This is a genomic window from Paenibacillus sp. FSL H8-0317, assembly GCF_045040685.1.
GTDB lineage: Bacteria > Bacillota > Bacilli > Paenibacillales > Paenibacillaceae > Paenibacillus.
In genome coordinates this window covers 6804013-6861683 of the sequence record NZ_CP150294.1, presented here as the reverse complement: position 1 = coordinate 6861683, position 57671 = coordinate 6804013, and the positions used below count along the sequence as shown (strand labels likewise).

The following is a 57671-nucleotide window of genomic DNA, read 5'->3' as shown; positions in this document are numbered from 1 at the left end:
AGGAAGTGATGTAAGTACTAGTGGCGCAAACGTTGTTGCATTAATTGAAACTAAACAGCCGTCGCTTAAAAAATCAGAAGCTATAGAAAAAAAAGCCTTAGCTACAGCATTTGGAGAAAACGATCTACGTTATCATCTGAAGTACGCATCGGGTAATTTTGTTCCGACCACGCTCGATTTCTCAACCAATATTCTATATAACTATTCTTATATGATTAATACACCTTCAAAACTAGTACATAATTTAAAGTTAGACTTCACTCTAGATGACGTATTTATGAGTGGAAGTAAGCTAGACCAATTGCATGGGAAGTTTGTGGTACTGACTTATGTCATTTGGGACATTCTACATACAGTTGTTGGGTTGGGATTGGCATTTATTATGCTATTCATTGGCTGCATATTTGGTCTTCTTTTTCATCCAATTCATAGTATATTCAACTTTTTCCCAGCACTGTGGCAGATAGTTGTTACAAGCTGGCATGGGTTATCCAATTTATTCAACTTGTTTAAATAATACAACGAACCTATGTATTATTCGTCAATTATTGCTTGTCTGCAAGAATACATATTAGCATCAAGAAAGTAGGAAATATAGATGAAAAAGCTTTTATTTCATGGAACATCGTCACTGTTAATATTGGGGCTGATATTGACAGGTTGTGGATCCAGTCACCAAGAGAATTTAACAATAGATAGCTCAAAAACAGTATCAATAGAATCATCACCAGAGACAATTAATGATACTGAAATAACTGAGAAAAATACTTACAACAGAAACCTAGAAACTGTCGTTTCGAATGAGGAGGTCGATGCGACAGGTGAAAGTGCGAAAGTAGCAACTAAGGCTAAGTATGATTTCGATTATGGTTTTTTTGAGGGCTTAGCAGCAGTTAGTTATAATAATAAACTAGGTGTCATAGATGAAGATGGATACTGGGTAGTTGAGCCTAAATACATTTCTGCTGTTGAGAAAAGTTTTCGTTTTTCTGAAGGACTGCTAGGTGTGGCGGTGAATGATGGTAGTGAGAATTACAAATGGGGATTTATTGATAGAGAAGGAAAGATGATAATTAAACCTCAGTATGAATGGATACATGACTTTTCTGAAGGGAAAGCAGCAGTAACTACGGATAATGGATTGGGTTTTATTGATAAGAACGGTAACATGGTGATTAGACCTCAATCGCAATTCAATGATGCAGGAGGGGCATTATTAGTGCTCTTTCAAGAAGGTTTGGCAGCTGTAAATTTTGAAAGTGGTGTTGGATTTATTGACGAAAAAGGAAAGATGGTAATCAAACCTATAGAAGGTGTTGTAATTGAAGGTACAACAGAAATTCGATTCTCTAAAGGAATAGCAGAGCTGAATATTCAAAATGACACAGGTTACAGAAAAGTCTACATTAACAACAAAGGAATGATAGTACAGACAAAAGAAGACTATTTGGAGGGACTACAATATATACAAGAGCTAGAAGAGCATATGTATGACTCTCCTGAAGCTGATCATCTTTATAAACCATATGAAGCATGGGATATAGAGTTGAATAAAATTTATAAACTGTTAATGAAAAAACTACCTGCTAGTAAACAGAAGGCTTTAAAAAAGGAAGAGAGAGAATGGATAAAAACTCGTGATTCACACCAAAATGAATTGAAAGAAGAAGGTTTGGATGGAGTTTTGACGATTCAAGAAGTTTTGATAAGAGATACTAAGGAAAGAACATTACAACTTATAGATCAATATTTTGCTAAGTAGATGTAGATAGGTTTATCAAAGAAGGAACCGTTTAAAATCAATATTGATAGTATAATATCTGTAGAATTAAAAGGCTCCGACTTGTTGCTAAATCAGCATTTAGTTGGAATTAATACGATTTCTTCATCTGACAGATCTGAGTTTAGAACATACATGGGGGATTTTATTAATCGATTAATGTGCGTTGGCAGTTATGTCGCTTTCTTTAGTCAGTGCATTAAGCGCTTCTGCCTTTCTGTCAATCATTCGAGTTGGCCTACAATAAAACTATGGTCTTCCGGTTATCAAAGTACAGTGGGTACTGTAGATCGCAACTTTGGATCTGGAACAACATCAGCCGTTAAATCTTTCCAAACCAAAGAAGGTCTGACTTCTGATGGTGTTGTAGGTAACGGTACATGGCTTTCAAAGGCTTTTATTGATTTGATACATTTAAAATTAACCAGTCAGTCTCGCCCGCTGTATTTGAAATTTCAATTACGATATGATCATAAATTATTTTTTTGAAAATGGCCATTCTAATTCCCATCCATCCGTACCATTATCATCCATACTCAGTAAGGTTCTATACTTCCAAGTAGAAGTGCCCATTGGCAATATCCAAAAACAAACCTTTTCTATTTCTTTACTTGTAGTTAATTCGATGTTCAATGATCCGTTTTTAGGAAGCTTGATCCAGTTATTCTCTACCTTATAATTTGCTTTTATCTCATAATCCCTCGTCTGTAACGTACCAATGATACTAAGAGTGATTAGACCTATTAATAACATCTTTATCTCAAACACCTCGCATAAAATATGCCCTGAAACTATAGATACTATTCAAAAATTTTACAGTCCTTAGACGATAATAATGCCCTAGGACTTTCAATTGGGTAACCTCATTGATCGAGAATTATCGACTACCGTAAGAATTAAGTATAGTTGATTCTTACGGTAGTCTCCGAGCCCATTAAAATACAAACGTAAACGTGTACGTATACATATACGTAAAGGTGAGACCCAATTGCTTCATCCAGTTTCGTAGTACGAATGCGCCCACGTCCAAGAACGCCTGAGAAGGTCATCTTCTGACTCGGGCGACCAGCACACAGATTTAGTCGTTACTTGTACCTCGGTGCTTCGCTTTTCCGCCGCTCTTACGCGGCTTGCGATCAGTTATTGTTCCGTCTGCCCGTTTGCGAGTACAGGAAGTAGGTCTCGTCCATTTCAAACAATACCGCGTAATGCACGAGAATTTTCTAATGCGGTGCATTTTAGCAGACAAAAACCTTCAGTTAACAGTTCTATAAAACGAACCCCCATATGAGGTCATTCGCGTTCGCTGGAGTGGCGTATTTGTCAGGTCAGAGACCGAAGTCACTTGGCCATACTCCGGGCACTGGAACAGAAAAAAGAATCCCTTTGTTAAAGAGTGAACTGCTCCCTGTCAAGTAGACAGTTAAAAAAACAAAAAATGACTTCATTGAGATGCCTTAGCCCGGGATGAAGTGCTAAGGCATCTTGTTATGCAGCTCTCGGTATTCGTTCGAAGACATACCGCCCAATGATTTCTTCAGTTTTTGAAGAGCCTGTTCGATCTCATCACGGATATTTTGATTATTGGCCAAATATGATTCCAATAAACGGGCAATTGAGTCAATATCATAGATCTTAATGGTATTATCTCCATAGAATTCAATGTGCTGGACGGATAATGCCTCATAGCTAACGGGATACGATAGCTCGAAAAACCAAAGAGGTAACCGGTCAACGTGATTGGCTGCCTTTGTTCAACTAACGGGCAGGTTAGTTTAATGTGTTGTACATAGTATATATAGAAGAGCTGGATCTATCATGATATAATTCGACCATAATTAATCAAGAGGAGGATATACATAGTTATGCCGAAACCAATTCAGGATCAGTTACAGGATACACTGGGCAAGAGCTATTCCGAGTTGCAAGAAAAAACTATTTGAATCGTTTAGCAAAAAAATCAAATCACTTAAGGATGCCGAAGCAAGTCAAGAAAAAATAGAGAAAGCTGTAGCAGATAACGAAAGAATGAGAGAAATGTTAGAAGATGTAGGGCAATAGATGATGTGCAAAGTGCATTAGGCAGATTCAACGGGCTAGATCAAAATGCACAAGCCCAGTTTCAAGATTTTCTCGAGAACGTATGATATAACATTTCCAACTTACCACACGTATGATTCATCCAAGACCCCGGGAATAATATTAGTTAAATGCTACATGTAGCATTTGGACATAAGGAACTGTTGCTATTTTCTTTTAGCTAACGAAAAACGATAGCTCAATAATACGAAGTAAGTAGCTGATCAACGTGATCAGCTTGACTTTGTTCAAGCGTGTACGTTCAAGTCTTTTTTGGCCTGGCATCCATTATGGTGTGGCTTGCTTGAGTTTGAAGACACGCCCTAGTCGCTTAGCAGGGATACAAAAGCTTCTTAAAAACAATTCGCGGCGAATTGTACGAATAACTATGAACGTATCCTGTTAAGATTAATGTTTTGATAATTAGAGGAATATTGTAAAATGTAGTGATAGAAGTAAGACATATTTCTGCTTACTAGTTTGCTATAACGAATGCGAAAGGTAGAGAAGACAAATGTTCTGTTCCAATTGTGGTACAAAGTTAACTGATAATGCTAAATTTTGTTCGTCTTGTGGTACTGCTGTACAAGAGGCTCCGCAGCATTTAGTGCAACAAAAAGAAGAGCCAGTGTCTATCCAAAAGATCCAACAAGATACAGAGGTTTTTAATCTACTGGGTTATGATGTAATAATTCCAAAGGAAACAAAGGACTACGTTACGATTCGGTACGAGTTCCAGCAGTTGGCAAGAGAAGCCAGAGATCGGATGGCTCGGAACTTTGATACTCAGTACCATAGCCTAGATGACTTAATCCGTAATGGAGATAATGATGCAGATGATATTTTCTATTCGGCTCTGGAGTATGCTGTGAACATGCTGAATTCCAAAGGTGTTTACAGCATTGATATGATTCGTTTTGGAGACATAGCATTAAAGTATACCGGCTATTGGGAGGATCATTTTTGTGAGATTCGAGAGAAGTTCAAGGAGTTGGTAGAATACAAGGAATCTCAGAAAGATTATCGTTCAATTCGTAAAGCAGGTAGAGGAAGAATGGTAGGTGGTGGTTTTGGCGTAGGTGGCGCTCTAAAAGGAATGGCAATGGCCGGAACAGCTAATATGGCTACAGGAATGTTGCATTCATTCACAAATGCATTAGGTAATGCATCCACAAACGCAGAAGTAAGCAGTATGAAGAAGAAAATCTTCAAGGATCCAGAAACCAAAAGAACACTGTGCTTATCAGTATATTATGATGTTTTCAACCTTCATATGGCCGTTGTAGAGTGTATTAATGACCGTAAATTGTCATCTGTAGCTGATACATACACAAGTAGTGAACGAGAAGAAGCTATGATTATATATAATAATATTGTGAACGGTAGTGTAAAGAATGAAGATCTTGAATATATGATTGTGGAAATCCTTGAGAATGATCCGTTTGATCTTGCCTATTATGAGCTTGCTTTGAATTACAAGTCAGCTGAAGAGGAAGATGATCTAATCAATTATGCACGCTACTTTAAGATTCCTATAGATGCATTGGTTCAAGATCTCCAAACAGATATCCAAAATAGAGAGCGTCTAACTCAGTTATTCGGCGAATTTGGATTGGAGCTGGAGCAAAAGCTGCGAAATAATAGATTATTTCATTCAATTAAAACGGAGCTCTCAGAGAACCCGATTCGTGCTATTCAGAAAGCTTTCATATCCATTCAAAATGAGGCAATCAAATCTAAGGTATTCTTAGTGTTAGGGGATTCAACTGATAAGCTGACGAAGAAAATGGAAAATGTAAAGTCTTCCTACGCCCCTATTCAAGCGGAAAATCCTCTTCTCTTGTTTGATAGTACTGTTTTTGGAAGTGCAAAAGACGGATTTTTAATAACAGATCATAGGATTTACGTCCACAATATGATGGAAAAAGGATGGAATATCAGCTTTCAAGAGATAGAGCAAATGAGTCTGCTCGACAGCTCAATTCTTATTGATGGAAAACGAGTGGACATCAATCTAATTAGCGGCAAGGATCGAGATCAATTCTATGATTTTGTGGAACTTTTGGTATTCGTTCAGAAGTATGGGAGCACGATTGGTTTAAGTAAGGGAAGCATTGAGATCAACAACGCTTCTTCTGAGTTACATTCAAGTAACGGTGAGGTCTCGGCAACAGTTTCTGTTACCAATAATGAAATGAAGAATACTGATCAAGTTGTTGAGGAAATCAAGAACACAGTACTAAATATCAAGAACGAGGGAATTCGAAGATATTTATTTCTTGAAAATGAAAACGAGAAAGTCAACAAGAAGTTTAAGAATGCCCTTGAAGCATATGCTAAACTAGAATTTGATGAGAAACCAGTTGTACTTTTTGATAATACTGCTTTCGGTAGCGCCAAGGATGGTTTCATTATTACTAATCGTCAAATATACATCCACAATATGTTCCAAAAGCCGTTTAGAATCAATATTAATAGTATAATATCTGTAGAATTAAAAGGCTCCGACTTGTTGCTAAATCAGCATGTAGTTGGCATTAATATGATTTCTTCATCTGACAGATCTGAGTTTAGAACATACATGGAGGATTTTATCAATCGGTTAATGTAGACTGTGCAATATAGGACAATCGATAACTCATGAAATTGAGCCTGGATTTTCCTAAACGCTCCTGCTGTGGTGTAATAAAAGTATAACAGGTGTAAATTAAACAAAAGCCACGATGCTGTAACATCGTGACTTGTCTAACAAAGGCCGGTGGGCGACCACGGCGAATTTCGATCAAACGAATGAAAAACCACCGGATTGCAAGGCTACCTGGTCATACCCCTGTCAAGTAGACAGATGAAAAAAAGCTATGCTGCCAGTGCGCATCGATATTCAATCGGTGCGCGCTGTTTGAGTTTGGCTTGAAAACGTCGGTAGTTGTAATGGTACATATAATCTTCCACGGCTTGTCGAATCTCTGCTTCTGAATTACACTGGTTAAGGTACAGCTTCTCTGTCTTGAGATGCGAAAAGAAGGATTCGATGCATGCGTTATCCAGGCAGGTTGCTTTGCGAGAGTGGCTGCCCTTCACGCCGAATGCTTCTAATCGTGTGTTGTACGCCTGAGACGTGTATTGGAAGCCTTGATCCGAATGGAGCACGGCTTCCGAAACGTCTCTTTTTTGTGTCCATTGTTCCACCGTATCCAATACGAGCTGAACATCGTTCCGTTTAGATAATTGCCAAGCTACAATTTCGTTGTTGAACAAGTCTTGAATGACAGACAGATAAACGAATGTGTTTCCATCCGAAATATAAGTAATATCCGTCACCATTTTTTGCTGGGGTGCTGCGATCACGGTCTTGTCTTGCGTCTCGCTGCGGCTGTGTTGCTCGCCATTTGTAATAACTGGAACGGGGTATTCCTGTAATCGATAATAGGCGTGTAATGCTATGCGAGCAGCGCAATTCGTCTATGATATCGTAGTTCTCCCGTTGGCTCAGCGCTTCTCCTTTACTAGATTTGGATACCGCTTTTTTAAATAATCCACCTGTGCTTGAAGGTAGTCACGTTCTTCTTCTACACTGCTAAAGGCAGTACGGGGACGTCCTTTCATTGGATTCGGAACATTGTTTTTTCGCTCATCGAACGCTTCCCCGTTTTTCCATTTTTCTACCCACACCTTCAGTTGTGAACAGTTTCGAATTCCTTCGCGATCAGCGACCACCTTGTAACTTGAAGAACTTTCGACATAGGATCTAACCGCATTCAATTTAAATTCTTCGGTATACGTGTGAAATGTTTGTCCTTTTTTGGCCATAAAAATATCCCCTCCAAGTGTCTACTTAAAGGGGATAATACAACCAACCTAATCATGGTGGTTTTTCTTGTTCCGCGCTGCTTTCCACGCACTACGAGTATTGGAACATATGCAGATAACTTTGCTGTCTTACGTGATACGACTAAGGCAAACCAAAAAATACTAGTCGAAATTGGAAACATTGACGATGAAAACCTTGATTATGAATCTAGACTGAATACAATTGCTATTGGTATTGTGAACGGCCTACGTAATCATTTGTAAATGAATAAAGAAAGGTGGACTGGTAATCAGTCCACCTTTCTCCTTTTTAGAAGTTTTGTCTAAACCTAGCCAATTCTTGATAGTCAGTAATATTAAGATTAACTCCTCTCCTTCAGGGTGATTTGATTCAGGCGTATTTGTGTTGAGTGGAATGTCATGGATCAGCAATTCAACTACTCGGATTTCTGCTGTTTCAACCAGTCGGATGACCAACTGTAGATCTGATCAATGACAGGTTCAATGGCTCTGCCTTTCGGTGTCAATTCATACTCTACACGGGGAGGTATCTCGGGAAACATGTGTCGGGTTACGATACCTTCCGTCTCCATTTCCTTCAATCGCTCCGATAAAAGTCGTCCACTGATCGCCATCTCTGCTTCAAGCTCCGTAAACCGCTTGGGTCCGGACAACAGTTGGTACATGATTAACAGTACCCACTTCTTGCCTATGATGTCTATGGCTTGAGTGATCATACAGGGACTTGGTGATTTTACTTTTTTCAGCTTCAACGTGTTCACCTCGATTCATAATGATTTTCTTCAAAGTTGTATATGAAAGGACATGATTTCTGCCGCTTTAAGAATATAGGACATCCAAGTAAATGAGGGTTACTACAAAATATACTGTAACATACCTTTTGTATGTATTATACATCATACAGTGAAAAATTACTTGAAGAAATTATATTATTATTATATACTAACTTCACAAAAGTAAGTTGGTGATAAATAATGCGTATAATATGAACGCGTACTATTCTGAAAATTGAACTGGGCTGAACGGTTGAAAACAGAGTGACCTTTGGGAACTTTTACATAGATTCTTTTTTTACAATGTGCAGCAAAAATAATCATTACATAGTAGGAACATATAATTTGTTACAGGAGGATCTACATATGAACAAGATTTTGGGTTACGTTTTTCTGGTTGTGTTAGCAGGTGTCTTCGTCATGACGGGGTTTAACAAGATTAGTGGAGCAGACATGATGATTCAGACATTCGAAAGTTTCTCTTATCCGACATGGACGATGTATCTGCTGGGCGCTGCGGAGTTGCTTAGTGCTGTAGGACTGCTGATTCCACGGACTCGCATCCTGGCTTCTGGCATACTGACCTTCATTCTGATTGGGGCCGTGGGAAGTCATCTGATCTATGCACAATACGCTGCTGTTCCGTTCCCGGCTGTGTTGTTGGTAGCTAACATTATTGTTTTGGTTGTGGGCATGCGCAGATTGGAAGCGGAAGAAGAAGGCCAGATGGACGCGATTCAGGCGTAAGTTAAAGATAAGAGGGAACGTAATTGGGCTGTTCAACGTGGAAAAGGTATTCCTGTCAAAAGGAATGTAAACGCGGATGCCTATGCAGAAGATGACCACTGCCAGTAAGCGGTGGTCATCTTTTTTTATGTCAGACTTCGCGTGGCACGTGTAACGATTCGCCGCGTATGTTTGGTATCCGACTGCTGAGTCCAAGTGGCACAGACCTGCCGCACCCACTCTGGATTGGTTTTGCTGGCGTCGTTCAGCCAGTTACTTACCGAATCCTGTACATACTTATGGGCATCGGATTTTACTGCGTCAAGCAAGGGAAGGGCCATGGCCGGATTTTCTTTTAACTCCTGAATATGCTTGGCCCAGACGCCACGAGGTCTGATTGATTCTATGGCAAATCGACGGATCAGTGGATCAGGGTCAACGCTCCATGGGATTAACTGCTGCAAGGCTAAGGATAATTCGGCAGAGATGGACTCCCGTACAGCCATCCAGGCGATTTCTCTTACACCAAAGTGATGATCTGCTGCAAAGGGCCGAATATGCTCCAACTTTTCAGTCAGGTTCAGACCGGAATCCAGCCCAATGATATAAGCCGCCCAGCAGCGAACACTGTCTGAACGATGCTCTGCAATGGAACAAAAGAGATTCGTTTGTTCATTGACTGATGGACGTTTCAACAGATCAAGCCATTGCATGGCTATGGCCGGGATGATTTTCATGATCCGCTGCTCATCCATCTGTGTTAACTGCTCTGTAATTGCTCTGGTTTCGGCATCCATTCCCCATTCATGGGTAACCTTCTGAAAAAGAGAAACATGATCTACAGCCAGCCATTCGGTCAGATTGACCGATTCGATATGTCCTGCTTGTAGCCAATTGCGGATATGCTCAGGAATTTCCGTTGCTTTACGGGCACCTTTGCGAAGAAAAATGTCTTCAGGGATAAATAGATCTGGCTTAGCATCCAACGGTATACTCCTCCTTGGTTGTATAACATCATGAGTTATACAGTACAACTTGCAGGAGAACAGGGATGTAAGGCATCTTACAAGTGGTCAGTGATTTTCCGGAGGTTAGCGATTTCGTCACGATGAAGGGAGACTGATTTGAATCCGGTACGAATACGGCCAGATTTTACCAAGTCTTGCATGACAATCGTAACCGATTCCCGTGTGGCTCCTGCCATCCAGGCAATCTCCTGATGGGTAAGCCCGAGTTGAATCCGGCAGTACTCATCTTCTTCGATCCATCCCATCTGTTCAGCCAGCCGGAAGAGATTATGTAACACCTTTTCATGCAGGTTTCCGAGTGCGAGCGTCTGTGTCAACTCGCTCATTCGTTTGATCCGCTCGCTTAGTACATTCATCAGTCTCATCATAAATTCTGGATGTTCAATCAGAAACTGTTCAAAACGTTGTTTGTTCATCAGGCAAATATCACATTCCTCCATCGTTTCGATATAAACGGCGCGTGTTCCGAGTGAGATTCCATTCATTTCTCCAAACACGTTACCTTTCGTCAAAATATCGAGAGTGAACTGCTTGCCCTCCGGATTTAATGTATATAAACGAACCTTTCCCCGTTTTACAAAATAGAAACCTTCTGTAAACGTATCGGGTGTCTGGATCTGTCTGTTTTTAGGTATGGTCGTAATAGAAGTCATCCCATCCATTTCAATCAGGTCTGCCTCGGATAAGGAGGACATGAGGTCGAATTGTGATAAATACAGAATTTTATCCATAGAACTCCTTTCCATTACAATATGAATATAAAAAAAAGAAGAACCCACGAAAAAAAACGGGTTCTCTTGCAGCGGGACTTCCTGATGGGAAGGTCTTCTGACTATAAATGATCAAATGCCATTTTAATTATAGTAACTTTTTTAATTGAGAGACGCGTCCTTGGCTAATGCCAAGCTTTTCCGCAATTTGCTGTTGAGCCAAACCGGGATTCTGTTCAACAATTTCTTTCATCTGTTGCAGCATACGTGCCGTCTTTGGCCGCAGGTCCGGGTATTCTTGGTTGTCAGCAGTGGTCCCTTCTTCCCTGGCGGGAGATGAGAATGAGGCGGATTTGGAAGCAGGACGCTCCACGGGTGCAGGAGCCTGTTTGTTCTGAGGTACGAACCAGTTGGGAGAGTCATCCGGGTGTTTTAATTGAATTGCACAAGTCCGGCAGATGAATTGTTCTTTGAAATACATTTGTGTATCCATGTCACCGCAAAAAATACATAATGTTGATTTGTACTTTCTTAAAATCAACTCTTTCCCTTCAATGAAAAACTCAAGCGGATCGCCGATATGGATTTCCATCGTATCCCGCATTTCTTTGGGAAGGACAATTCGTCCAAGACGGTCCAGAGATCTCTTCATTCCGGTTCTTTTCATCGCATCTCCCCCGCAATATTCACAATTAAAAACCTGTCCTTATTGTAAGGAAGAAAGGGCTTTAATACAACAATAATATTTCAAAAAAGTGGATAATTCCATCCATTATGGGAAAATAAGTTTAGAAAGCACGGGTGCAACCGCTAAAGTGAACAATGCAGCGAGCACCATGGAGATGCTGGAGATGGTACCGGTCAGGGAACTCAGTTCAAACGCCTTGGATGTCCCTGTGCCATGGGCACCGGTTCCAAACAGTGTGCCTCGTGCAATCTCCCCATCGATGCGCAGCATTTTGACGATGGAAGGGCCCATAATTACTCCGAGCAGACCAGTCATAATAACAAAAACAGCTGTCACTGCGGGTATGCCACCGATTGTGGCGGATACGTTCATGGCAATGGGTGTTGTAATGGAGCGCGGGATCAAGCTGTGGATTAGACCTGAATCCAGACGTAACCATTTGGCGAGCAGGGCAGAAGAAAGTACGGCAACAACCGAGCCGGTCATGACACTGAAGACAATCTCGGAAATATGTTTTTTGAGTACATGGAAAAAGGTATAGAGCGGTACGGCAAAAGCCACGGTGGCCGGTTGAAGAAGCAGACTCAGCCATTTGCCGCCACTGCTATACGTGGCATAATCCGTTCCGGTTGCAAGCAATATGCCAACAACAAGAAGCGGTGTAATGAGCAACGGAGACAGATATACTTTAGGCAGATTGCGATACATTCGTTTGGTAACCCAATAGATACCGACGGTTAACAACAGGCAGAGGAATCCAATCATCCGGTGTGACGCTCCTTTCGTTTGGCGATTCGTGTAGCAACCAGGCCTGTGCAGGACATGACCAGGAAAGTACTAAGCAGTACGATGAATAAAATCTGCAATCCGTCATGCTCCAACATGGGCATATAGTTCATAATGCCAACGGCTGACGGGATAAAAAATAACAATAGTTCACCGAGCAGCCAGGCAGCTCCAACTTCAATCCAGCGCAACTTCACGACACGAGTCTGAAGCAGAATGAATAACACAACCATACCGAGTATTGAACCGGGTACAGGAAGATGGAGAGTACGGGCCAGCAGGTCCATGAGCAGTGAAAAAACCATTAAGAGCGCAACTTGTGCAATACCAAGGCCCCATTTTTTCACTTCAATCCCTCCTTGTATAATCAACGTAATCGTTTAAGTTATTATGAAAATGAAAATGATTCATTTGATATCACAAATTTTACATGGCATTCTTTCATGAGTAAAATGCATATTAAGAATGTTTACTATTCCATTTATCTATGAGAGGTGGGAATCAACCGATGGATATCCGCCATTTGCAATATTTTCTAGAAGTTGCCCGGCAGCAGAGCTTCACTAAAGCCGCCGAAGTTCTGTATATCACCCAGCCCACGATCAGCAAGACGGTCAAGAGTCTTGAAGAGGAATTGGGTATCACTTTACTGGACCGTTATGGGAAGAAAGTTGAACTAACCGATGCAGGCCATGTGTTTTTTCGTCAGGCACTTGAGATTGAAAAATCATTCCGCAGTCTGTCGTCCGAATTGGACGATCTGATGAACTTGAAGAAAGGCCATCTGCGGATTGGCTTGCCGCCGATGGTAGGATCAAGCTTTTTCCCCATGATCATTGGCGAATTTCACAAAGCCTACCCGCAGGTGACCATTCAGCTGTTTGAGGATGGTGCCAAAAAAGTGGAGGCCGATGTGATCAGTGGTGCACTGGATATTGGCGTTGCCGTACTGCCAACCGTGGATGAGCTGTTGGATCATTTTGTGTTTGTGAAAGAGAAGCTGAACCTGCTCGTACACCCTTCACATCCACTTGCTGGAAAAGAATCGGTCGCGCTGCATGAACTGGAAAACGACGCCTTTGTGCTGTTTAGGGAGGATTTTGCATTGCATGACCGGATTATTGTGGCCTGTCAGCATGCTGGGTTCCAGCCCCGTGTGGTATATGAGAGCTCCCAGTGGGATCTGCTCAGCGCGATGGTTGCTGCCAATTTGGGGGTAGCCTTACTGCCGGAGACGATCTGTCGTGAGGTAGACCATATGCGCGTGCGCATTATACCCGTGGTGGAACCGGTGATTCCATGGCAGCTCGGCATGATCTGGCGGAAGGACCGCTATCTTTCATTTGCCACGAGAGAGTGGATCGGATTCACGCAGTCGATGCTGGGTGAGTAAGGAAGCGATTGGAAGATTGTTCTGACATTGTAGTGCCCAGTGTAAATATTCTTTTGTTGACCCCGGATCGTTGTTACAATGGAAGCATAATCATGATGGAGGTGTACGAACATGAAACTGCGGGTATCCGCTGTACAATACCAATTGCACACAATCAGCTCGTTTGAGCAGTTCGCCGCTCAGGCTGAGCATTACATACGGACAGCGAGCGAATACGGAACCGAATTTGTGCTGTTCCCGGAATTTTTCACAACGCAGTTAATGTCCATTGGGGACAAACAAGGCAATGCACTGACGATTGAGGATCTGCCAAACTTTACAAAACAATATGAACAACTGTTCACGTCACTTGCTGCCAAGTACGGCATGCACGTCATCGGGGGAACCCACGTCATTCGCCGTGAAGGGAAGTTGTATAATACAGCCCACATGTTCTACCCGGATGGTCGTATCGCACGTCAGGACAAGATCCACATTACACCAACCGAAGTTCAGGAATGGAATATGGCTCCCGGAGATGGACTTGAGGTGTTCGACACCGATAAAGGCCGCATTGCCATGCTGACCTGTTACGATATTGAATTCCCGGAAATTGTACGGATGGCCAAAGCCAAAGGCGCTGACGTAATTTTCTGTCCTTCCTGCACGGACGATCATCATGGATTCTACCGTGTGCGTTATACGAGTCATGCCCGCGCGGTAGAGAATCAGGTGTATGTTGTGTTAACTGGAACAGTGGGTAACCTGCCGACCGTTGATTTCATGCGTGCCAACTATGGACAGGCTGCAATTATTACGCCGAATGATATTCCGTTCCCGCCACGTGGCATTCTGGCCGAGGGTGAGATTAACAACGATATGATCGTGACCGCCGATCTGGATCTGGACTTGTTGTATGAGGTACGTGAACGTGGATCGGTAACGACCTGGCGTGACCGCCGTACTGATCTATATACCGATTGGGAGTAGGCAACCTTATAGAGGTTGTTCAAAAAGCCCGCTTTTGATTACGAAGGATGCCTAGTGGCATCATCAGCATCGAATATGGAATTCAGCCGAAATGTCCGTTGCTCACGTAGTCTTCCCTACGCTCCGCTACTCCATTTCTAGCTTCATCCCATCTTCTCGGTACTGCAAACCGACCTCTTTGAACACATAATTAAAACCTAAGCGAAACAGAGTAGGGAATTCATTTTGTCAGTGGAAAGGGGTGAACAGGCAACATGTATACCAAAGAAATGCTGATCACCGATCCGGAGCGAAGTGGTAAAAGGGTAAAAGCAGTCGTTCGCAATTATGTTGCATCCGACTTTGAGGAACTCATTCGCATTCAGGCGGAGAGTTTCCCTCCTCCTTATCCGGAAGAGCTGCTCTGGAGTCAGGAGCAGCTCACCAGTCATGTGCAGCATTACCCGGAGGGTGCCATCTGTATTGAAGTGGATGGAGAGTTGGCTGGATCAATGACCTCGCTACGGATGCAGTGGGACCCTGCATATCCAGCAAGTCATACCTGGGCCCAAGTAACGGATGACGGTTATATTCGTAACCACCAGCCGGATGGCAACACGCTGTATATTGTTGATCTCTGTGTTCGTCCAAAGTACCGCAAATGGGGACTGGCTCAGTTTATGATACAGGCGATGTACCACCTTGTCATCGCTCAGGGGATGGATCGGTTACTGGGTGCTGGTAGAATGCCCGGTTATCATTTGGTTGCAGACCAACTGTCTGCGCAGGAATATCTGGATCAGGTAGCAGCGGGAGAGAGGCGTGACCCGGTGATATCGTTCCTGCTTCGCTGTGGCCGCATGCCTGTTGGTGTGACCGCAGACTATCTGGACGATGAGGAATCCTGCAACTATGCAGCCCTGATGGAGTGGCGGAATCCGTTCAGATAAAGAAATATTAAATGAAATACATCATCAATCGAGGGGGTATTTATTCATGGAATTCACGCGTATTACATCCATTAAAGATCCATTGTTTGCCCAAATGCACAAGTTGATGCAGGAGATTTTCCCGCGGGAAGAAGTGCTGGACTTCCCCCTGTGGGAAGAACCGCTGGAAGATCCGGGTATTCGGGTGTTCGTGGCTGTACATGAGGGACAGGTTGTTGGAGCGACGGAGTACCGTTATTACGAGGACTGGAACGTAGCCATGACGGACTTCACGATTATTGGGCGCGAAGGTCTGGGAATTGGCAGTTTCCTGGCGAATCACCGCAAGCGTGATCTGCAAAAGCTGGCTGCAGCAAACGGGAAAGAATTGTTCGGCATGTTTGCCGAAATCTATAATCCTTATCTGAGTCAGGATCACGAGTTTGGCGGTATCAAGCCAATGGACCCGTATGTGCGTCGCGAAGTGCTGTCCCATCTGGGATATCAGCGTCTGGACTTCCCGTATGTTCATCCATCTTGGCAAGGTGACGGTGAAGCAGTTGGCGGACTGGATCTGTGCTTTATGCCAGGTGATGAGTCGCTTGGTGAACTGCCAGCCAGTCTGGTGGCTGATTTCCTGAATCGATATTATGCGGTGCTTCCTAACAAACCACAAGAATGGCTTGCCATGGTAGAGCAATTGACTGCTCGCAAGTCGGTTGCGCTACTGCCGTTGTAAACGGAAGCAGGGCTGTCACAGAGAATGGCGTTGTAATGTCCTAAGCCACAATAAAACCAAGAAAAGACCCGTTAATCAGACCGTGATCGGTTCTGTTTAACGGGCTTTTTCGGTTTTATTAAGGATATTGGAAGTAGATATAAAATGATCGCTAAGCTGTGGTTGGAGCAAGGCACGAAGCGAGTCCTAACGAATCTGAGGCGCCTTATTCAGGGATTTGAAGCATCCGCAGAAATCTAAGGAACCTGAGACACGCTATATCCGAATAAACAGCCGTTTGCAGCGTTTTTTCGGAGAATTTTGGGAAATAACATGTCTGATGTTCTTCACAATGTATAAAGAGGATCTAAAGGTCAAATAAGACGTCCTGATTTCCTTAGAAATCGTCTATCCATTCGCCAGGATCCGGCCGGCAAGCTGGGACCTCAAGATGGGACTTCGAAACTTTACTTTCTGTATGCTGATATCTATCATCATATAGCTTGCCTAATTTTGAAGACATACTTTAGATTATTATCTATTGTTAATGAAGCCTATTTAACAGTACATTTAACGATTAGTTTTTATTTCGCTTCCTTTCGGTCCGGTAACTGGCTTAAATAACTGTTGGACAAGTGTGCAAGATCCAATGCCCGATCATATTGTTCCTTCGTTATAAACCGTGAAGAAGACTGCCCACTGTTATTGGGTGTGGTGATAGTTGGAGATTCCTCTTCTCCTGAATTCTTCGGCATCTCTTCTGAAGGAACATTCATCTGCTGTTGCTGGGCATCTTGTCTGCCCGCATCAGCTAGGGAATAATGCGTCCCATCCCCGTATCCTTTCGCCGGAATGAAGAGAGAAGCGTCGTTTAGCACCGACCCGGAGGGAAGGTAATAGCGTTCGGGTAAGAGATTTCCACCTTCGTGTAACAAATCCTGTCCGAAGTGTAATTGGTCCATCAGCGATACTCCGGTGAGTCCCGCAATCGTTGGCAGAATGTCCACCTGGCCTCCGATCTGCTCCAGCTGTACACCGGGAGTAGCACCCGGGGCCGAGATAATGAGTGGAATATTAATCATATCTGCTGATGTGTATTCCCGACCATACAACTCTTTCATAAGGACTTTGTCATCCCGATCCAGTGAGTAGATGGGAAGCCCCAGGTGATCCCCGTACAAGACGAACAAGCTATTTTCCCATAATCCCCGTTCTTTCAATCCAGCAATCAACTGTCCAACTGCCTCATCCGCATAATGCTGTGATATCAGATAATCACCGGGCAACGTATCCTTGTAACGCTCTGGCAGCGTCAGCTTCACCTTGTTTTTAGGCAAAGTGTACGGGTGGTGGGCTGACATGGAGATGATATGGGCATAGAAGGGATCACCCGAAGACTGCATGGATTCCAGCTTATCCAGTGTTTTGGAATATAAGACTTCATCCGAGGCCGAAAACGCGATAGAGTCCTGCATGCCGAAATAATTAATATCATAATACTGGTCGAATCCAAGTGCCTTGTATAACTGATCCCGATTCCAGAAACGAACATCATTTGTATGGAATGTAGCTGTCTGATATCCGTTTGCTGACATTAGCTTGGGTAGACTCGGCAGAGCTTTATCCGCATATACAGTTGTTGCTGCCCCGTTTGGCGGGGTGTAGAACGATGTGTTCACAACAAATTCTGCATCTGATGTATTTCCCTGTCCCACTTGCTGATAGAAGTTCGGAAAATACAGGCTCTGTCTAGCCAATTGATTCAGATTAGGCGTGATCTCCTGTCCATCTACCTCTAATCCAATCAGAAAGTTCTGGAACGATTCCAACTGGAGCATAATCACATTGCGTCCGCTCGCGGCACCCTGCTCCACAATCGAAGGAAGTTCGGTCGTTTGTTTCAGTTGGTCAATGTCAGTCTGATCGATGTGAGCAATGGGTACAGGTTTATCAGGTCGATCCAGGATGGTATATGCCTCGTAACCGAGGATACCCATCTGTTCTGCTTGTGTAAGCTCACTCATGCTGGCCCGATTGGGATAGATGTTGAGCATGCACAGGATCATGGACAAGGTCAGAATGACCGAGGCAACCCGTCTTCTGGCACGTCGTTCAAGCGGAATGCGGTTCGGGCGTTCTGTACTCCCGAGCTTGATCCGGCGACGAATGAGTATCCCCCCAATGATCAGAACGTCTGCAAAAATAAACAAATAATAGGGATCAAGCAAAGAGAACATGCTGCTCTTGACCGAGGTCACCTGATTCACCTGTGCCAACGCGTGATAGTTAACGATTACGCCATAGTATTTGTAGTACATGATGGCTGCAAAGAAAATCCCTGAGAGCAGCAAATTCATGGCAAGGTATATCCACATCCGCCGCTTGGCAGCAAACCACTCAATTAGACAGAAGCCGATCCAGATGAGCGGCAATTCGGTCAGCAGTGGTTTCCAGACAGGGATGTCATCGAAGATAACGATCCAGGCCAGTGAACTTTTGATCATCATGATAATGGTAAAGAATATAAACGGTCCGCTTAGAAATCGGGTGAGTGAACTGCGTGACAAGGTACCGCCTTCCCTTCCGAAGTTTCATTTAACAAGTATTATCCTATCTCAGCATGGCTGTGTCAAAAATGAGAGCCTTCAACAATTGACGGCAAAAAACCTCTTCCATGCAGGAAGAGGTTTGAAAAAACATGGGCTACTGCGATAAAAGACAGATGCGACCCAATTTCGTTATTCTATAGTGTACGTTGTAACGTAAGAAGGTCTGGGGAACATGGTGGGCTTCTGTGCGGTCAGCCCTTCGCTTGTACTGCGGTTACGGTGAGCGTGACTATAAGCTTGGGATTCCTGCCAGCCTTTGAAATGTTCTTCCGACTGCCAGAGTGTAAGTACAACATATGTGTCATCCTTCAGAGGACGAAGCACACGAATACCGACAAAGCCAGGCTCGTCTTCTACCTTGCGGGCACGGTTCTTAAACCGTTCTTCGAAATCGTTACGACCATCCTCTGTGACAGGGATATTGTTAAGAACAGCATAACCACCGCCAGTCCAGGAGCCTGCGGCATCAAAAGCTTCATATGCGGCTACTTTATCATCAGACTCGATATTCATCAGGCGTTCTGCGGATTCAATCGCCAGACGCACGTGCTCTTCGCTTCGCAGAGTCAGATGCGGGTATGCAGCAAGTGCATCCGGAATCGGTGAAGGAACCAAATAGATATACATAGAAGCTGCCTCCTCATTAAGTACATTCTATCTCAAGATAGCATATGGGTTTGTGCGAGTCCAATCGGTTCACATGTATCGGACAGGTGGGCTAATTCCGAGCTGAGTAGTATAGGTTTGCCGCAATAGAAGATAAACAATGAATGACAAACACTGCAGTAATAATGAAAAAGGAAAGCGATATCCCGTCTAGCATAACTACGAGGATCCAAGCCAGAGCAAGGCTGATAGTGGTTGCATTCCAGGAGAAGGCTTTTGCTCTCGTGATACAATAGAGGTACCGCTCATCCAGTCCGTTGTGCTTTCTTGCAATCAACCTTGTGAAAAAAATAATGAGTATTGCAAATAACAAACCAGCTACAATTCCACCGATCCCGATCATCCGATTCAGTAATTCAGAACTCAATATTCTCATCTCCTTCAAAAATAAATAATTCCTCGATCTGACAGCCAAATAATTGGGCAAGCTTGTGAGCAAGCACAAGAGAAGGTTTGTACTTCCCGGATTCCAACGATATGATGGTCTGCCTGGAGACCTTTAGGCGTTGAGACAGTTCTTCCTGTGTGATGTGCATATGTATTCGTTTGTCTCTGATTAGATTTTGCAAGTATATCCTCCCATAAGTAAAGTTTACTTTACGTAAAGTTAACTTTACTTATGCGACGATGGAATGTCAATCTCTCTTTATAATATTTTCCACTTCTTCGAGGTGGTGCTGTGTCCAAAAGCATATTTCATGATAAAGTATAATCACTACAAACAGAACGGGTGATCGTATGACAACAACAATTCGGATATCGGTTAGACCTTTGGTGGAGTATGTGTACCGCAGTGGCAGCATACGTCCAGGGTTCCGGACCAATGCCTCGATGCAGGAGGGAACTCGAATTCATCAGCGGGTACAGAAGGAGTACACGGAAGAGGATCTGAAAGAGATTGTGCTCGAAGCTGAGATTCAACATGGGGATCTGACCTATGTGGTGGAGGGACGATGTGATGGCCTGATCCGGTTGGAGGGTCAGTTGACGGTGGATGAGATCAAATCGACTGCGGGCAATCTGGATGATCTGGGAGAAGGTCTTCCCGTGCACTGGGCGCAGGCCATGATGTATGCCTACATGTACGCCGTTCAACAAGATGAACCACGCATGCAAGTGCAGTTGACGTATGTGCATTCGGTAGCCCATGAAGAAAGACGGTTTCGCCGAATGGCAGAGCGACAGGAACTGGAGCAGTTTGCGGCAGAAGTGATTGCCGGTTATGCGCCATATGCAGAGATGATCGCTGCATATGAAGAAAAGCGTGATATCAGTGTGCGAGAGCTGCCGTTTCCTTTTCGCAAATACAGGGAGGGGCAGCGAAAGCTGGCAGGAGCCGTATACAAGACGATCCGTGAGGGGCAGGGATTAATGGCCAAAGCACCAACAGGCATTGGTAAAACAATGTCCGTGCTGTTCCCCACGGTCAAAGCAATTGGGGAGGGCGAAGCAAGCCGATTGTTCTATCTGACCGCGAGGACGACGACACGGGTGGCGGCTGAAGAAGCTTTTGCCCGGATGCAATCGGAAGGATTGGAGATGCATGTGATCAGTCTGACCGCGAAGGACAAGATTTGTTTTAAGGAAGAGGAAGCTTGTGATACGGGGCAATGCGGCATGTGTGAAGGATATTATGACCGTATTAACGGGGCCGTGCTGGACATGCTGGAACATGAGACGTTGATGACACGTCCGGTCATCGAGCAGTATGCGCGCAAACATCGGGTGTGTCCGTTTGAGTTTTCACTGGATGCTGCGTATGCAGCCGATGCGGTGATCTGCGATTATAACTATATTTTCGATCCGAGGATCTCTCTGAAAAGAATGTTGGAGGAGCAGAAACGCAAGACGGTATTACTGGTGGACGAGGCTCATAATCTGGTCGATCGTGGCCGAATGATGTTTTCCGCGGAGCTGGAGAAGGCAGTATTTCTGGATGTGAAAAGAGAGTTCCAGTCGCTGGACAGCAGTGTGCCTGCTGCCAAAGCCATTGTTGATTACACCGGGGCCATTGATAAGTATCTGATTACCCTTCGGAAAAACGGTGGAGAAGAAGGGAAGATCATCCAGCAGGAAGCACCGGAGGAACTGATTGAACGGCTGGAGCCTTTTGTCATGGTCGCGGAGCAATGTCTTGTTGAAGGTGGCTCGGGGAATGCCGAGACGGATCAACTGCTGTTGGATGCCTACTTCACGGCACAGAATTTCCTGCGTATTGCCAAGCTGTATGATGAACGTTTTATTACGTATGCAGAGTGTGTTCGAAGTGAAGTGAGAGTGAAGTTATTCTGTCTTGATCCTTCGGTACTGCTTCGTCAGACGGCCAAAGGATTCCGCTCCCTCATTCATTTCTCGGCCACATTGTCACCCCTTCGCTATTATCGGGATATGCTGGGTGCAGAGGAAGAGGATTATACATTGCAGATTCCATCTCCATTTCAGCGGGAACAATTGGATGTGAGGCTCCTGCCCTTATCCGTGCGTTATAAGGATCGGGAGCAATCCCGGCGACCCATTGCGGAGATGCTGCAACAGCTGGTGACCGAATGGCCGCGCAGCAATCTGATGGTGTTCTTCCCTTCTTACCCTTATATGCGCGAGATATACGAAACTTATGCACAGCTTCCAAGTGAAGCGGATACGGTCATACAAAAACAAGGCATGAACGAACTGGAACGGGAGCAGTTTTTGGATGGATTCCAGCCAAACCCTGAACGGACACGATTGGTATTTGCCGTCATGGGTGGTGTATTCTCGGAAGGTGTCGATCTGCCGGGAGACCGCTTGAATGGCGTCGTTGTGGTAGGTGCGGGGCTGCCGCAGATTGGTCTGGAGAACAATGTGCTTCGTGATTATTATGACCGTACAGGCCGCAACGGGTTCAATTATGCTTATATTTTCCCCGGTATGAACAAGGTGCTGCAGGCAGGAGGAAGGCTGATTCGAACGGAAGAAGACAGGGGCGTGCTGGTGCTGGTCGACGATCGTTTTATCCAGGAACCGTATCGTTCCCTGCTGCCCGAGGAGTGGCGGGACTATAAACGAATTTGATGAACGAACTACGAATGAAATGATGCATGTATATAAGTTGAACTAATCTTTTACACGATAACGGAGAGGACAGAAAAAACCTGAAAAAGCGAAGCGTTCGCCTTTATCCTCGGATTTTCCCCTTCGCAAAAGGGAATCAAAAAATCTGGGGATAACAGCGATTGGAAGGTTATTCTGTCATCGTAGTGTCAATGTAAATAATCTTTGTTCAGCTTATATAGCATATATTTTTCGATTTTCTTTCCTTTATATGATTGAAGGGTAGGGTGAAAGGGTTATAACTTGGTTAGCAACGAACGAACAACGGCGAATTACCCTATCCGTTCCGCGGTCCGCTTCGAAAGCAATCAAGGAGGTCGGTTATAATGAAGAGAAATCATACCATGATGCAGTTTTTTGAATGGCACCTGGCTGCAGACGGAGATCATTGGAAGCGACTGGCTGAAATGGCCCCGGAACTGAAAGCCAAAGGCATTGACTCGGTATGGGTACCACCCGTAACCAAGGCAGTGTCAGCAGAAGATACAGGTTATGGTGTATATGATCTGTATGATCTGGGCGAATTTGATCAAAAGGGTACCGTACGAACTAAATATGGCACCAAGCAGGAATTGGTGGAGGCCATTGCTGAGTGTCATAAGAACGGCATAGCCGTCTATGTGGATCTGGTTATGAATCACAAGGCCGGAGCAGATGAGACGGAAGTGTTCAAAGTGATTGAGGTTGATCCGAATGATCGGACGAAGGAAATTTCCAAACCGTTCGAGATTGAGGGCTGGACCAAATTCACATTCCCGGGTCGCGGAGATCAATACTCCTCCTTTAAGTGGAGCTCTGAACATTTCAACGGTACAGACTTTGACGCCAAGGGAGAACGAACAGGTGTATTCCGCATCGCAGGAGAGAATAAAAAATGGAATGAGAATGTCGATGATGAGTTTGGCAACTATGACTATCTGATGTTCGCCAATATAGATTATAACCACCCGGATGTAAGGCGCGAGATGATTGATTGGGGGAAATGGCTGATCGATACCCTCCAGTGCGGTGGGTTCCGGCTGGATGCGATTAAGCATATCAACCACGAATTCATTAAGGAGTTCGCAGCAGAGATGATCCGCAAACGCGGTCAGGATTTCTACATTGTAGGTGAGTTCTGGAATTCGAACCTGGATGCATGTCGTGAATTCCTTGATACGGTAGACTATCAGATCGACCTGTTTGATGTGTCTCTTCACTACAAGCTGCATGAGGCTTCGCTTGCAGGTAGAGACTTTGATCTCTCCAAAATTTTTGACGATACCTTGGTGCAGACCCATCCTACCCATGCGGTAACTTTTGTAGATAACCACGACTCCCAACCTCATGAAGCGTTGGAATCATGGATTGGTGATTGGTTTAAGCCGAGCGCGTATGCCCTGACGCTATTACGTCGCGATGGTTATCCGGTTGTATTTTACGGGGATTATTATGGCATTGGTGGACCTGAACCTGTGGATGGCAAAAAAGAAATTCTGGACATTCTGCTGTCTGCCCGCTGCAACAAGGCATATGGAGAGCAGGAAGATTACTTTGATCACGCGAATACGATTGGCTGGGTACGTCGTGGCGTAGAGGAAATCGAAGGTTCCGGTTGTGCGGTAGTTATCTCTAACGGGGATGACGGTGAGAAGAGAATGTTCATCGGTGAGCACCGTGCTGGTGAAGTCTGGGTGGATCTGACGAACAGCTGTGAGGATCAGATTACCATTGAGGAAGACGGTTGGGCCACCTTCCATGTGTGCGGTGGAGGCTTGTCGGTATGGGCTCTTCCCGAACAAAATGATGACTGTGCTGACGCTGAGTAACGGCATGTGTCAGGCAGGATAAGAAAAGGTACAACGACCGCATAAAAACAGTATATAGATAGATCTATTAAACCATCTGAACAGGAGAGCGAATATACCTGTGTTCAGGTGGTTTTTTTCATTTTCTAGGTACAACTAAAACTCCATCCCAACGAAGCCAATTGGAGCAACATCACCAGAATTATAAATTCCGATTTCAGCCGAATAAGTCCTCTCAGATTCGTTAGCTTAACGTGGGTTTAAGGCTCACCGCCATAGGCAAACGAATCACTGCTGCAAGTAAAAACATGAAATGAAAAAGAAACAGTTCGGTCTCACATCTTAATACATGGTACAATAATCCAAATATGGAGTGTTAGGAAATAAAATGAGAGAACGTAATAAGCAATATTCTATACAGAGGATTGGAGAAGAGGAGGGATAGCATGAGTCCCAAAAGAGAGATGAACCGTTTCTTCCCGTTAGTCATGTATCTATTTGTAATAGCCGCGTGTTTGGGGGCTTGCAGTTTGGGACCAAACCAGGGGCCAGCGGGTGAACCAAAGCGGACCGATGAGTATACGTTGAATTCGGAGCGAAGAGACTTAAAAGAGCGGGTTACGAAGAACCTTGAGTCTTTTCAGACGAACTCGCCAGATGATTATAATTTGACAGCAACGGTGGATGTGAGTCATGAATCTGGAGTTGACCGGATTTCTTATGAGATTTTTGTGAATGAGACTCGGGTGCCCATGGTTAATGTCATTCAGTCCTTCACCCTCGATCCCAACATGATAAATCGAATAGATGCCGGAGAGTTATTTCATTCCAATGTGAGCAATACACACGAGATTAGTTTAGAGTCTGACAAGGAACCGCTTGGATTGAGTTTGAGCAGAAGTTATGTCTTGAAGCCAAAGGCGGAGATCGACAGCAATATCATCCAGCGTTATGCAGATATGTATATCAAAATTTCCTATGGCCCAAATGACCAGCGAACGGAAGATTATTTTCATATCCATGCCGAGCCCTCTCCGAGGACAATTGAGTATATGAAGTCATGGGAGAGAGATTAGATTAATAGAAAGGCAGCACCCACCAGTTCCGTATGAGGAATCTGAGTAGACGCTGCCTGTTTATTAGACCTTCGTGCACCTACTCCAGTTCAAATGATTCCAGCGTGCCAACCATCCGTAGATCATGCTCGCGGTTGAACTGTTCCCGTTTGTCCGCATCCGCGTACTCATCATGATAATGCATCAGTACGGTTTTCTGTCTCACTTCAGCGGGTAACTGCTCCATATCCTTCAATGAGGTATGGGATTTGATCACCAGATCATGCATATGACATTCATGGAAAATCAGCTGCACATCAGCGGCAACCTGCTCCACCCGTTCCTGGTCGAGTGTACTGTCTGCACTGTAATAGAAGTAAGGCTTGGCGAGAAGCCCATTGCTGACCATACCGGGAACATGTTGGGTCCGAAACGTCTCAAACGTCACGCCGTCCAGTTCAAATGTGCCTCCATCTGGCAGGGGGACGACATCGTAGTAATCACTCATGGTACGTTCACCATCCGTGGTGTAGCGCATGCCGGGGGATAGAATGTTCCAGAGCGGATCTACCAATTGTTCGTGGATGAACAGGCGGGGTTTGCGGTCGCCTACGATCTGTGAGTAGTATCCGAGCATCTGTACACCGTTAATATGATCCTCATGCAGGTGGGTAATGAACACATTGTGGATATCGGTCATGGCGAATCCATATTCCTTAAGTGCTTTGGCATTCGATTCCGGAAAATCAATGACCAGATGCGTTCCTCCAAATTCAGCCAACATACTATTGTGGTGCTGCTCCACGCTGAACATATCTCCTGTGCCGAGAAAAGTGATTTTCAATTCATTTCATCTCCTTGTGTGATCTTCAGATCAGCATCCTTGCGTTAAATCCAGTATACCTTGTTCCCGAATATATGCCTAAATCAACCTTTTTTGATAACGCTATCATTTTATATTGAACTTTGATGATAAACAGTGTAGCGTAAAGATGGGAAGTGAACCCATATGAACGTAAACTCACCTAAAGGGAGCGTGCGAGGCGAATGAAATCTTTTCTGGATGAACAATTTTTGCTGCACAATGAAACGGCGATCAAGTTATATGAGGATTATGCCAAAGACATGCCGATTATTGATTATCATTGCCACCTCAGTCCTCAGGAGATCTACGAGAACAAAACCTTTGGCAATCTTACAGAGGCTTGGTTATACGGTGATCACTATAAGTGGCGGCTCATGCGCGCAAACGGAATTGAAGAGCAATATGTGACCGGCGGCGAGGGAGTAACCGATTACGATCGTTTCCTGGCTTATGCCAAAACGGTCCCTATGATGATTGGTAATCCGCTGTACGCCTGGTCTCATCTGGAATTACAGCGATATTTCGGCGTCTACGAAGTTTTGAATGAGACAAGCGCACCGGCCATCTGGGACAAAGTAAATGCCAAACTGAACAGTGACGGATTCGGTGCACGTGATCTGATTACCAAATCCAATGTCACTGTTGTGTGCACAACCGATGATCCAACGGATTCTCTGGAGTATCATCTGAAGATTCAGGAAATCGAAGGCTTTGACACGGCGGTATTACCTTCTTTCCGCCCGGATAAAGGCTTAGAATTGAACCGGGATACCTTCACGGAATGGGTAGGTAAGCTATCACAGGCGTCCGGCACTGCGATTTCAGATTATGAATCCTTCCTTGCTGCGCTGAAGTCCCGGGTGGAATTCTTCCATTCTGTCGGCGGCAGAGTCTCTGACCATGCACTTGATTATGTTCCTTACGGCGTGGCTACACGCGAAGAGGCGGGTGCCATCTTTGCCAAGGCACTTGCAGGTCAGAAGGTAACTCGTGAGGAAGAGGACAAGTACAAGACAGTGACGCTGACGTTCCTGGGCAAACTGTATGCAGATCGGGGCTGGGTGATGCAGTTCCATATCAATGCAGCCCGTAACAACAACACACGGATGTTTGCCAAGCTTGGGCCGGATACGGGTTACGATGCCGTGAATGATACGCCGCTTTCCGCAGCGATGATTGGATTGCTCGACGCGTTGGAGCAGCAACAAGCACTGCCCAAAACGATTCTGTATTCTCTGAATCCAAGGGACAACGAAGTGCTCGCGGCGATCATCGGCAGCTTCCAGGGCGGGGGTATTCCGGGTAAAATCCAGCTTGGTGCAGCCTGGTGGTTCAATGATACCAAGGATGGCATGTTAGCCCAGATGAAAGCCCTGGCGAATGTTGGTCTGCTCAGCCGATTTGTCGGCATGCTGACCGATTCACGCAGCTTCCTGTCCTACACGCGGCATGAGTATTTCCGTCGTCTGGTCTGCAATCTCATTGGTGAATGGGCTGAACAGGGCGAAGCACCGCAGGATCTGGAGCTGCTTGGTCAGATCGTACAAGGCATTGCCTACAACAATGCAAAAGAATATTTCCCGTTTGCCTCAGTGCTCAAAACAGTCTCTGCTTCACAGTCTTAATGAGTAACAAACGCACCTAATCATGCAATTTATGCATTAAGAAGATTCTTTTGTGTCTACTTTTCAATCGTAATAAAATGCTCCCATTTCTTACCCCCGGGTCATCATCCACCGGAGTATAGAATGGGAGCTTCTTTGTGAATTGGATTCAAGGCATTACATCCATTGACCTTAACACTATTGGGTTTTCGATAATAATTGTGCATATAGAGCAGCAAGCTCTGGAGAAGGAGCAGCACCTATTTCCTGAAGTAAATGTGCTGTATATTGTTCATAATGTTTGATCAGGGCTTCCTTGTTATTCTGCATGGAAAGTGCTCGGATGAGCAGGATCAGCGATTCTTCGTGCAATTCATTGCGATGCAGGAGTTTTTTGAGTAGGCGGATAGCATTACTGGTATCTTTGGCTTCCAGTAGTGCATTACACAATCGCTGGTTTAGTGCGTTATACATAAGTGACAGTCGTTCAACCTCGCTCAAGGACCACGTGTATCCATATTCTCCAAATAAATCACCCACATACATTTGCTCAATCAATAGGGCTTGTTCTATGTCGGCCCCGGATTGAATGACAGATAGCCGCCTACATCCTTCTTCGAAGCGGATAAAATCAACCGTAATATCGGATAAATTCAGAGCGTAATAATTATTGTACGTATGAAGTACTTTTTTCAGTCCATACCCATTAAGCAACTTGCGTAGCTGATAGACCGTTGTGTTGAGGTAGACCTCGGCATTCTTCTGTGGCATGTTTCCGAAAATATCTTCAATGAGACGGGTACGGGATACAAGCCGTCCTTGCTGGACAAGCAGATATGCAAACAATTCAATACTTTTGCTGGATTTCCATTTGGTCTTGGTTCCGTGGTCGCTGTGAATCTCGATTCTGCCCAGAGCATTGAACTCTACCGCTTGCGCTTCAATCGTTGCCACGATTTCTTCCTCAGGTAACTTGCTGCGCGACTCTGCCAGCGCTCTGTGTACCGTTTGGAGGAGCCGATCCTGTTTCACTGGTTTCACCATATAGTCAAAGGCAAAGACGTCAAAAGCAAGTAAGGAATACTCTACGTGAGATGTGATAAATACAATTCGCGTAAGTTTCCCTTGTTTTCGCAGTCCTTCTGCGAATTCCAATCCGCTTTCCCGGGGCATGTTAATATCGACAAAGATTAAATCCACCTCATGATCATTCAGATACGATGTAGCGGTCTTTGTATCTAGAAATGCGCCCATCACTTTTATATCACTGATCTTTGCCAGCATCTTTTTCATAATCAGGTGCATAGCCTTCTCATCATCTATCAGAATGACCTTCATGTATCTCCATCCACCTTTACGGAATATGGAGAAGATTCACTTTTAGGAGGTATAGGTACGGAGAAGTAGAAGTTGCTTCCCTGTGAGGGCATGCTGTCAAACCAGATCTCGCCCCCATTCAGGCGTACAAACTCCCGGCACAGATTCAAGCCAAACCCGATACCGCGTTCCCCTGCGGTTCCCGTTGCCGATACCGGATACTCATCCTGAAGCAGGGAACGGGCCTGCTCATCTGTAATCCCTTCTCCTGTATCGCTTACTGATACCACAATATGCTGATCCTTTCGTTCGGCGTTCAACGTGATCTGTCCCCCCGGATTAGTGAATTTAATGCTGTTGGATAAAAGGTTTCGAAGAATCAGGTCAAGCATTTCTTTATCCGCATAGACGCACACTCCTGGTGAAATATTCGATACCATTTGAATATGCTTATTCTCGCTGCGAACACGTAACAAGCATATACTGGCCTCCACAGAATAGTGCAGATCCCGTTCTACCGGATGGAAGACCTGCCCTCCGCTTTGGCTGCGGAACCATTCGAGCAGTCCTTCTACCAGAGAAAACGTATTATGAATCTGGTGTTTCATTTCATGGATAATCTCTTCATGATCAGCATTGGATTCTTGTATTTCTTCCTCAAGCAAGTCCATCAGATTAACCAGTACGGCTACTGGATCACGTATATCGTGAGCCACGACATTGAACATTCGGTCTTTGAACGTGTTGAGCTCACTTAACTGTTGGGCGTTGTCGCGAAGTTTCTTCTCGGCCTGTACGGCTTCAGTCACATCATTAAGCAGTAGCATCTTGCCAATAGGTTTACCACTTTGATGCTGAACAAGAGAAAGATGAACGTTATAGATTCTGCTACTCGGGTCGTTGGAGAGTTGAATTTTACGGACATCGCTAAGCGGTTCCTGTTCAAGCAGCTTTGCTAGAAGCTGTGGGTATTGTACAAGTACCTGACTGGCATGCTGGCCCAAGCCTTTGGGATGAAGAGACTCAATGATACGCCGGGCAGAACGGTTGTAGCTGGTCAACACATGGTCCAGATCGAACACAATAACAGCATCCTGTATGGATTCGAATACCTTTTGGTATGCCAGCGGAGCCAGACGAAGTAGATTGAATTGGAAGACTCCCCATGTGTAGAAGATGCCCGATATAACAAATCCAAATGGAGAAAAATCAAGGGGTGAATGAAAGATATTACTTAGGTAAATTAGTGAGAAAATGAATGGTCCACAGGAGCCAATAATCATAAATATGATTTGTTTTTTCATAGGGGGTGTGGCACGAAGCAACATCTGTACCAAGAAAAAAACAGAAATAAAGAACAGTGTATAGGAATACACAACATGAACTGAAAATAAAGGTCCTCTCTCAAGAGACACAAGCGGGAATCCCCAGGATGTATCGATCATCATATTTTTATAAAAGAGGTGATGCCACTCGTTGGTATTATGTATGATAAACGTAAAAGAAGGCACTAGTAACAACAGAAGCACATTGCGTGTACGCACCCATGATTCACGCCCTGTATAATGCAGCACCATAAGGAAATAGAACACTGGACCGAGCAGAATTCCAACATACTCGATTCGAAGCCAGAATCGAATATGGTCTAGTTGCTGACTAATGATCTCGAAGCCATAGCCGAATGTATAAAAAGAACTAACAAGCATCCCCAGCCCGTAACTGACGGCAATGGGCGAGCTTCTTCTTTTATAGGAAAGGTAAGCAAGCATTAATGTGCAGCAGGTCGCAGCCATAAGCAATGCAGATAAGTACATATTAGGGTTCATGGATGGGCCGCCTCGATCTAAGATATATTCATGCAAGATATGCCTCCTATGTTATCAGAATCAGGATTAAAAACATACGTGTTTGAGAGCGGGTAATGACTTTTATTTTTGAAATCAAAAAGGAAGTCCCCATAGAAGGTTGAATCTGTTAAAAAAGCCCACCAAGCCTGGAAACAGGCTTGGAAGGCTTCAATTATTGCATCTTAATTATAGGGATTGTAGAAGTGCTTCAAATTCAGAATTGGTCTGGAGTACTCGCAAAATAATAGTCAATGCTTCTGCACGGGAAGCGGAGTTCGCAGGATGGAATTCTCCATTCCGATCTCCTTGAATAATTCCGGCTGCTGCCGCTTGCTGGAGTTGATCTTTATTCCAGATTTGCTCCAGATCGGAGAAAGCAGGTGCTTCTGCGGTTGGTACTTTGCTCAGATCCATAATGCGCGAGATGATGGCGATGATCTCAGAACGTTTGATCTCTTGATTCGGTCTGAATGTACCGTCCGGGTAACCGGATAACACACCCTTGCTTTGCAGAGAGCGAATGGAAGATTCTGCCCAGTGACCTGATACGTCGCTTATTGTATTGCCTTGGTTGCTCGACAGATCAAATACTTTGGTGATCAGGGTTGCGAACTCGGCACGGGTGATACTGGCATTTGGATGGAACGAGCCATCGGTATAACCAGTTACGACACCCAGCTTTACGAATGTAGTTACAGTTGCCCCAGCCCAGTGCGTGGTAGTATCCGTTAATTGAACAGTCGCAGGATTGGACTGTGCTGCTTTAACCTTCTGGGTGAAGCTGGTCATAAAGCTATCCATATTAAGAACCTGACTGTTGAACGTAGGTCCAGGTACTACATCTGTTCCGGGTGTTGGCTGAGGACTCGGATCGGATGGTGTCACGGGCGTTGGTGCAGGTGTAGGAACTGGTGTGGGAGCTGCTGGTGAGCCTGAACCACCACTTGAATTACCTCCAGAGTTACCACCTGTATTGCCTCCATTACTTCCGTTGTTAATCGTGGTAATCACAACAGTTTTGGTTCCGAATACGCCTGATAGATCTGCTGCCTCGGCTTTAACCAGAACGGTTCCTGCTGTAGATCCAGTTAGTTTTCCGTTTCCATCAATGGTCGCTTTACCTGTTCCGTCCTGCACGGACCAGACTACAGAAGGATCCTTGGCATCGGCTGGAAGGACACTTGCTGTAAGCGGAATGGACTGACCTGCTTGCACAGAATTGCTTCCGCTGATGGTAATGGAATTCACGAGAACAGAAGTTGGCTTAATGGTGATCTGCACACTGCCGACAACTCCACTACCATCTGTAGCAGCCGCCTGAGCCAGAACGGTTCCCGGGTCTCCGGCGGTAAGTACGCCTGTAGTCGGATCGATCCTGGCAGTTCCGGTTTGATCCGAGACAGACCAAGTCACGGCAGAATTGATCGCGTTAGAAGGTGAGATTGCAGCATTTAGAGCCAACGTTTCACCGGTAAGTACAGAATAGACATCGTCCGGGGTGGTTATTTTCACATCGGTAACAATGGATAGCAAGTTATCATTAAGTAATTTTGAGCCAGAGTATACGCTGATAGGTTTTGTGATTGGTCCCGATTTGATCGGAAAGGTTACAAGCCCAAGTCCACCCGCTGTAAAGTATGAATATCCATTTGCTACGGTTGGGTCACCATTTCCATTAAGACTGTGAAAATCTAAATTTGGATCGTCTCCATGCAGGAAGATTTCAGTTCGGTTGTTAACAGGTTGCCCCTGCTCATCGTAAACAGCCAACGTATAATTTAGATAACCCGAATAAGAAGAAGGCTGGGATGCCGCAATTAACTGGACATGATGTGCGGCAGATGCTGGTTTATTACTTTGAATATTGAGAATATTAATTAGATTGCCAGAGATATCAGGGATATAGTTATCTGGAACCCATGCTATTCCATCCGTTTCAGCGTATCCCCCAACGATCTTTTTATTAATATCCATGATAGCTTCTACACTGCTGTTAACTCCGATATCTGGAACCTGTACAACTTCTCCACTGGAATACCTGAAGAATACTTGAGTACCTTCGCTCGGTTTATCATTGGGATATTGTATTATAATGGAACTTTTGTTGGTTACACATCCGCTTAATAAAACTGCAAACAAAGCCAATAACATACCTGTTTTTCCTATTTTGAATCTGTTCATATTCAATCTTCATCTCCTTAAATTCTGGTTACTACATTTTGAAATAAGTATAGCGGGCTCCGATGACGGCAAAATGACAAAACCCAAAATCAAGCGCGTATAGGCTCTTGGTTATGGGTTTATATTGGTTATTTTAGATGTTTGACATTGGCTTCTTACGATAATATACTTAGTATACCTAATTAATTGTGCATCTATTTAATTGTACTACTATTTAATAGATGTCCTATGATGTTGGATGTCTATGGAATGATAAAGAAAGAGGGAGGGACCCATTATGACTGGTATAGATCCGGTCGCTCAGAAGCTTTTGTACTCCATTATGCAGTTTAATAAAGGCAAATGGAGGCAACATAAGCCTCATGGGCGCAATCACAATGAAATTATGGTGCTGGGTTGTTTACTCCACGGGATGCATCCGGGAGAACAATTGAACTGGCAGGACAATCCGCCTGATTTCAATGACACGATCGAATCCAATCATCCCGGGATGAAAGTCTCGGAAATCAGCGCATTGCTACGCGTGAAGTCACCGACCATTACACCTGTTATTCGTGGCCTTGAAGATGAGGGGCTGGTCAAACGGACGATGGACCCGGAGGATAGACGTGCTGTCCGCATCACGATTACTGAAGCAGGTCGTGAAATTATTCGGGCTGCTCACCAAGAACGTATGGAAATATTCAATAAGTTAGTTGAGCATTTGGGTGAGCAAGACAGTACTCAGCTGGCCGAGTTGTTGACCAAGGTATACACCTTTTTTGATACATTAACTTCCTTGCAAAAGGATGATTCGACAAGAGGAGATGATACGCCATGATGAAACTGTTTCGCATGCTGAAGCCATACCGAATTCCGATTATTTTCATTCTGGTTTTGGTACTGTTTCAGTCGCTTGCTGAATTGTACCTGCCTACGTTAATGGCAGATATTGTGAATGACGGCATCATAAAAGGGGATATCCCGTATATCTGGCAGATTGGTGGATGGATGTTGGTCATCGCGATTGGCGGAACGGCGTGTTCGGTGATCGCCAGTTACCTCTCATCTCGAACAGCGGGCGGATTTGCCAAACAACTGCGTAGCAGAGTTTTCCGCCATGTGGAGAATTTCTCGCTCCAGGAGTTCGATAAGATGGGTACTGCTTCACTGATTACGCGTACGACGAATGACATCACACAGGTACAGAATGTACTTACGATGATGCTGCGAATGATGATTATGGCTCCGCTCATGTGTATCGGGGGTATCTTCATGGCGGTATCTCAGGACGCCAAATTATCTACAATTTTCCTGGTCGTGCTTCCGGTACTGGGCGGAGCCATTGCGCTGATTGGTGCCAAGGGTTTACCTTTGTTCAAAACCATTCAGAAAAAGCTGGACCGACTCAACCTGGTGCTGCGTGAGCAGTTAACAGGGATTCGGGTTGTTCGTTCCTTTAACCGTGGGGAGCATGAGAAAGTGCGCTTTAACGGGGCCAATACAGAACTGAGAGATTCTTCGATCAAAGTTAATGTACTCATGGCGACCATCATGCCTGTGATGATGCTGGTTATGAACTTTTCGATGATTGCCATCCTTTATTTTGGTGGAATGCGGATCGACAGCGGCAATATGAACATCGGTGCATTGATTGCCTTCATCCAATATGCAATGCAAATCATGTTCTCACTGATTATGGTTTCGATGATCTTTGTCATGATTCCAAGAGCTTCAGCATCGGCGGAACGGATCAACGAAGTGCTTGATATGCAGCCGGATCTTAGCAATCCCGAGCAGCCTCGTGGCATGAAATCCATGCAGGGTATGATTGAGTTTGAGAATGTAACTTTCCGTTATCCGGGCGCAGAGAATCCAGCTTTGTCCGATATCTCCTTCACAGCTCGCTCAGGAGAGACAACAGCCATCATTGGCGGTACGGGTTCTGGGAAATCGACATTGCTCAGTCTTATTCCACGATTTTATGATGTGACCGAAGGTAGTGTTCGGGTCAATGGTACGGATGTGCGTGAAATTCGGCAGGAAGATCTGCGTGCCAAAATTGGCTTTGTACCACAAAAGGCAGTCCTCTTTACGGGTACGATCACGGAGAATATTCGTCACGGGAAAGATGATGCCACAATGGATGAAGTTGTTCATGCGGCCCGTACAGCTCAGGCGGAGAACTTCATTACCGAGATGAAAGAGGGATATGACAGCCTTATCGCTCAAGGTGGTAACAACGTATCTGGTGGACAAAAGCAACGTCTGTCCATCGCTCGCGCACTTGTTCGCCGTCCGGAAGTCTATATCTTTGATGACAGTTTCTCTGCTCTCGATTTCAAAACGGATGCTAAACTTCGTGCTGCGCTGAAGTCCGAAACGACAGAAGCAGCTGTGCTGATTGTTGCGCAACGCGTAAGTACAGTAATGGATGCCGATCGCATCCTGGTTATGGATGAGGGCCGAATTGTCGGTTCAGGAACACATAAAGAGCTGCTGGAGCACAATGAAGTGTATCGTGAGATTGTATCCTCCCAGCTGACAGAGGAGGAGATCGCATGAGTGAACGTACAGAACGCAAGTCGGCTCGTTCCCCTGGTGGGCCGGGTCACCCTGGAGGCGGAATGGGTATGCGGCCTCCAGTGGAGAAAGCGAAGGATTTCAAAGGCACACTGCGGCGCTTGATTCGTTATCTCCAGCCCCATAGTTCTCGTCTGTTAGGTGTGCTGGTTGCAGCTATTTTGAGTACCGTATTCAGCATCATCAGTCCAAAAATTATGGCCGAAGGAACGGATATTCTCAGTAAAGGCGCCATTGCCATCCTTCAGGGTGTACAGGGAGCCGGAATTGATTTTCCTGCATTAATGAAAGTATTGTACCTGCTTGGCGGACTCTATCTGTTCAGTGCTGCATTTATGTATGTTCAGCAATACCTGATGGCCGGTGTGGCCCAACGTGTTGTGTATGACATGCGTGAGCAGATCAGTGCGAAGGTTGGACGTCTTCCTTTGAAATATTTTGACTCCCGCACAACTGGGGAGACACTTAGCCGTGCTACGAATGACGTGGACAATATCAGTAATACACTTCAGCAAAGTTTGGCACAGTTCATTACGTCTATCGTCACGATTGTCGGCGTAATTATCATGATGCTGACGATTAGTCCATGGATGACGCTAATCACGATTTTGACGCTGCCACTCAGTGTGGTTGTTGTTATGCTTGTTGCTTCCCGTTCGCAAAAACACTTTGCCGGTCAACAGAAATCCCTTGGGGAACTTAATGGTCATGTCGAAGAGATGTACACGGGACACAAGGTTGTCAAAGCATTTGGACGTGAAGAACAATCCGTACAGCAATTTGAGAAGGTCAATGAAGAACTGTATGAATCTGGCTGGAAAGCCCAGTTTATCTCGGGTATTATTATGCCGCTCATGAGTTTCGTAGGTAACTTGGGTTATGTGCTGATCTGTGTGGTTGGTGGGATTTTTGTTACACGCGGATCGATCTCTATCGGGGATATTCTGGCCTTCACACAGTACTCCCGTCAATTCACACAACCGATTAACCAGATTGCAAATATCTCTAATATCATTCAATCAACGATTGCTTCGGCAGAACGAGTATTCGAGTTGCTGGATGAGGAAGAAGAAGTTGCTGAGTCTAAACAACCTGTGCAATTACAGCAGCCTAAAGGTGCGGTTGCATTCCAAGGTGTTAACTTTGGATATAAAGAAAATGAACTGCTCATTCATAACATGAATATAGATGTAAAACCGGGACAGACGGTCGCCATTGTTGGACCAACGGGAGCCGGTAAAACAACCCTGATCAACCTGTTAATGCGTTTCTACGAAATTCAGGATGGTCGGATTACGATTGACGGTGCCGACATTAAGGACATGGAGCGTGGCAAGCTGCGCAGTCTGTTCGGCATGGTGCTTCAGGATACCTGGTTGTTCAACGGAACGATTCGGGACAACATCGCCTATGGTCGAGAAGGTTCTACGGAAGAGGATGTAATCAAGGCAGCCGTTGCGGCACATGCGGATCACTTTATCCGTACACTGCCTGATGGTTATGATACGGTGCTGAATGAAGAGGCGTCGAATATCTCTCAAGGGCAGAAACAGTTGCTGACCATTGCAAGAGCGATTCTGGCGAACCCGGCCATCCTCATTCTGGATGAAGCGACGAGTAGCGTGGATACACGGACCGAAGTATTTATCCAGAAAGCAATGAATGATATGATGAAGGATCGCACAAGCTTTGTCATTGCACACCGTTTGTCCACCATTCGCGGCGCCGATCTGATCCTGGTTATGGATCATGGTAACGTGATTGAACAGGGCAATCATGATGAATTGATGGCAAGTCAGGGCTTCTACGCGGATCTCTACAATAGTCAGTTTGCGGAGCAACAACCGCAGGCGATCTGATCACAATGTAACTAACAAGAATAGCCGGGAGCACCCCTAGGGATGTTCCCGGCTATTTGTCGTGTATCCAGAGGAGTGGATTCTAATGTGGAGCTGATTGGATTCGTTTCGATATGATGGATCTATAGGATATGAAAGAACGTTGCATGGTATCTGGGTTGAGGTGCTTATGGAGGATTACCAAGCACTCCCATTTCTAACGAACTTGAGACATGTTATTTCTCGGATAAGCAGCACAAAGTGGTAAAAGAAACCGCAGAATGAGGAAATAAAGTGTCTACGATTCGTTAGAATGCCGGAATTGTGAAATTGTGCCTATTAGAGTGTGCTGAGTTCGTTAAAATATTCTAGTAAACCATAGTCATAATTGTCTTATATATGCCATGCTGCAAAAATAAAAACGGGACGAAGCGGTGTAACTATACTGCTTTGTCCCGTTTGTTTATATTTTGAATTCATCGTACACCGATCTAGATACAAGCACCCGAGTATAAGCTCACCGATTGAGGGACATTCAGATTGGTCATGAGATACTTTTTAAGCTTCTGTTTGGGCAGGATATGGTCCGCATTTTATTGATCCTTAGAATCATTCGCAGGAAGATCAGCATCGTTGCTAGAGACCGACTTTACTTCTACCTTCAGGTCGTCGCTGTTAGCTTCCTCCAGCGCAGACGGAGCGGGTTCACCCGGAATCAATTCGCGCTGCTCAATCATGCGTTTGACGACTTCATAACAGTCATCGACATGTTTGTTACCTACATAGCGCATGGCTGTGAAGCTGAGTGCGGCAGCCAGTCCCTGTCCTGCAAACGGAACAAATTTGGCGACCGATTTGGTGGCTACGCGTACGCCGACTCTTTTCAGAACCTGTACCACCAATTCCTTGGTGATCATACGACCGATGACTTTGCTTCCGATGGACATCACGAATCCATAGATCATGGATTTGGTCTCGGGGTCCATACCGTCCAGCTGTTTTTGTGATAATCCGAATTTATTGTTAATGGCAGGCAACAGCTGCATCAGCATCCCCACATCAGCCAGTACGTCTGTACCGGGCAGCGGAACGAGTGTTGTACCGGCAGAAGCGGTAGCTCTTTTGCGAACCATGGTACGGCATTCCTTGCGAACTTGCTCCAATTGTTCCAACGTTGCTGGAATCATAGGGAATCCCTCCATTCGTATATGGTATAGATATAACCGTTTTGACTCGATTTGAATGGGTTCTCACCAGCAAAATTTGCAGCCTTATGACATTAAGGTGCGGAGAAACCCTTTTTCTCATGCATACCTCTGGTTAAACAAGGAAATGGTTTATGGATAAACGGGTCATCTAGCTATTACGAATGAATGAGCATTAGGATGCATACCTGATTGGGAAACCTATTTGGAATCATGATGAGTGCTTAGCGAAGGGCTTGTTTACGGCTTCAACCTTTGTGGGTAAAGGGTAACAAGCATTGGAATGGAGGAAGAGGGATGGAGTTTAACAAAGCGTTGTTAATTCATCATCATCATTCGGGCAAGGCCAATCGTGAGAATACAGTGGGTCCTGTGGCTGGTGTGCTGGCTCCCGCTGTCCATGAACTCGTCATTGTGTGTACGGATGAAGCTGGTGAAGGAGAGAAGCTGTGTCGTGAGCGCGGGGAGCAATTCGATGTGGTGTTTATCCTGGGTGGGGATGGCACGGTGCATGAATGTGTGAATGGACTGGCCGATCTGCAACATCCTCCGTTGATTGGTATATTGCCTGGGGGCACCTGTAATGACTTTGCACGTTCGCTCGGGATTTCATCGGATGCAGAGACTGCGGCACAAGAAATGCTGGCAGGTCGGGTAGTGTCCATTGATGTTGGACGGGCTAATGATCGGGTGTTCACGAACTTTTTTGGCATTGGTTTGATCAGTGATGCATCGCAGAATATTAACGAGAATCTGAAAGGCGCGCTGGGTAAGCTCAGCTATTTTATCAGCACCTTGCAGACGATTAGTCATACGGAACCGTTTCGTTACCAACTGGAGGCGGATGGGAAAGAGATGGAAGGCGAGGCGGTGATGATCTACGCAGCCAATGGCCGTTTTCTGGGAACAAATGCATTGCCCTTTGCACCGGATGCGTTGCAGGATGGCGAACTGGACGTGCTCATTATTCATGAGACAGGCATTCCGCTGCTGCGAGAGGTTCTGTCGCACAAGCCAGAGGGAGAATGGCAACCTCAGAGTGAAAGCATTTCATACTTCAAGGCATCTACGTTAAAAGTGAAGACAGATACGCAGATGTCAGCTGACACGGATGGCGAATTGTATATGAAGACACCCGCCGAGCTATCGGTGCTGACGGGTCATCTGAAGTTTCTAACCGGGGAGGGTTATTAGACCCCCCGGTTTTTTAGTTTGATTTTGACTGATCGAAAAATCAAACATTCCCTGCCTGATCTTTCATATGACGTTGCCTGAACTCATCCTCCAGCATGCTCATCTGAACCGCATCATGATATTGATGGTTGTAAAACAACACATCCCGCTTCACACCCTCGCGCTGGAATCCGAGTTTCTCGTAAGTGCGAATGGCTCGCTTGTTGAAGGCGTACACCTCAAGCTCAATTCGATGCAAGTTACAGATTCCGAAGCCGTAGTCCAGCATAAGCAGCAACGCCTCGCTACCGTAACCTTTTCCTTGATGTTCTGCCTGATCGATGGCAACCCGGATATGTGCACTGCGATTCTTGGCATGCATGTCCATCAGGACGACATCTCCGATGATCTGGTCATTTTCCTGTAAAGCAATAAGTAGCATGAGCCTGGTGTCATCTTGTGCAGCGCTCTCAACATAACGTTCAACCTGAGCGCGTGTGAAACTGTTCTGTGTTCCTGTCAGCCTACGCATCTCGGCGTCAAACAGGCTGGGGAAATAAGCATCCACATCTGTAATCTCGAAAGGACGCAGGTATATGCGCGACGTTTCTAGCAGACGAGGGATGCGTGGGGATGGTTTTGGTGGTGACATAAGTTGTTCCTCCTATAGGTTCAAGGCGGGACAGATTGAGATCGCCCTGCCTCTTAAAGTTGGCGTTACATATTGATGATGACATGAGTATATCCCAATACTGTATACTTCTAAATATACAGTTTTAATTAATTTTACAGGACAGATGAGGTGCAGCAGTATGATTACATTACCGAAGCTGGACGAGAACGATAGTGCGCCAATCTATGTACAGCTCTCGGATCATATCAAAAGGGAAATCATTCACGGGGATTGGGCTGAACATAGCCCATTGCCTTCGGTGCGAAAACTTCCCGAGATGCTTGGAATAAGCACTACTCCAGTGGAATGGGCCTATCAGCAATTGATCGCCGAAGGATATGTATACAGTCAGCCACGACGCGGCTATCGTGTTCGTGCCTTGGTAGACAGCTATCATGCCATGCAGATCGGGAAGACAGACCCACAGACAGCCGGGAAAGCTCCCGAGGCTCGAACGACATGGTCAGAACAGCAGGGCATACGCCCTGCTAGAGAAGTACAATATGATTTTCATATGTCACGCAATGATTTCAGCCTGTTCCCACTTGCCAAGTGGCACCAATATGTTAATCGGGTATGGCGGGAAGAAGCGGAGGAGCTATTGTTCTATGGGGACCCTCAGGGAGAATGGGGGCTACGATGTGAAATTGCTGTCTATCTTGCGCAGTTCAGGGCAGTCAGCTGTTCTCCAGAGCAGATTGTTGTGGGTGCTGAACAGCATCTGCTAATGTCCCTATTAGCACAGACCTTGCTTCACAAGGGAGAATCAACACATTCCATCGGTGTAGAGAATCCTGGATACCGACTGTTACCTGGCACATTCCGCAATTATGGTTATCAGGTTGTCCCGATCTCTCTGGACCATGATGGCATTAACTTGACGGAGCTGGAACAGGCCGAAGTGAAATTGGCGGGTGTGTCACCCTCTCACCAATTTCCACTAGGTATGACCATGCCGATTACCCGCAGATTGGCGTTGCTGGATTGGGCGGAACGAACAAAGGCATATATCATCGAGGATGATTACGATGGGGAGTTCCGCTATTATGGGAGGCCAATCCCTTCCATGCAGGGGCTGCGTGAAGGAAGCCGCGTGATCTATATGGGTGGGTTCTCGCAGGTCCTCGCACCTGCTCTTTGTATACACTACATGGTACTTCCGAGAGAATTAATGGATGATTTTCGCGAAATGTACAAGTCCATTCTGTTCGAACAATCGGCTTCCCGGCTCCATCAGCGAACATTGGAGATGTTCATGCGTGAAGGGGAACTGGGCAAGCATATCCGTAAAATGCGTAATGTCTACAAACGAAAACATGACCTGATCGTTCAGGCCATTCAGCTGCATTTCGGGGATCGGGCTGAAATACAGGGTCAGCACTCGGGATTTCATCTGGTGCTGCGGATTGCATCCCAGCAAACAGCTAACGAATTGGTTGCTTTAGCGATACATGCAGGCATACAGATCAGTTCAACAGAATATTTGTGGGCAAACGGGAGCGGACCAGTAGATGGCAAAAGAGAGTTCATTATCGGTTTTGCCGGAATAGAACCGGAACGCATTGACCCGGGTATTGCCGCATTGGCTAAAATCTGGAGCTAGCATTCGTTCCGCCTAACAGCTCCATCCAGAAACAGGGCCACTAGTTCCTGTGCAAGTTCTTCTATGCTGCCGCCATTCATGTTGCGCACATCTTCGCGGTTCGCGAGCATCAGCAGTGAAGTAAACGCATGGGCAAGCAGCATGGGACTGGCGGCTCGGAAATAACCGTTGTCCATCTCCTTCTGAAAATGGGTGGCTAGTACTTCAAAGATGCGAACCTCTGCTTCCCGAATCTGAGCGAGTTGCTCCGGGTCCAGATGTTTCTCGGCTTCTCGCATCATGGTCTCCGTTTCAATATGGGAGTGCTGCATCTTCGCTTCGGCAACCCTAACCAGACGTTCTTGCAATGGACCGGGTTCATCCAGACGGAGAGAAGTCTGCTGCATGCCCATCGCCATCATACGGGTAATGGCAACGGTGAACAGTTCGGCTTTGCTGGAGAAGTGATAATAGATTGATGCTTTGGTCACATTACATAACGAAGCAATCTGCTGGAGAGAAACGGGTTCATACCCGTATTCCATAAATAGACGTGACGCGGTCATCAATATGTTGGATTGCACAGATGCTTGATCCACACCCGTTTTGGGTCTGCCCGGTGACCGGGGAATGTTTGTTTTTTTGCTCATAAGTACATACCTCTTTACGTATTTAATTGCTTGTTAGAAGTGTTCACAAAATTAGGCATTGCAAAATTAACCTTCCGGTATATATAATTAACTCGATTATACTATGACCCGTGGTTCATTACTACACCATCATATATATTAGGGCTTCATAGAAACAGAATAGGGAGATGAAGAGACAATGCAGGAAGGTTCGGGTTACGGCCGCTGGGTTGCCGGCAAACGAAGCAAATGGATTACGCTGTTGGTATGGATCATTATCGCCGTTGTGCTTGGCATGGTATGGCCTGCTGTAGGTGATCGTGAAACCAATAACGCACAGGATCTGAGTGAATCTAAACCATCGGTTCAGGCAGCTGCACTTGCTGAGAAGGAATTCCCTGGTGGTGAGGGATTGCCCGCACTGATCGTATGGCGTCAAGCCGGCGGTCTGACGGATGAGCAGATTCAGAACATTCAGGCATTAACGGAGCGACTGGATCAAGATCCGGTAGAACAACAACAGTCCGTTGTGCCACTCTATCAATTGCCACCACAGGCATTGAAAGGTCAGCTTTCGGAAGACGGAAGTACTTTGGTTATGCCACTTTTCTTCAATGAAGGCGCCGATTCAGAACAATTGAAGGAAGCTATTGAAGCACTTGAGCAAAAAACACAAGACATCTTCGGGGCAAATCCGTTCGATGTAGCCATAGATGATACCAATACTCTGATTGCCCGTGTGACAGGGCCAGTAGGGATATCCGTTGATGCGAGCGGGCTATTCTCCTCCGCCGATGTATCCTTGCTGATCGCTACGGTTGTATTGGTATTAGTACTGTTGCTGTTGATCTACCGCTCGCCTGTACTGGCAATTATCCCGATCATTGCGGTTGGATTCGCGTATATGGTGACAAGCCCCATTCTGGGATTCATGGCAGATCAGGGCTGGATTACGGTGGACGCACAGTCCATCTCGATCATGACCGTATTGTTATTTGGAGCAGGAACGGATTACTGTCTGTTCATGATCTCCAGATACCGCCAAATTCTCTATCATGAGCCGGACAAAAAGAAAGCCATTTTCCAGGCAATTACCGGATCATCTGGCGCTATTGCTATGAGTGGATTCACGGTTGTTGCAGCACTACTGGTGCTGTTGCTGGCTGAATACGGTGCATATCATCGCTTTGCCGTACCATTCAGTCTGTCCATCTTTATTATGTTTATTGCAAGTCTGACGCTGGTTCCAGCGCTTCTTGCGATCTTCGGTCGGGGTTCATTCTACCCGTTCGTACCACGTACACATGAAATGGAAGTGGAGCGTGCTAAGAAAAAAGGCAAACCGGCTCCTGCCCCGCGCAAAGTGAAGGAAAGCTGGATTGGCCGTGTTGTGGTAACAAAGCCATGGACCGTTCTTGCAATTACGTTGGTATTGCTGGGAGGACTGGCGGCATTCTCTACTCAGGTTAAATTCACGTATGATCTGTTGTCTTCCTTCCCGGAGGATGTGCCTTCCCGCGAAGGTTTCACCGTTATCGGCGAACAGTTCTCCCAAGGTGAGCTGGCTCCAGTGAAAGTGATCGTTGATGCCGAAGGCAAAGAAACTGATCTGAAGCAGCGTCTCGAATCGCTGGATTACATTAGCAAAGTAGGCGATGCTCAGCAGGGTGCCGAGAATGCCAACATTACCGCCTTTGATGTGGAATTTAATCTGAATCCATATTCCATGGAGGCAATGCAGCATATTCCAGATCTGCGGGCTACTGCGGAACAGGCGCTTCAAGACGCTGGTGTAGTTAATGTGGACAGTCAGGTCTGGATCGATGGTCAGACGGCTGAACAGTATGACATTGAAGTAACCGGAGAACGGGATGCCAAGATCATTATTCCCGTGGTCATCGGCATGATTACATTGTTATTACTATTATACTTGCGTTCAGTTGTAGCTACGGCGTATCTGATTGCAACGGTTGTTCTGTCGTATTTCTCTGCACTGGGTCTGGGCTGGATCATCATTCACTACGGACTTGGCGCAGATGCCATTCAGGGAGCGATTCCGCTGTATTCCTTCGTATTCCTCGTGGCACTGGGTGAAGACTACAACATCTTCATGATCTCTAGCATCTGGCAGAAACGCAAAACGATGCCGCTTCGTCAAGCGATCAGAGAAGGTGTTGGCGAGACAAGTTCGGTTATTACATCTGCAGGTCTGATCTTGGCAGGAACGTTTGCGGTACTTGCTACATTGCCAATTCAGGTGTTGGTGCAGTTTGGTATAATCACAGCTGTTGGTGTGATGTTGGATACCTTCCTGGTTCGTCCATTCATGGTACCGGCGATCACCGCATTACTGGGCAAATGGGCCTTCTGGCCAGGCAAGTATGTGCCGATTGCCGAGAAGAATGAGGAGAAACAGAACCAGTCCATGTAATGCATGGATGGGGTGAGATGGACGGCGGGGCTTCAAGCCAGCTGTCCATTTCTTTATTCTCCGAACGATGATGACCTCTACCAGTTGTCCTCCTGAGATGGAATGGTGGAACTGTAAAATATCCGCAAGATGAGGCGTGATCCTTGTTTTCTTTGCATGGGGAAGGTTTACGTAGCTAAGGGTTATGGGACATAATAGAGAGAGCGTCGGCCTTGGGCAGACGGATAATCAACATCAATGGGACAATCAGGGGAAGGATGAAAGCAAGCATGACGAACCAACTTAATGTGTATTTTAACCATGACGGCGGCGTGGATGACCTCGTATCGCTGTTCATGCTTCTGCAAATGGACAATGTACATGTAACCGGCGTATCGGTTATTCCGGCAGACGGATATCTTGAGCCAGCAACAGATGCCAGCCGTAAAATTATCGATCGTTTCGGTACATATTCCGTAGAGGTATCCAAATCCAACTCCAGAGGGAAAAATCCATTTCCTGCGGCGTGGAGACTGCATTCCTTCTATGTAGATGCACTTCCTGTACTGAACGAGTCCGGCAAAATGGAAGCACCACTCTCTGCCGTTCCAGCACACCAGCATCTGATCGAGAAAGTGCGCAATACCAAAGGCAAAACGTTGCTCCTGTTCACAGGCCCACTGACTGACCTTGCGCGTGCACTGGACGAAGCACCAGACATTGAAGAGAAAATCGACAAGCTGGTATGGATGGGTGGTACATTCGAGCGTGGTAACGTAGAAGAACCTGAGCATGATGGCACAGCAGAGTGGAACGTATTCTGGGACCCGGAAGCGGCTTACCGTGTATGGCAGAGTGGTATCCAGATCGATCTGGTTGCACTGGAAAGCACGAATAAAGTACCGCTAACTCCAGCCGTTCGTAACCGCTGGGCAGCAGAGCGTCGCTTCGAAGGCGTCGATTTCCTGGGGAACTGTTACGCAGGTTGTCCGCCACTGGTGTACAGTGAGACAAATTCCACATACTATCTGTGGGATGTACTGACAACGGCTTCCGTTGGACGCGAGGACATCGTGAAGAAGAAAACCGTGAACTGTATTGTCATCCCGGATGGTCCTAGCCAGGGCCGCACGGTGGAGCAAGCAGACGGACGTCCAGTACAACTGGTGTATGATACCGATCCGGAAGCGTTCTTTACGTACATGACGGATTTGGGTAAAAAAGCTGCTCCGCAGCGCTACTAATTCAGGCAGCCTTGGGGCTTGCCATCCTTAAAGGTACAACAAAAATAAAGCCGCAGGCAGTGGTCTGGGTATGGGGTTGACCCCATAATCCCGTCCCTGCCGTGCGGCTATTTGTTTTGGGCTGATCTGCAATCTAAGCTGCCCGCTATATTTTAAATCGACCAATCAATCCGTTCAACTCACTGGACAATACCCGCAGAGATTCGGCGGATGCACTCATCTCATCCATGGATTGCAGTTGGCTTCCGGTAGCATGAGACACCTTCTGTATGCTCGAAGAGGATTCGCGTGAGATATGTTCCATATCCTCCACAGAAGCGGATACTTCTTCTGCACTGGCAGACAGCTGCTCAGATGCTGCGGATACTTCGTGCAGACGTTCATTCATCGTCTCAATCCCGGTATGAATGGATGTGAATGAACGGCCTGCCTCCTGAACAACAGCGAGACCGGATTGGACTGCTGATGTGCTGGCAGACATATGTTCTGACAACAGGGCAGTCTGGCGTGTCATCTCGGCGATCAGTTCGGTTACATGCTGGGACGATTGCTCTGATTCCCCCGCAAGCTTGCGAACCTCGGAGGCAACCACCGCAAACCCGCTACCATACTCTCCTGCACGAGCCGCTTCAATACTTGCATTAAGTGCGAGCAGATTGGTCTGTGAAGCGATGCCTTTCATCAGGTGTGCTACCGATTCAATTTTACCTGAGTACTGCTCCAGCTGAGAGGTGGAGGCCACCATCTGCACATTTGCTTGATGAATTTTGTCCATGCTGTCCATCGCTGTGTTGATGTTGGCTTGACCTTGCACCGCATTATTGGTCGTTTCCTGTGATACATCCGCGACCATAGAAGAAGAATTCGCAATGTGCTGCATGCTGCGCGTGATCTCTTCCATGGCTAACGTAACTTCGCCCGCACGAGCCACCTGTTCGGCAGCTCCACTGGCCGTATGATTGGTATGCTCGGCAATGCGCTGGCTGGCTTCAGCAGTCGCCTGTGAATGTTTCGATACACCTTCGGCAGCCTGTAGCAGAGAATCGGAGCTTTGACGGATGCCCGTCATGACATCACGAGTACCTGTAACCAGATGTTTGAACTCCGAAGCGAGCTGTCCTACCTCGTCCTTGCGACTAAGTTCAACGTTGACGGTCAGGTCGCCTTTTCCTACCTGGGTGATTAACTTCTTCAACTTTACCAATGGACGGGTCAAGTAGTGGGCGAATCCATACACCAACAAGACACTCAGCAGAACAATAGCCAAGGCTGTCCAGATCATGGTCATTCGGTTGCGGGACATCAGTTCATAGACCGCAGTGGAATCCAGATCCGCACCGACCAATCCTAGTACTTTCCCGTCATCCCCATGGATTGGCACATATGCTGTAATGGTAGCTCCATATTCATCCTGTGTGAGTTCACCCCGAATAGGCTCATTCTGTTCAAAAGCTTGCAGCATTCCTTCATAATGGGTCTCCTCTGCGGAACCGTAAGGGGAGAAGTCATCCTCTGCCACATCGACAGCAGCCCCATCCACAACGTAGAAATATGTATTTGTTCCATTTTCTTCGCGTGTACCAAGGGTGTACAGATACTTGAGTCCATTGGCCTCGCGCAGCTGACTGAGCTGCTCACGCAATACGCCGTAATACGCTGTCTCGTCCTGTCCGGTACTGAGTGGTGCATACAGAGAGGTGTCAATTAATGCAGCTGCCCGTTCACCCACAGCCTGTGCCTGCATTCCCATGGATTGTTCGACCAGTTGGGCCGATGAACGGTACATGGTAATGCCAAGAACCGCACCCACGGCCAGCATCAGACAGGAAAAAAATAAAAAGATCCTCATAAACAAACTGTTCATTGGTAAAAGTGTTCCCCCTTGATCTGTTGAATCAATCGTCTCTTTGTCTCTTTACTTGGTGCTTGTCGTTCTTCTTTGGTTCGTATGTATTGTATATCAAATATACCATTTTCTACTTGAAATATCGGCATCCGGTCCATAAAGAATTAGCCCCCGAGTCAATTTGATCCGGGAGCTAGTTTCGTTTCAATCCTATATTGACCATGCTTATCATTGGAAGAAGCCTCATTGTTACTCCTTAGAGGGGCTTCATATGACTGAGTGATTAAGTCATTACATCGTTCCGCCGCCCTGGCGAACAGAGGCAGGAATCTTTTCAGGTCCCTGATTAATATATTTATTGATAAAAGTACCCACCTTGGCATCGTCGAATTGGTCGAGCTTCATTGTTTTGGTCCATGCGGTCACCACGACTTCACTGCCTTCGGGAATATCCTTGTTGGGTACAGCCAGAATACCTGCTCCGGCTTCGCGGAATTTGGCTAGGTATTTCAGATGTTCCTTCAAATCCTCGCTTGCGTTCTCACGATAATAGATGATGATATCCCCGTGCTCCAGATTGTGTACCAGGTAATTGTAGCCCGGGAAGTCAGTGTAAAACCCAAACTTGATATCATGCGGATTATGCGGCCCCGATGTTGGAATTGTCATCTCATACTGGATAGGGTCCTCCGTATGGTCAGCCCCATAATATTTATCGTCTGTAACATCGATGGTCGCGTTGGATGCCAGATCGGCTACATTATATGTTTTACCTGCTCCTTGCATAAAGAACAGGCCAAACATAATTATCGACACAGCTATCATTACATGTGCAGCCAGCCGAAGGGATCGACTTTTTTTCTGGATGTCCGCCCGCTCTTTCTTTTTCATGTGGCCCAGGATTTTGCCCTGTGTGCGTGATGCCCAGATATAGGCGGCGATGGAGAACAGTAATACGATTACACCTACGATGAGCCACAGGTAGGATGTACCTGCCTCGTGCTCCATTTGCATATGATTCATATGAGTCATGTCCATAGAGAGTTCCTCTGCTTTCTGTGTAAAATGAGTGATTAATACACTACATAATGTAGTGTTAGTGGCAACGGTGAATCCGCTCATTACGTAACGGGAGTTGCTGGTTCCGTGTTTGTTACGTAAATAAGAACATACCTGTTGCACTACACATTATAGTGTATGAAACATGCTCGGCGCAATGCTGCCTTAGAAAACCAAAAAAGACGTTCCCCGAGTGAGCAGGGAGCGCCTTAATATAATCTAATGGGATAACAGCGATCGGAAGGTTGTTCTGTCATCGTAGTAACAAGTGTAAATAAGCTTATTCCAACTGAACTATTTTACAGACGACCAAACGGTGAAAGCATTAGGCGGATCAGTCCAATGATAATCTCACCCAACAATCGATACAGAATAAAGAATACGACCACATTGGCGATCAGCACACTGTACATGCTATCGATGGCTGCTTGGGTGCGATTCAGTGGATATTGGAACAGCACCGAGTTCAGAGCAACAAAGATAATGATATACGAGACAGCAAGCAATGAGATCGCGATGGAATACGAGATGATAATAAACAGATTCGCCAGAACAAGGGATACGACAGCAGGAACAAGCAATGTACCAAACTGGGCAACCAGTGTTTTGGGGCGGAAGGTTATTTTTTCAATCTTCAGAATAGCGTACATCAGTGCAATAGAGGCAATCAGGATAATGACGGTGAACAATAGCGGCCTTAAAAATCCACCAATGAACAAGCCGTCCATGCCTATGCGACTAAAGGTAATTAAGAAGTATGTAGAAGATAGAACTGCAATTAGCGCCATCGTTAGCCATCCGTTTAGTGAATGCTGGTCGCCAACGGTTTTCATCGTCTGATAAGGACGGGCCAATACACTGAGGAAATAGGACAGATACTGTTTACTTACTTCTTTGGCTTGCTGAACTTTCTCATTCTGCACAATATTATTCCACTGATTGGAGCTATTGCCTCCTGCAGAAGCATGGTCATTGGTACCTGTTGATTCTCTCGCCTGTTCCTTGTGAATGGAGACGGATGGTGTGTTGGATGGAGCAGATGTCTGGGAAGAGGTAGTCTGCGTGCTGGACCAACGGGTATATTCGGGTTCGGAAGCAGCAGATTCTGGGTTCGGCACAGGAGTTGGTGATGAAGTTGTTTGGGTTAGATTAGAGCCGCACCTCTCGCAAAAATGGGCATCTCCATTTTCATGATTACATACTGGACATTTCATGGTATAAGCCTCCAATTTCTAGAAAATAAAAACATGTCAACATTGTGTCTCATTTTAACGGTTAATGACGAAGTTTGTCTATGTTTCGCAGCAATAAGTGCCCATTTAGGGAAAGTTGAAACAAAGCCACGAATCCTCTGTATGAAAGCGGAGTGTAGAAGCAACAATAGTATAGGAATGACATGCAGGCATATTAATGTAAATTCACTGTGGTATAAGCCGAATTGTTTTCTGCTGTTAATGTCTCATCGTTCGCTTTTATGTGTTATTATCATGTTAACTATATCTTTTGGGTTGCCTATGATCGTATATTTATGTATAATCAATCGTGTTAACACGTCGAATGTACGGTAGTAAGAGATGTGGGTGAGTTCATGGAACTACTGGACAGCAATGAGAGCAAGAAGAAGATGTGCCAGTATTATAACGAAATTTCGAAGGAACTGTTCGGATTTGGCACCACTCTCCTGAGAGTGACCATTGACCAGAATATTGTGACCTTCTACGCGAAGCACCGACGTTCACCGCGCTCTGACGCCCTGGAAGGGGAGGCCCCCGGCTTAAAGCTGGAAGTGGACTTCCGCATGTCTGTCTTATATAAGAAGAAATTCCGGGAGAAGCTCGAGCAACACATGGGTTTGCCAATCGAAGCTATATTGCGGGATTATGATGCGTCCACTCAGTGGGCGATCACGAATGTGATTCTGGAACAGGCCTAAGGATGGATCGGCAGGATTGATTCTTGTTGATATATACCGAGGTTATCCGGATTCATGATCAGGTTCCGTACAATTTCATATGATGGCGTCTGTCTTTGGATTGATTCTGAAGCAGAAACCGATGATGTACCGGCAGCGGGTGTCGCTTTCCTTTGTTTACGAAGAAAAGTGTTCTTGTTTATACAAGAGCACTTTTCTTTTTGTTTTTTCATACACATCACATATATCAGGGGGAATAAGGATCATGATGAAAAAGTGGATTAGCGGTTTGGCAGCAGTGGCAATGACATCGGTATTACTTGCAGGTTGTGGCAGCAGTACAGAGGATGCAACAGGCGGATCAGGCAGTGGGGGAACAGCAGCGAACAAATTGGTTATCTCCACTTGGGGCTTCTCGGAAGATTTCTTCAATGAATCGGTATTTGGCCCCTTTGAAAAAGAACATAATGTAGACATCGTGCTCGAAGTCGGCAATAACGCTGAACGTCTGAACAAAATTCGTCAAGGTACATCAAATGTTGATGTTATCTACCTGTCTGATTACTATGCACAACAAGGTATCGATGAAGGTCTGTTTGAGAAAATCGACCGCTCCAAAATTCCAAATGTAAATGACATTTATGATATTGCCAAAGCACCACTTGGTGAAGATTATGGCCCGGCCTACACCGTTGGACAGCTCGGTATTGCTTATAACCCGGATCTCGTATCCAAAGAAGTGACTTCATGGAGTGACCTGTGGGACCCGGCGTTCGAGGGTAATCTGACCATCCCGAATATTACAGCAACAGCTGGCCCAATGGTTGTGGATGCAGCTTCCCGTGTAGCTGGGAACGATACGTTTAATGAAGATGCGGCATTTGCTGAACTGAAAAAACTGAGCGGCAATGTGGTTAAATTCTATAGCCAAACTTCCGAGTTCGTGAACATGTTCTCCCAAGAAGAGATTGCGGGCGGACCGATCATGGAAATGTATTTCAAAGATCTGAAAGCAGCCGTGCCTAATGCCAAGTTTGTTACACCTAGCGAAGGTGCATATGCCGTGATGAACACAATCAATGTCGTGAAAGGCAGCAAAAACAAAGAGCTGGCTGAAGAGTTCATCAACTGGCAGCTGAGCCAGGATGTACAAGCGAAATCTGCTAAAGCCAAGGTCGATTCCCCGGTTAACACAAAGGTTGAACTGACTGCTGAAGAAGCAGAAGGTGTAACATACGGCGCTGAAGTTGTTGAGAAGCTCAACAAGCTGGATATGGAATTCGTGAATCAACAGGTTAAGGGCTGGACAGATCGCTGGAACCGTGAGATTGCACAATAAAAACAAGTAACCGACTGATTTAAAAGTATCTTTGATCAACATGTTCAACTTATATCATTTGCAGCAAGCAACCATATCACCGTATAGGAGTTGAGAACGGATGAGTGAAGCGCAAAATCGCATCATTCTGGACGTGGACACGGGGATTGACGATGCACTGGCGATCTTGCTGGCGGTCAAAAGCCGGAAGCTGGACATCCTCGGTATCACCACAGTCTGTGGGAACGTATCACTCCAGCAGGCAACAGAGAATACGTGCAAAATTCTTGAACTCGCGGGTGCACCAACGATCCCGGTCATTGCCGGAGCAGCTGGACCGCTTACTCGCAAGTCGCATTATGAACACCGGGTACATGGACAGGACGGGTTGGGCGGTGCGCTGCCTGATCCGGCCGTGTCTAAGAAAGCCGAGGAAGGTTTTGCGCCAGACTTTATCGTGGAGCAAGCCAAGTTGTATCCAGGCGAACTGACATTAATTATGACCGCACCATTAACCAACTTGGCCCTCGCGTTGATGAAGTGTCCTGAACTGCCTTCTTTATTGAAGGAAGTCATCTTCATGGGTGGTGTTGTTCGCGGACATGGCAATATTACACCGACTGCCGAGTACAACACATACGCTGATCCAGAAGCAGCTCGCATCGTACTGCACGCAGGCATCGAGAAGCTTACTCAGGTCGGACTGGATGTGACGCGTCAAACATTGCTGAATGAAGCAACGATTGAGCGCCTCACAGATCCTGTAATTCGTGCATACGTCGCTCAAAGCACAGAGATTTATATCAACCGTTATGAACAAATGAACGGCGTCCGCGCTTGCGCTTTACATGACCCACTAGCCGTGGGTGTAGCCCTTGCCCCGGAACTGGTAGGACGCAAATCGTATTATGTCGATGTCGAAACCGCCAGCCGCCTGTGCGATGGTCAGATGGTATGCGACTTCCAAAACCGTTTGGGTGAGCAACCCAACACGCTCGTTTGCGAAACTGTAGATGCAGAAAGCTTCCTTGAACTGTTTATCAACGCGTTAAACGCGTAGTTATGATAGTTAAATTCATATTTTACACAATAACGTAGTGACAGAAGAAAGCTGGAGAAGCGAAGCGTTCGCCTTTATCCCCGGATTTCCCCTTTTAAATAAGGATCAAAAAATCTGGGGATAACAGCGATCGAAAGATTCTTCTGGCACGGAGTGAGCTAGTGTAAAGTTGTGCTTTTAACGTGTGAATAAAACCATTTTAAAAGTCAGGAGTATCGCGATGAAGAAATCAGTAATCTACTGGCTATTGCTGCCGGGATTTGTGTTTTTGGCGGCATTTATGATCATTCCGATTGTCCTGACGATCGGGTCGACGTTTTTCCAAGAAAACTCCTTTACGTTTGAAGGATACATGCATTTTTTCAGAGACCCATACTTTTTGAAAATATTGCTTACGACGCTGCAAGTCAGCGTGGTCACCACCATCGTCTGTGTGGTGCTCGGATTCCCGACAGCTTATTATATCTCGCAGAAAGCGCCGCGCCGTAAAGGCATTTTGCTGGCACTGGCGATCTTCCCACTGCTGACGAGCCCGGTCGTGCGCTCGTTTAGCTGGATGATCATTCTTGGACGCAAAGGGCTGATTAATAATACCCTTGTTGGTCTGGGTATCGTGGACAAGCCGCTGGACATTCTGTACACGCCGGCAGCGATGATGATCGGTCTGACACACCTGTTCCTGCCACTGATGATTATCTCTCTGGTGGGTGTGCTGGAGAACATTGACGGTGACCTGCTCAAAGCAGCACAAAGTCTGGGTGCATCGCGCATTACGGCATTCCGCCGGGTCGTGTTCCCACTGGCTGTGCCAGGACTTGTGATCGGAGCCGTGCTTGTCTTTGTTGGAAGCCTGACGGCGTATACCACACCTGCCCTCCTTGGAGGCAAGCAGCGTGTAATTGCTACGTTCCTGTATCAAAACGCCATGACCCTCAACGACTGGTATCTGGCCTCGGTTGTTGCCGCGATTATGATTGTAATTACATTTGTCGTGGTCGGTGTCATGAACAAAATGGCCAAAACTTTAAATCCGAAGGGGTAGACACATATGCGGGAGAAACATATCGGGCTGGGTCTGTTCAGTCTGCTGGTCTTTATCTTTCTGCTGGGCCCGCTTCTGATCATATCGGTCACTTCGTTTGAACCGGGAACGGTACTCAAATTTCCGCCGGAAGGGTTCTCCTTCCGCTGGTATGAGAATATTTTCAACACAGGCGGTTTCCTCCGCACGTTCCAGACGTCCATCATCATTTCCTTACTGGGAAACTTGTTGGCACTGGTGCTCGGAGTTCCGGCTGCGTATGCACTTAGTCGTTACGATTTCAAAGGCAAGTCCGTGCTGAACGCACTGTTCCTGTCCCCGGTACTGATCCCGGGAATCGTGCTTGGTTTTACATTGATGAAATACCTGATCGTAATCTACCATCTGCCGATGTATCTCGGACTGTTGATCGGTCATACGATTATCATGCTTCCATTCATCATTCGGGTTATCGCGTCGAGTCTGTCGAGCTTTGATTTTGCAGTGGAAGAAGCTGCGCTGAGTCTTGGTGCGGGACGGGTAAGAACGTTCTTCACGATCGTGCTTCCCAACATCCGCTCAGGAATTATCGCTGCCGTGCTGATTGCTTTCCTGGAGTCCTTCAACAACGTGGACATCTCGGTGTTCATGACCGGACCAGGGGTAAGCACATTACCGATCCAGATGCTGACGTATGTGGAGAATTATTTTGACCCAACGATTGCAGCGATTTCCGTGCTGTTGATGGTACTGACCGGACTATTAATGTTCGTGATCGAACGGATCATGGGCGGATTTTCATACTTTACTAAACGTTAATTGGAGGCGCAGAACGCTATGGCATTGCTGACATTAGACCACGTATCCGTGGCATACGATAAGCAGACAATCCTGAAGGATTTTCAGTTGGAGCTGGAAAAAGGTAAACTGCTCTCCCTGCTCGGACCGAGCGGTTGCGGCAAAACAACTACGCTGCGCCTCATCGCCGGATTCCTGGAAGCATCACAGGGCAAGTTTATGTTTGGCGGCAAGGATTATACGAAGGTTCCGGCGAACAAGCGGAACTTCGGATTTGTATTTCAGAGTTATGCGTTATTCCCACATCTGTCTGTCTATGACAACGTGGCCTTTGGCCTGCGGATGCGTAAAGTAAAAGACAAGGATATCTCTTCCCGTGTGATGCGAATCCTGGAAGTGGTTAACCTGAATGGATTTGAGAAACGTTTTCCACAAGAATTGTCTGGTGGACAGCGTCAACGTGTGGCGATTGCTCGCGCATTGGTGATTGAACCTGACCTGCTCTTGTTCGACGAACCACTCAGTAACCTGGATGCCAACCTTCGCCTCAACATGCGGGTGGAGATTCGCCGGATTCAGCAAGAGCTGGGCATTACAACGCTGTATGTCTCTCATGACCAGGAAGAGTGCTTCTCGATCTCGGATCAGGTAGCGATTATGAACAAAGGTTTGGTCGAGCAGCTCGACCGCCCGGAAACCATTTTCAAATATCCGGCGACTGAATTTGTAGCACGATTCATCGGGTTCCATAATTTTATTGAATTTGCGGATCGCAGTGATGCAGGTGAATTAATCACCCTGAGCGCAGGTGGACGTACGTTTACAGCTACTGCACATCCTGGAACAGCACGTCCTGGTGCACGCAAAGGTGCGATTCGCCCGGATGATCTGATCGTTAGTGGAGATACCTCTGCGGATGTGGTAAATGCATTGCCGGGGATTATCAAAGTCAGCACGTATCTGGGACGCAGTTATCAGTATGTAATCGAGACGGAGCTGGGTGATTTTACAGCAAATCAGGAGATGGAAACACCGTACCTTAGTGGGCAGCGTGTTAGCCTGATTTTCCCACAGGACAAGCTTGTATTGGTAGAGTAGTCGTGAATGTAGGGAGTAGCATTAAGAAATAAGAGCAGCAAAGAAGGCATTTCATGCGATGACTACGGACGAGGCAGTGGTACGCAATCAAGTGCAGTACATCTGATTAAAGTGCAGATTCATTGTCCAGTCCGGATCGCGGTGAAATGTTTGTGAAGAAGGAGATTATGCCCCATGCGTGCAGATCAACTAATTGTGAATGTACATGTGTATAACAGTTATTATAAACGGTTTGAAATGAACAACGTTGCAGTACTCGACGGCAGATTCCTGTATGTTGGACCCGGCGGACCGGAGATGATTCAGGCAGACGAAGTCATTGATGCGCGGGGAAGATACATGATTCCTGGCTTGATCGATATCCATCTGCATATCGAAAGCACGATGGTGACACCGGAAACCTTTTCCCATGGTCTGATTGGCTGCGGCGTAACGTCCATTGTAGCGGAACCGCATGAGATGGCGAATGTATTCGGGCTGGAGGGTGTGCAGGAGATGATGGCTGCGAGTCGGGAGACGACGGTGGACATGTTCTATGCGATCCCAAGTTCCGTTCCGGCAACCCCGATGGAGACAACAGGCGGTTCGATCGAGATCGAAGATATGGACGTGCTGCTCGCCACTGGCGAGATCATCTGTCTGGGCGAGATCATGAACTATGTCGATGTCATCCGTGATCCGGAATGCAAGACAAACCAGATTCTACAGCATATCCGCAAAAACTATCCGGATCTTGTGATCGAAGGACATACACCGAAACTGCTTGGACTCGATCTGCATCGACTGATCTACGCAGGTATTGATTCCGATCATACTCATCAGAGCATTGAGGG

50 protein-coding genes and 1 pseudogene (2 of these 51 only partly in view) are annotated in these 57671 nt (G+C 45.9%); 27 read left to right on the top strand and 24 right to left on the bottom strand.

Going from position 1 to position 57671, the window contains the following annotated elements:
* From MHB43_RS30550 to MHB43_RS30540, 3 genes are all read left to right on the top strand, one after another.
* Window positions 1-517 carry the 3' portion of a hypothetical protein gene (locus tag MHB43_RS30550; protein WP_339180298.1) on the top strand. It extends 176 nt beyond the left edge of the window, so 517 of the gene's 693 nt are visible here — the last part of the coding sequence; the start codon falls outside the window, past its left edge; its stop codon occupies window positions 515-517.
* Between the two features lie 81 nt (window positions 518-598).
* Window positions 599-1762, top strand: coding sequence for a WG repeat-containing protein (locus tag MHB43_RS30545; protein ID WP_339180296.1), 1164 nt, complete (start codon window positions 599-601; stop codon window positions 1760-1762).
* Between the two features lie 81 nt (window positions 1763-1843).
* A complete protein-coding gene (locus MHB43_RS30540) occupies window positions 1844-2269 on the top strand; it encodes a peptidoglycan-binding protein (protein ID WP_405130987.1) in 426 nt (141 codons plus the stop codon).
* Here the strand turns inward: MHB43_RS30540 and MHB43_RS30535 are convergent.
* Together MHB43_RS30535 and MHB43_RS30530 are read right to left on the bottom strand one after the other, a co-directional pair.
* On the bottom strand, window positions 2258-2533 hold the full coding sequence (locus MHB43_RS30535; RefSeq protein ID WP_339180293.1) for a hypothetical protein: 276 nt from the start codon (window positions 2531-2533) through the stop codon (window positions 2258-2260). The genes MHB43_RS30540 and MHB43_RS30535 overlap by 12 nt on opposite strands.
* Before the next feature lie 221 nt (window positions 2534-2754).
* Window positions 2755-2986 (bottom strand): annotated as a pseudogene (locus tag MHB43_RS30530) (IS1595 family transposase); the annotation flags it as partial.
* A gap of 1387 nt (window positions 2987-4373) precedes the next feature.
* Here MHB43_RS30530 and MHB43_RS30525 point away from each other — a divergent pair.
* Window positions 4374-6470: a zinc ribbon domain-containing protein gene (locus tag MHB43_RS30525; RefSeq protein ID WP_339180290.1), complete on the top strand. Its 2097-nt coding sequence runs from the start codon at window positions 4374-4376 to the stop codon at window positions 6468-6470.
* 245 nt (window positions 6471-6715) lie between these two features.
* Here MHB43_RS30525 and MHB43_RS30520 read toward each other — a convergent pair whose 3' ends face one another.
* The 3 genes from MHB43_RS30520 to MHB43_RS30510 all read right to left on the bottom strand — a co-directional run bounded on the left by MHB43_RS30520 (window position 6716) and on the right by MHB43_RS30510 (window position 8406).
* Complete coding sequence (locus MHB43_RS30520; protein ID WP_339185468.1) at window positions 6716-7255, bottom strand: IS3 family transposase; 540 nt, start codon at window positions 7253-7255, stop codon at window positions 6716-6718.
* 93 nt (window positions 7256-7348) lie between these two features.
* Complete coding sequence (locus tag MHB43_RS30515; RefSeq protein WP_339180287.1) at window positions 7349-7669, bottom strand: transposase; 321 nt, start codon at window positions 7667-7669, stop codon at window positions 7349-7351.
* A 437-nt stretch (window positions 7670-8106) separates the two neighbouring features.
* Entirely contained in the window at window positions 8107-8406 is a 300-nt protein-coding gene (locus MHB43_RS30510) for a helix-turn-helix domain-containing protein (protein WP_026081419.1), read from the bottom strand.
* A 423-nt stretch (window positions 8407-8829) separates the two neighbouring features.
* On the opposite strand from MHB43_RS30510, the gene MHB43_RS30505 reads away from it, so the two are divergent.
* Entirely contained in the window at window positions 8830-9210 is a 381-nt protein-coding gene (locus MHB43_RS30505) for a DoxX family protein (protein WP_051447288.1), read from the top strand.
* Window positions 9211-9335: 125 nt separating this feature from the next.
* On the opposite strand, the gene MHB43_RS30500 is transcribed toward MHB43_RS30505, so the two are convergent.
* The 5 genes from MHB43_RS30500 to MHB43_RS30480 all read right to left on the bottom strand — a co-directional run bounded on the left by MHB43_RS30500 (window position 9336) and on the right by MHB43_RS30480 (window position 12748).
* Window positions 9336-10175, bottom strand: a complete 840-nt coding sequence (locus MHB43_RS30500; protein WP_339180285.1) for a DNA alkylation repair protein — start codon at window positions 10173-10175, stop codon at window positions 9336-9338.
* A 77-nt stretch (window positions 10176-10252) separates the two neighbouring features.
* The gene (locus MHB43_RS30495) at window positions 10253-10948 is read right to left on the bottom strand and encodes a Crp/Fnr family transcriptional regulator (RefSeq protein ID WP_405130986.1); all 696 of its coding nucleotides are present in this window, start codon (window positions 10946-10948) and stop codon (window positions 10253-10255) included.
* Between the two features lie 127 nt (window positions 10949-11075).
* The gene (locus tag MHB43_RS30490) at window positions 11076-11594 is read right to left on the bottom strand and encodes an AbrB/MazE/SpoVT family DNA-binding domain-containing protein (protein ID WP_017691756.1); all 519 of its coding nucleotides are present in this window, start codon (window positions 11592-11594) and stop codon (window positions 11076-11078) included.
* Window positions 11595-11699: 105 nt separating this feature from the next.
* Window positions 11700-12380 (bottom strand): CidB/LrgB family autolysis modulator, encoded by a 681-nt coding sequence (locus tag MHB43_RS30485; RefSeq protein WP_076251772.1) that lies wholly within the window; start codon window positions 12378-12380, stop codon window positions 11700-11702.
* Window positions 12377-12748, bottom strand: a complete 372-nt coding sequence (locus MHB43_RS30480) for a CidA/LrgA family protein (protein ID WP_017691758.1) — start codon at window positions 12746-12748, stop codon at window positions 12377-12379. The genes MHB43_RS30485 and MHB43_RS30480 overlap by 4 nt, the downstream gene beginning before the upstream one ends.
* 161 nt (window positions 12749-12909) lie before the next feature.
* On the opposite strand from MHB43_RS30480, the gene cidR reads away from it, so the two are divergent.
* The 4 genes from cidR to MHB43_RS30460 all read left to right on the top strand — a co-directional run bounded on the left by cidR (window position 12910) and on the right by MHB43_RS30460 (window position 16410).
* Window positions 12910-13794, top strand: coding sequence for a cidABC operon transcriptional activator CidR (gene cidR, locus MHB43_RS30475; RefSeq protein ID WP_047840818.1), 885 nt, complete (start codon window positions 12910-12912; stop codon window positions 13792-13794).
* Between the two features lie 111 nt (window positions 13795-13905).
* Entirely contained in the window at window positions 13906-14763 is an 858-nt protein-coding gene (locus MHB43_RS30470) for a carbon-nitrogen hydrolase family protein (protein ID WP_339180278.1), read from the top strand.
* Between the two features lie 254 nt (window positions 14764-15017).
* Entirely contained in the window at window positions 15018-15692 is a 675-nt protein-coding gene (locus MHB43_RS30465; RefSeq protein ID WP_221819708.1) for a GNAT family N-acetyltransferase, read from the top strand.
* Window positions 15693-15738: 46 nt separating this feature from the next.
* A complete protein-coding gene (locus MHB43_RS30460; protein ID WP_047840815.1) occupies window positions 15739-16410 on the top strand; it encodes a hypothetical protein in 672 nt (223 codons plus the stop codon).
* A gap of 563 nt (window positions 16411-16973) precedes the next feature.
* Here the strand turns inward: MHB43_RS30460 and MHB43_RS30455 are convergent.
* From MHB43_RS30455 to MHB43_RS30440, 4 genes are all read right to left on the bottom strand, one after another.
* Entirely contained in the window at window positions 16974-18956 is a 1983-nt protein-coding gene (locus MHB43_RS30455) for an LTA synthase family protein (protein ID WP_339180271.1), read from the bottom strand.
* A 171-nt stretch (window positions 18957-19127) separates the two neighbouring features.
* Window positions 19128-19625 (bottom strand): antibiotic biosynthesis monooxygenase, encoded by a 498-nt coding sequence (locus MHB43_RS30450; RefSeq protein ID WP_036612926.1) that lies wholly within the window; start codon window positions 19623-19625, stop codon window positions 19128-19130.
* A gap of 91 nt (window positions 19626-19716) precedes the next feature.
* Complete coding sequence (locus tag MHB43_RS30445) at window positions 19717-20031, bottom strand: hypothetical protein (RefSeq protein ID WP_339180267.1); 315 nt, start codon at window positions 20029-20031, stop codon at window positions 19717-19719.
* Complete coding sequence (locus tag MHB43_RS30440; RefSeq protein ID WP_036612923.1) at window positions 20021-20233, bottom strand: helix-turn-helix transcriptional regulator; 213 nt, start codon at window positions 20231-20233, stop codon at window positions 20021-20023. Before MHB43_RS30440 ends, MHB43_RS30445 begins: the two co-directional genes overlap by 11 nt.
* Before the next feature lie 169 nt (window positions 20234-20402).
* On the opposite strand from MHB43_RS30440, the gene MHB43_RS30435 reads away from it, so the two are divergent.
* The 3 genes from MHB43_RS30435 (at window position 20403) to MHB43_RS30425 (ending at window position 25617) form a co-directional block, all read left to right on the top strand.
* The gene (locus MHB43_RS30435) at window positions 20403-22715 is read left to right on the top strand and encodes an ATP-dependent DNA helicase (protein ID WP_339180264.1); all 2313 of its coding nucleotides are present in this window, start codon (window positions 20403-20405) and stop codon (window positions 22713-22715) included.
* Window positions 22716-23080: 365 nt separating this feature from the next.
* A complete protein-coding gene (locus MHB43_RS30430; RefSeq protein ID WP_339180262.1) occupies window positions 23081-24562 on the top strand; it encodes an alpha-amylase in 1482 nt (493 codons plus the stop codon).
* A gap of 425 nt (window positions 24563-24987) precedes the next feature.
* The gene (locus tag MHB43_RS30425) at window positions 24988-25617 is read left to right on the top strand and encodes a hypothetical protein (RefSeq protein ID WP_339180260.1); all 630 of its coding nucleotides are present in this window, start codon (window positions 24988-24990) and stop codon (window positions 25615-25617) included.
* A 79-nt stretch (window positions 25618-25696) separates the two neighbouring features.
* On the opposite strand, the gene MHB43_RS30420 is transcribed toward MHB43_RS30425, so the two are convergent.
* Window positions 25697-26440, bottom strand: coding sequence for an MBL fold metallo-hydrolase (locus MHB43_RS30420; protein ID WP_339180258.1), 744 nt, complete (start codon window positions 26438-26440; stop codon window positions 25697-25699).
* Between the two features lie 203 nt (window positions 26441-26643).
* On the opposite strand from MHB43_RS30420, the gene uxaC reads away from it, so the two are divergent.
* The gene (gene uxaC / locus MHB43_RS30415; protein ID WP_339180256.1) at window positions 26644-28086 is read left to right on the top strand and encodes a glucuronate isomerase; all 1443 of its coding nucleotides are present in this window, start codon (window positions 26644-26646) and stop codon (window positions 28084-28086) included.
* 177 nt (window positions 28087-28263) lie between these two features.
* Here uxaC and MHB43_RS30410 read toward each other — a convergent pair whose 3' ends face one another.
* From MHB43_RS30410 to MHB43_RS30400, 3 genes are all read right to left on the bottom strand, one after another.
* Window positions 28264-29403, bottom strand: coding sequence for a response regulator (locus tag MHB43_RS30410; protein WP_339180254.1), 1140 nt, complete (start codon window positions 29401-29403; stop codon window positions 28264-28266).
* Window positions 29400-31244: a histidine kinase N-terminal 7TM domain-containing protein gene (locus MHB43_RS30405; protein ID WP_339180251.1), complete on the bottom strand. Its 1845-nt coding sequence runs from the start codon at window positions 31242-31244 to the stop codon at window positions 29400-29402. The genes MHB43_RS30410 and MHB43_RS30405 overlap by 4 nt, the downstream gene beginning before the upstream one ends.
* A gap of 171 nt (window positions 31245-31415) precedes the next feature.
* Entirely contained in the window at window positions 31416-33410 is a 1995-nt protein-coding gene (locus MHB43_RS30400) for an S-layer homology domain-containing protein (protein WP_339180248.1), read from the bottom strand.
* A gap of 277 nt (window positions 33411-33687) precedes the next feature.
* Here MHB43_RS30400 and MHB43_RS30395 point away from each other — a divergent pair, with 277 nt between their 5' ends.
* Genes MHB43_RS30395 through MHB43_RS30385 form a run of 3 tightly spaced genes read left to right on the top strand, consistent with a single transcriptional unit; the run spans window position 33688 to window position 37831 of the window.
* Window positions 33688-34230: a MarR family winged helix-turn-helix transcriptional regulator gene (locus MHB43_RS30395; protein WP_074092645.1), complete on the top strand. Its 543-nt coding sequence runs from the start codon at window positions 33688-33690 to the stop codon at window positions 34228-34230.
* Entirely contained in the window at window positions 34227-35954 is a 1728-nt protein-coding gene (locus MHB43_RS30390; protein WP_339180245.1) for an ABC transporter ATP-binding protein, read from the top strand. Before MHB43_RS30395 ends, MHB43_RS30390 begins: the two co-directional genes overlap by 4 nt.
* Window positions 35951-37831: an ABC transporter ATP-binding protein gene (locus MHB43_RS30385; RefSeq protein WP_405130985.1), complete on the top strand. Its 1881-nt coding sequence runs from the start codon at window positions 35951-35953 to the stop codon at window positions 37829-37831. The genes MHB43_RS30390 and MHB43_RS30385 overlap by 4 nt, the downstream gene beginning before the upstream one ends.
* Window positions 37832-38403: 572 nt before the next feature.
* On the opposite strand, the gene MHB43_RS30380 is transcribed toward MHB43_RS30385, so the two are convergent.
* A complete protein-coding gene (locus MHB43_RS30380; protein ID WP_339180241.1) occupies window positions 38404-38997 on the bottom strand; it encodes a hypothetical protein in 594 nt (197 codons plus the stop codon).
* Between the two features lie 315 nt (window positions 38998-39312).
* Here MHB43_RS30380 and MHB43_RS30375 point away from each other — a divergent pair, with 315 nt between their 5' ends.
* A complete protein-coding gene (locus MHB43_RS30375; protein ID WP_405130984.1) occupies window positions 39313-40209 on the top strand; it encodes a diacylglycerol/lipid kinase family protein in 897 nt (298 codons plus the stop codon).
* A gap of 40 nt (window positions 40210-40249) precedes the next feature.
* On the opposite strand, the gene MHB43_RS30370 is transcribed toward MHB43_RS30375, so the two are convergent.
* Window positions 40250-40840, bottom strand: coding sequence for a GNAT family N-acetyltransferase (locus tag MHB43_RS30370; protein ID WP_405130983.1), 591 nt, complete (start codon window positions 40838-40840; stop codon window positions 40250-40252).
* A 160-nt stretch (window positions 40841-41000) separates the two neighbouring features.
* Here MHB43_RS30370 and MHB43_RS30365 point away from each other — a divergent pair, with 160 nt between their 5' ends.
* On the top strand, window positions 41001-42464 hold the full coding sequence (locus MHB43_RS30365; protein ID WP_405130982.1) for a PLP-dependent aminotransferase family protein: 1464 nt from the start codon (window positions 41001-41003) through the stop codon (window positions 42462-42464).
* On the opposite strand, the gene MHB43_RS30360 is transcribed toward MHB43_RS30365, so the two are convergent.
* Window positions 42461-43093 carry a TetR/AcrR family transcriptional regulator gene (locus MHB43_RS30360; protein ID WP_405130981.1) on the bottom strand — a complete coding sequence of 211 codons (633 nt, stop codon included), beginning with the start codon at window positions 43091-43093 and terminating at the stop codon, window positions 42461-42463. The genes MHB43_RS30365 and MHB43_RS30360 overlap by 4 nt on opposite strands.
* A gap of 178 nt (window positions 43094-43271) precedes the next feature.
* Between MHB43_RS30360 and MHB43_RS30355 the strand changes: the two genes are divergently transcribed.
* On the top strand, window positions 43272-45503 hold the full coding sequence (locus tag MHB43_RS30355) for an MMPL family transporter (protein ID WP_405130980.1): 2232 nt from the start codon (window positions 43272-43274) through the stop codon (window positions 45501-45503).
* 269 nt (window positions 45504-45772) lie between these two features.
* On the top strand, window positions 45773-46726 hold the full coding sequence (locus tag MHB43_RS30350; RefSeq protein ID WP_221819669.1) for a nucleoside hydrolase: 954 nt from the start codon (window positions 45773-45775) through the stop codon (window positions 46724-46726).
* Between the two features lie 145 nt (window positions 46727-46871).
* Here the strand turns inward: MHB43_RS30350 and MHB43_RS30345 are convergent, their stop codons facing one another.
* The 3 genes from MHB43_RS30345 to MHB43_RS30335 form a co-directional block, all read right to left on the bottom strand.
* A complete protein-coding gene (locus tag MHB43_RS30345) occupies window positions 46872-48590 on the bottom strand; it encodes a methyl-accepting chemotaxis protein (RefSeq protein ID WP_405130979.1) in 1719 nt (572 codons plus the stop codon).
* Between the two features lie 273 nt (window positions 48591-48863).
* A complete protein-coding gene (locus MHB43_RS30340) occupies window positions 48864-49610 on the bottom strand; it encodes a DUF3105 domain-containing protein (RefSeq protein ID WP_405130978.1) in 747 nt (248 codons plus the stop codon).
* Between the two features lie 320 nt (window positions 49611-49930).
* Window positions 49931-50845: a hypothetical protein gene (locus MHB43_RS30335; RefSeq protein ID WP_405130977.1), complete on the bottom strand. Its 915-nt coding sequence runs from the start codon at window positions 50843-50845 to the stop codon at window positions 49931-49933.
* A 374-nt stretch (window positions 50846-51219) separates the two neighbouring features.
* Between MHB43_RS30335 and MHB43_RS30330 the strand changes: the two genes are divergently transcribed.
* From MHB43_RS30330 to MHB43_RS30300, 7 genes are all read left to right on the top strand, one after another.
* Window positions 51220-51564: a Na-translocating system protein MpsC family protein gene (locus MHB43_RS30330; protein WP_017691786.1), complete on the top strand. Its 345-nt coding sequence runs from the start codon at window positions 51220-51222 to the stop codon at window positions 51562-51564.
* A 247-nt stretch (window positions 51565-51811) separates the two neighbouring features.
* Window positions 51812-52882 carry a PotD/PotF family extracellular solute-binding protein gene (locus MHB43_RS30325; protein WP_237177492.1) on the top strand — a complete coding sequence of 357 codons (1071 nt, stop codon included), beginning with the start codon at window positions 51812-51814 and terminating at the stop codon, window positions 52880-52882.
* A gap of 100 nt (window positions 52883-52982) precedes the next feature.
* The gene (locus tag MHB43_RS30320; protein ID WP_339306029.1) at window positions 52983-53921 is read left to right on the top strand and encodes a nucleoside hydrolase; all 939 of its coding nucleotides are present in this window, start codon (window positions 52983-52985) and stop codon (window positions 53919-53921) included.
* Between the two features lie 220 nt (window positions 53922-54141).
* Window positions 54142-54963 carry an ABC transporter permease gene (locus MHB43_RS30315; protein WP_036612869.1) on the top strand — a complete coding sequence of 274 codons (822 nt, stop codon included), beginning with the start codon at window positions 54142-54144 and terminating at the stop codon, window positions 54961-54963.
* A gap of 6 nt (window positions 54964-54969) precedes the next feature.
* Entirely contained in the window at window positions 54970-55761 is a 792-nt protein-coding gene (locus MHB43_RS30310) for an ABC transporter permease (RefSeq protein ID WP_017691790.1), read from the top strand.
* 18 nt (window positions 55762-55779) lie between these two features.
* The gene (locus MHB43_RS30305; RefSeq protein ID WP_405130976.1) at window positions 55780-56838 is read left to right on the top strand and encodes an ABC transporter ATP-binding protein; all 1059 of its coding nucleotides are present in this window, start codon (window positions 55780-55782) and stop codon (window positions 56836-56838) included.
* 174 nt (window positions 56839-57012) lie between these two features.
* Window positions 57013-57671, top strand: the 5' end (the start) of a protein-coding gene (locus MHB43_RS30300; RefSeq protein WP_405130975.1) for an adenine deaminase. Its footprint extends 1081 nt past the window's final position; only the first 659 of its 1740 coding nucleotides appear in the window; it begins with the start codon at window positions 57013-57015; the stop codon falls past the right edge of the window.

Coding starts and splice junctions, on each gene's coding strand:
- MHB43_RS30460 (WP_047840815.1), top strand. CDS start 15,739: ATGGAATTCACGCGTATTACATCCATTAAAGATCCATTGTTTGCCCAA.
- MHB43_RS30345 (WP_405130979.1), bottom strand. CDS start 48,590: ATGAACAGTTTGTTTATGAGGATCTTTTTATTTTTTTCCTGTCTGATG.
- MHB43_RS30525 (WP_339180290.1), top strand. CDS start 4,374: ATGTTCTGTTCCAATTGTGGTACAAAGTTAACTGATAATGCTAAATTT.
- MHB43_RS30490 (WP_017691756.1), bottom strand. CDS start 11,594: ATGAAAAGAACCGGAATGAAGAGATCTCTGGACCGTCTTGGACGAATT.
- MHB43_RS30390 (WP_339180245.1), top strand. CDS start 34,227: ATGATGAAACTGTTTCGCATGCTGAAGCCATACCGAATTCCGATTATT.
- MHB43_RS30355 (WP_405130980.1), top strand. CDS start 43,272: ATGCAGGAAGGTTCGGGTTACGGCCGCTGGGTTGCCGGCAAACGAAGC.
- MHB43_RS30385 (WP_405130985.1), top strand. CDS start 35,951: ATGAGTGAACGTACAGAACGCAAGTCGGCTCGTTCCCCTGGTGGGCCG.
- MHB43_RS30320 (WP_339306029.1), top strand. CDS start 52,983: ATGAGTGAAGCGCAAAATCGCATCATTCTGGACGTGGACACGGGGATT.
- MHB43_RS30410 (WP_339180254.1), bottom strand. CDS start 29,403: ATGAAGGTCATTCTGATAGATGATGAGAAGGCTATGCACCTGATTATG.
- MHB43_RS30360 (WP_405130981.1), bottom strand. CDS start 43,093: ATGAGCAAAAAAACAAACATTCCCCGGTCACCGGGCAGACCCAAAACG.
- MHB43_RS30375 (WP_405130984.1), top strand. CDS start 39,313: ATGGAGTTTAACAAAGCGTTGTTAATTCATCATCATCATTCGGGCAAG.
- MHB43_RS30430 (WP_339180262.1), top strand. CDS start 23,081: ATGAAGAGAAATCATACCATGATGCAGTTTTTTGAATGGCACCTGGCT.
- MHB43_RS30450 (WP_036612926.1), bottom strand. CDS start 19,625: ATGTATATCTATTTGGTTCCTTCACCGATTCCGGATGCACTTGCTGCA.
- MHB43_RS30510 (WP_026081419.1), bottom strand. CDS start 8,406: ATGATCACTCAAGCCATAGACATCATAGGCAAGAAGTGGGTACTGTTA.
- MHB43_RS30505 (WP_051447288.1), top strand. CDS start 8,830: ATGAACAAGATTTTGGGTTACGTTTTTCTGGTTGTGTTAGCAGGTGTC.
- MHB43_RS30545 (WP_339180296.1), top strand. CDS start 599: ATGAAAAAGCTTTTATTTCATGGAACATCGTCACTGTTAATATTGGGG.
- MHB43_RS30370 (WP_405130983.1), bottom strand. CDS start 40,840: ATGTCACCACCAAAACCATCCCCACGCATCCCTCGTCTGCTAGAAACG.
- MHB43_RS30330 (WP_017691786.1), top strand. CDS start 51,220: ATGGAACTACTGGACAGCAATGAGAGCAAGAAGAAGATGTGCCAGTAT.
- MHB43_RS30325 (WP_237177492.1), top strand. CDS start 51,812: ATGAAAAAGTGGATTAGCGGTTTGGCAGCAGTGGCAATGACATCGGTA.
- MHB43_RS30380 (WP_339180241.1), bottom strand. CDS start 38,997: ATGATTCCAGCAACGTTGGAACAATTGGAGCAAGTTCGCAAGGAATGC.
- MHB43_RS30305 (WP_405130976.1), top strand. CDS start 55,780: ATGGCATTGCTGACATTAGACCACGTATCCGTGGCATACGATAAGCAG.
- MHB43_RS30365 (WP_405130982.1), top strand. CDS start 41,001: ATGATTACATTACCGAAGCTGGACGAGAACGATAGTGCGCCAATCTAT.
- MHB43_RS30515 (WP_339180287.1), bottom strand. CDS start 7,669: ATGGCCAAAAAAGGACAAACATTTCACACGTATACCGAAGAATTTAAA.
- MHB43_RS30425 (WP_339180260.1), top strand. CDS start 24,988: ATGAGTCCCAAAAGAGAGATGAACCGTTTCTTCCCGTTAGTCATGTAT.
- MHB43_RS30470 (WP_339180278.1), top strand. CDS start 13,906: ATGAAACTGCGGGTATCCGCTGTACAATACCAATTGCACACAATCAGC.
- MHB43_RS30535 (WP_339180293.1), bottom strand. CDS start 2,533: ATGTTATTAATAGGTCTAATCACTCTTAGTATCATTGGTACGTTACAG.
- MHB43_RS30435 (WP_339180264.1), top strand. CDS start 20,403: ATGACAACAACAATTCGGATATCGGTTAGACCTTTGGTGGAGTATGTG.
- MHB43_RS30485 (WP_076251772.1), bottom strand. CDS start 12,380: ATGATTGGATTCCTCTGCCTGTTGTTAACCGTCGGTATCTATTGGGTT.
- MHB43_RS30395 (WP_074092645.1), top strand. CDS start 33,688: ATGACTGGTATAGATCCGGTCGCTCAGAAGCTTTTGTACTCCATTATG.
- MHB43_RS30335 (WP_405130977.1), bottom strand. CDS start 50,845: ATGAAATGTCCAGTATGTAATCATGAAAATGGAGATGCCCATTTTTGC.
- MHB43_RS30340 (WP_405130978.1), bottom strand. CDS start 49,610: ATGGACATGACTCATATGAATCATATGCAAATGGAGCACGAGGCAGGT.
- MHB43_RS30465 (WP_221819708.1), top strand. CDS start 15,018: ATGTATACCAAAGAAATGCTGATCACCGATCCGGAGCGAAGTGGTAAA.
- cidR (WP_047840818.1), top strand. CDS start 12,910: ATGGATATCCGCCATTTGCAATATTTTCTAGAAGTTGCCCGGCAGCAG.
- MHB43_RS30350 (WP_221819669.1), top strand. CDS start 45,773: ATGACGAACCAACTTAATGTGTATTTTAACCATGACGGCGGCGTGGAT.
- MHB43_RS30315 (WP_036612869.1), top strand. CDS start 54,142: ATGAAGAAATCAGTAATCTACTGGCTATTGCTGCCGGGATTTGTGTTT.
- MHB43_RS30495 (WP_405130986.1), bottom strand. CDS start 10,948: ATGGATAAAATTCTGTATTTATCACAATTCGACCTCATGTCCTCCTTA.
- MHB43_RS30310 (WP_017691790.1), top strand. CDS start 54,970: ATGCGGGAGAAACATATCGGGCTGGGTCTGTTCAGTCTGCTGGTCTTT.
- MHB43_RS30400 (WP_339180248.1), bottom strand. CDS start 33,410: ATGAACAGATTCAAAATAGGAAAAACAGGTATGTTATTGGCTTTGTTT.
- uxaC (WP_339180256.1), top strand. CDS start 26,644: ATGAAATCTTTTCTGGATGAACAATTTTTGCTGCACAATGAAACGGCG.